The sequence below is a fragment of the Inquilinus limosus genome (assembly GCF_051487185.1).
Classification (GTDB): domain Bacteria; phylum Pseudomonadota; class Alphaproteobacteria; order DSM-16000; family Inquilinaceae; genus Inquilinus; species Inquilinus limosus_F.
On sequence record NZ_JAHVDK010000044.1, the window covers coordinates 1 to 41,537 of the forward strand.

Consider the following 41,537-nt stretch of genomic DNA (forward strand, 5'->3'; position numbering starts at 1 on the left):
CGCTGCTGCCGGAGCGGTTCCGCCACGGCGTCTTCGTCGGCCAGCACGGCTCGTGGAACCGCAAGCCGCTGAGCGGCTACAAGGTGATCTTCGTGCCGTTCTCCGGCGGCCGCCCGTCGGGCCCGCCGGTCGACGTGCTGACCGGCTTCGTCAGCGCCGACGGCGAGGCGCAGGGCCGGCCGGTCGGCGTCGCCATCGACCGCCGTGGTGCGCTGCTGGTGGCGGACGATGTCGGCAACGCCGTCTGGCGCGTCGCGCCGGCACAGCCGCAGACCGCGCAGCGGCCGTGAGATCATGGTCGAGCGCCTGCCGAGCGGCGGATCGCCGTCGATGCCGGGGGCGGGCAGCGGCTTCGTCGTCCAGGATCTGTGCCGGGCGGTTCGGTTTGGGAGCATCGGAAAGTCGGATAATATATATTATGGAAAATAAGATACGATCCTCAGAACACCTCCAATCCCGCCGCCCGTGCGGATCAGGAAGAGCTCGTCCTCGCCGCGATGGTTGTGGAACGGACAGCCGCTCTTGCCCGGCGGGACCTCGTTGTAGCTGACGCCGAGCCGGGTCAGCCCGAGGCGGTCGCCGAACGAAACATTGACCGACCGGTAGCGCTCTCCGCGCTCTCAACTCTTCAGTTCGAGATCGGCGAGATGGACGACCGGCGTCATAGAATTCCTCGTTGCGCTGCTGTCCGGCTCAGGCCACGCGGACATCCGCTCATGGTGTCGTGCCCGGGCTTGACCCGGACACCCAGAGATTGTCGGCATCTTCTGGATTGCCGGGCGAAGCCTGGCAATGACAACAAAGAGTTAAGGCAAAAACCTAAGGTAGAAGATTGCCTTAAGATACATCCCTAGCAGGTAGATTTTGTTTTTAATTTCCTTGCATCACGCCTGCGGTTCCAGCTTCACCTTGAGCCAGCCGGGTTCGCGCCGGTCGAAGGCCTCGAAGGCTTCGATCGCGGTCCCGATCGGTTCGATCTGGGTCAGCAGTGTCGCGGGGTCGATCACCCCGGCGCGGGTCAGCTCGACCAGATGCGGGATGTATTTGCGGTGGTTGCAGTTGCCCATCTTGAGGGTGAGGTTCTTGTTCATCGCCTCGCCGATCGGGAAACGCTCCGCCGCCGGCGGATAGACGCCGACGATGCCGAGCGAACCGGCCTTGGCCAGCGCCGTCACCCCCCAGGCCAGCGCCTGGCTCGGCGCGTCGCCCGGCCGCCACTGGCCGCCCCTAGGATAGGTGACGGGCGCCACCGCGGCGGCCTCTTCCTCGAATCTCCGCCTCTGCTCTTCGCTCTGCGGCGCCGCCGGGCCATGATGGGCGTGGACGGCGTCGACGCCGACGGCATCGATGACGCGGTCGACCCCGATGCCCCGGGTCAGGTCGAGGATGGTCTGAACCGGGTCCTCGCGCTCGAAATCGATCGTCTCGGCACCCTGCCGCCGGGCCATGGCCAGGCGGTCCTCGTGCCGGTCGACGGCGAAGATGCGGCCGGCCCCGATCAGCTTGGCGCTGGCGATCGCGAACTGGCCGACCGGGCCGCAGCCGAACACCGCGACCGTGTCGCCGTCGGTCACCTCCGCCAGCTCGGCCCCGAACCAGCCGGTCGGGAAGATGTCAGACATCAGGATCGCCTGGTCGTCGCTGACGTCGTCCGGGATCTTCACGAGGCCGACATGGGCGAAGGGCACCCTCGCCTTCTCGGCCTGCAGGCCGGGGATAGCGCCGTTCGCCTCCGGCCCGCCGAAGAACGCGGTGCCGGCGCGGTTGCCGCCGGGATTGGCGACGTCGCACTGGGCGTAATAGCCGGCCCGGCAGTAAACGCAGCTGCCGCAGGCGACGGTGGAGGGGATGATCACCCGATCGCCCGGCTCGATGTTGCGCACCAGCGTGCCCACCGCCTCGACCACGCCGACGCCTTCGTGGCCCAGGATCGTGCCCGGTTTCATGCCGGACACGGTGCCGCGGACGAAATGGAGGTCGGTGCCGCAGATTGCCGAGGCGGTCAGCCGCACGATTGCATCCGTCGGCTCCAGGATCTTCGGCTCGGGCACGTCGTCCAGGCGGATGTCGCCGATGCCGTGAAACACCACTGCCTTCATGGCCGTTCTCCGTCAAGGATCTGCCTGGCCAATCGGGCCGGCGGCCGATCGGTTCCGGAGCCGTCGTCCGATGGCCGGGACGACGTGCTGGGCAGGCCTAGACCCCGGCTTCGACGCGGCGCAGGACGGCGGCCTCCAGCCCGATCACCAGCTGGCCGCGCCAGCTGCGGGGATCGTCGCCGAAGCCGGCGAACTGCTCCCAGCCCCGGTCATGGCCGGACGAGACGAAGGCCGTGCCGCCGGCGGCCGCGACCAGGCTCAGCCCGCCGGCCACGTCCCAGACATTCGGGCGCTCGAAGCGCGCCACCTCCAGCAGCCCCGCCGCCACGAAGGCGCATTCGATCGCGGCCGAGCCGGTCTTGCGCGTCTCCCAGGGCAGCACCGCCCCGGGATCGAGACGCGGCTCGCCGGCCAGGCGCCGGCGCACCGCCGGGTTCGGGCCGACCTCCAGCGCCGCCCCGTCGAAGCTCAGCGGGCCGCTGCCGCAGGCATGATAGACGCCCGAGCGCAGGGCGTGGCTGGTCGAGCACCAGACGGCGCCGATCACCGGCCGGCCGCGATGCAGCACGCCGATCGAGGCGGCAAACAGCGGCAGCCCGTTGATGAAGTTGGCTGTGCCGTCGACCGGATCGATCGCCCAGACCGGACTGTCCGCGGCCGCCGGCCTGTCCTCCATCTCCTCGCCGATGATGCCGTGATCGGGGTAGAGCTCGGCGAGGCGCAGCCGGATCAGGGATTCCACCCGCTGGTCGACCTCCGAGACCGGGTCCCGGAACACGAGGTCGTCCCCCTGCCCCGCCCCCGTCTTGTACCGGATGCTGAGCGTCCGGCCGAAGGATGCGACGATCTCGGCCCCGGCCAGGCGGGCGAACTCGATCGCGGTCTCCTCCCATTGCCGCAGCAGGGCCGCGGGCAGTTCGGACCGTTCGGCTGTCGCGCTGGTCATTCGCGGTCTCCCGGGGTCAGGACGGTCACTTGCTTGGGCTCGAGGCCGATCGTCAGCGTGGCCTCGCCGCCCTCGACCACGGTGTCGTCGACATGGATGATCCCGCCGTGCGGATTCAGCTCGACATGCTTCGCCTCGGCCCGCCACAACGGTGCCTCTGTCGCCTCGGGATCCTCCAGCCAGTCGAGCATGGCCTCGCGCTTCGCCTCCGGCAGCCAGGCCACCACGAGCTTCGCCCTTCGCGCATCAGCCTCCGGCGCCAGCAGCAGGTTGGGACCGATCATCGGGATGTTCATGATCTCGACCATCAGCATCGATCCGATCAGCGGCTTTCCGTCCACAACGATATCGGCGTCGACCGGCTTGCATTTGGCGACGATGCGCCGCAGGTCTCGGCGCCTGAGCTCGGCCAGATCGGAGCCGTGCTCCTTGGCGCCTGCGTCCCGCTTGATCGCGGTCGCAAATGGGCCGATGCCAACCGCCTCGACGAAATTGCGCTCCCATCCCGGTCCCCGCACGACCCCGATCCGCAACGGCGTGCGCTTGGCATTGGGCAGGCCGGCGACAACGAAGCGCGGCTCTTCGACGATGCCAAGCGCCCGCGCGATGTTGTTGGAGCTTCCGGTCGGGATGATCGCGATGGTGTGCGGCCGCCCATGCAGCGCCCGGACGATCGTGGCGACGGTTCCGTCCCCGCCGGCGACCGCCACCAGGCTGTGCGGATTCTCCAGCGCGCGCCTGAGTTCCTTGCCTCGGACGGAGCAATGCACCGGGGCGAAGCCGGACATCTCGAGCAGGCGGACCAGCCGGTCCGGCGACCAGTCGCCGCTACCTGCCTTCGGGTTATGGAACAGCGAGACCTCCATGGCCGGTCAATCCATCCATGGCCGTTTCGGTTCCGTCCGCTTCGGCCCGGCGCGCCGCAGGGAACCATCGCCGCGGCGGCGACATTGTCGCAAGCAGAACCCGGGCCGACCGGCCGCAGGCCGCCCGGACCATCGGCCGGACAGGCCGCAAGGGCTCAAAAGCACGATGGCACCAGACGATGCAACCCGTCAGGGCGCCGGCACCGTGGCCGGCCCGCCGCGGCGGCGCATTGACCCGATCTGCCGCACCGCCGCGGCCTTGACGCCGGCGGCGGCCGAGCAAGCTCAATTCCTACAACCGCTTCGGACGCCCGCTGATCAGGACTATAGTCCGCAGAAGCCGATCGGGGCATTCTGAGACCAAAGAGGATGGAGGCATCGATGCCGGAACGAAGCGGCTTGCGACCGATGCTCTGGGTCTCCGGGCTCGTCATCATCCTGCTCGGCTTCGCCCTCGGCGCTGGCGGCGCCTGGCTGCTGCAGCTCGGCGGGTCCTGGTACTACATCGCCGCCGGCTTCGGCTTCGTCCTCACCGGTCTGCTGCTGCTGGTCCGCAGCCGCGCCGCGCTCTGGGTCTACGCCCTGGTCGTGCTCGGCACCATTGCCTGGGCGGTGGACGAGATCGGCCTCGACTGGTGGCCGCTGGCCGCGCGCGGCGACGTCGTGTTCCTGATCGGGCTGTGGCTCCTGATGCCCTGGATCACGCGCGGCTTCCGCCGCGATCCGGCGGATCCGCCGCCGGCGGCCTGGCGCGGGGCCGGGCTGCCGCTGAGCGCCGCGCTGCTGATCGGGGCAGCGATCGGCATCGCCGCCATGCTCACCGACCGGCACAGCATGCCGGGCGAGCTGCCGGCGGCCCAGGGGCCGGTGCCCCAGGATTACGGCGGCGTGCCGGACGGCGACTGGCGGGCCTATGGCCGCTCCTCCTATGGCGAGCGCTGGTCGCCCCTGACCCAGATCACGCCGGACAACATCGCCGGCCTGCAGGTCGCCTGGCATTACCGGACCGGCGACATCCGCGGCCCGAACGATCCGCAGGAGACCACCTTCGAGCTGACGCCGATCAAGGTCCGCGACACCCTCTATGTCTGCACACCGCACAATTTCGTGATCGCGCTGGATGCCGAGACCGGCCGCGAGAAATGGCGCTACGACCCCAAGATCTCGCAGTCGAAGAACCTGCAGCACCTGACCTGCCGCGGCGTCTCCTACCACGAGGCGGCGGGCGCCCAGGCCACACCATCCGGCGACTGCAGCCGCCGCATCTTCATGCCGACCGCCGATGCGCGGCTGATCGCGCTCGACGCCGACACCGGCCAGCCCTGCCCCGGCTTCGGCCAGAACGGGCAGATCGACCTGTGGGACGGCATGCCGGAGCGGCAGGAGGGCATGTACTATTCGACCTCGCCGCCGGTGGTGACCCGCGACCTCGTCATCGTCGCCGGCAATGTCAGCGACAATGTCTCGGTCAAGATGCCGTCCGGCGTGATCCGCGCCTATGACGCGACCACCGGCCGGCTGGTCTGGGCCTGGGACCCCGGCCGTCCGGACCGGACCGAACCGCTTGACCCCGGCGAGACCTATGTCGCCAGCTCGCCCAACAGCTGGAGCATCTCCAGCGCCGACGAGGCGCTGGGGCTGATCTACATCCCGATGGGCAACCAGCCACCCGACCAGTGGGGCGGCATGCGCACGCCGGAGGCCGAGCGCACTTCCAGCGCGATCGTGGCGCTGGAGATCGCCACCGGCCGGCCGCGCTGGGTGTTCCAGACCGTGCATCACGACCTGTGGGACATGGATATCGGCTCGCAGCCCAGCGTGGTCGATCTCGACATGCCGACGGGCAAGGTCCCGGCCCTGGTGGCGCCGACCAAGCGCGGCGACATCTACGTCCTCGACCGCCGCACCGGCGAGCCGATCATCCCGGTGGAGGAGCGGCCGGTGCCGCAGGGCGCGGCCGAGGGCGACCGCACGGCGCCGACCCAGCCCTTCTCCGCCCTCACCTTCACGCCCGACCGTCCGCTCGAGGAGCGCGACGCGTGGGGCATGACGATGTTCGACCAGCTGCTGTGCCGGATCCAGTTCCGGTCGCTGCGCTACGAGGGCATCTTCACGCCGCCGTCGGAGCAGGGATCGCTGGTCTATCCCGGCAATTTCGGCGTCTTCGACTGGGGCGGCATCGCCGTCGACCCGGTGCGCCAGGTGGCCTTCGCCAATCCCGACTACATGGCCTTCGTCGACCGGCTGATCCGGCGGCAGCAGGGGGAAGGCCAGCAGGAGAGCGCGCAGGAACCGGCCAGCGGGTCGGACATCCAGGGCACGCAGGAGACCGGCGGCGTCAATCCGAACCACGGCGCGCCCTTCATGGTGGCGCTGAACGCCTTCCTGTCGCCGCTCGGCCTGCCCTGCCAGGCGCCGCCCTGGGGCTATGTCGCCGGGGTCGACCTGCGCAGCGGCAAGATCGTCTATAGGCACAAGAACGGAACGATCCGCGACAGCTCGCCGGTGCCCCTGCCCTTCAAGATGGGGGTGCCCAGCCTCGGCGGGCCGATCATGACCGCGGGCGGCGTCGCCTTCCTGACCTCGACCCTCGACCAGTACATCCGCGCCTACGACGTGACCACCGGCCGCCAGCTCTGGGAGGACCGGTTGCCCGCAGGGGCGCAGGCCACGCCGATGACCTACCGTTCGGAGCAGAGCGGGCGGCAATTCGTGGTGGTGGCCGCGGGCGGGCACGGCTCGCTCGGCACCCGCGCCGGGGATTCGATCATCGCCTACGCGTTGCCGCGGTGAACGGGCAGGGCCGGCCCCGCGATGCCGCGGGCCGGCCCTGATAGCTGCGCAATCCGGCGGGTCAGCCGCCGCAGCGGGTGGCGTATTCCTGGTCCGCCGCCTGGATCCGCTGCTCGAATTGCTGCAGATCCTGCGCGGTCAGCTGCAGCTGCGTCTGGCAGGTCCGATAGATCGCGTTCAGGCGTTTGGACTCGGCGATCAGCCCCATGCCGGTCCGGCACTGGTCCGCCATCGGCGCATTGGCCTGGTTGCGCAGGGCCTGGGTCGCGGTGCGGACCTTCTCCGACTGGACCTGGGCGTCCGTCTGGCAGTCGGCGAAGGCTGGAGAGGCGGCGAGGACCGCCGCGGCAGCGAGAAGCACGAGTTTCACGGGATCTCTCCCCATAAGGCTGGCAGGGTTCGCCTCCGCTCCGCTGTGGCGGAGGACAAATAGGCAATGATCGAGCCGCCGCGATTGTTCCGTCCTGCACCGCGACAAAGTCTGGACGCCCGCCGATTGGCAGTCAGCGCCGTCTCCGGCTCAGAGCCTGTCGAAATCGATGAATGTTAGTCCTGGTTCTTCAGCCGCTATATCGGACGAATCATAATCTCGACGGTTGCTTATCATTTGATAGCCAAGGACATCGATAGCGAGCCGTTTCGCTGAAATCTGGGAAAGTTATGCAACTATATTGCTGCCCGGGCGGAGAGGAAAAGCACTTTTAACGGAACAGTCGGGCGGGCTGTTGGTTTCGTCTGTAATCAGTCGCACGCAACAGGGACGCTCTCCGATGCCGGCCATCTCAGCCGCGACCGAGCGACAGTTTCTGGCGACCGTCGCTCCTTGCATCCCGGATCTCCGGCGCTATGCGGTCAGCCTGACCCGCAACCGCGCAGATGCCGACGACCTGATCCAGGAGACATTGCTGCGGGCTGCACTCAAGCTCCATCTGTGGCGACCTGGCAGCAACATCGTCGCCTGGCTCATCGTCATGATGCGCCGTCTCCACCTCTCGAAATTCGTCTCGGGCAAGCGCAACCAGACCGAGATGGTCCCGATCGAAGGCTGGGACCTCCCGGCTCCGGCCAGCCAGCCCGATGCGATCGAGGTGCGGGAGCTGGAGGCGCGCTGGCCCAACCTGTCGCGCAGCCACCGCGAGGTGCTGCGCCTAGTCGCCATCGGCGGCGCCTCCTACGAGGAGGCCGCCGAGCGCCTGCATGTGCCGATCGGCACCATCCGCTCGCGCCTGGCGCGGGCGCGCAACGCCCTGCGCGGGGACGACCGCCCGGTCCACTAGGCCACCCTGGTGATCGCCCCAACTCCGGCGTCGACAGGTGCAGCACCTGATAGAGGACCTCGTCCGTCGTCGAGGCCGCACTACGCCAGCGACTGCAGGTCGCCGCAGATGCTGATCGCCTGGCCGGAGATGGTGCGGCCGCGCGGCGAGGCCAGCAGCAGGATCTGGTCGGCTAGCTGGCGCGGCTGGATCAGCTCGTGGATCGAGGCCTGCGCCAGGGCTTGCGCCTGCATCTCCTCCGGCGTGATGCCGCGCTGCGCCGCCTTGGCCGCGAAGACCCGGCGGATGCGGTCGCCCTCGACGATGCCGGGCTGGATCGCGTTGACCCGGATGCCGAGGCCCCCGAGCTCCATCGACAGCGACTTGGTGAATCCCACCACCGCCCATTTCGACGCCGCATAGGGCGAGCGCAGCGGGAAGCCCAGCCGCCCGGCCGAGGAGGACAGGTTGATGATGCTGGCATTGCCGCTCTTCGCCAGATGCGGCACGGCCAGGCGGGTGCAGTTGAACTGGCCGGTGATGTTGACCGTGAGCGTCCGGTCCCATTCCTCCGGATCGATCTGGTCGACCCGGCCGGTGGGGCCGGCGATGCCGACATTGTTGACCAGGCAGTCCAGCCCGCCCAGCGCCGCCAGCGCCTCGTCGAACAGCTTGGCCACGGCCGCGCGGTCGGAGACGTCGGCCGACGTCGTGCTGATCGCCGGGCTTTCCGCCGCCAGCGCCGCGAGCGCCGCCGAGTCGACGTCGCAGACATGCACCCGCGCCCCCTCCTCCACGAAGGCGCGGGTGATCTCCCGCCCGATGCCGGACGCGCCGGCGGTGACCAGGACGCGCAGGCCCTTGATGCCGAGATCCATGGCGTTTCCTCCTTGCTCGTTTTTCAGTCCGGCAGCCGGCCGGTCGCCGCGATGAAGCGGGCGGCGTTCTCGATATCCGCGGTCAGCGCCGCCCGGGCCGCCGGCCCGTCCCGCGCCGCGATCGCCGCGACGCAATCGGCGTGGAACCCCTCCGCCCCGCCGTCGACCAGGCGCTCGGTCGAGGATTTGAGGTCCAGGTTGATCACCGGCCCAACCTTGAGCCAGAGCCCTTCGATGATGGCGACCAGCGACGGCAGGCCGGTCGCAGCGTAGATGGCGAAGTGCAGCTCCTTGTTCAGCCGCAGCGCCGCGATTGCATCCGCCTCGGGCGCCTTGACCTCGCGCCGGAACGCCTCGTCCAGCCGGCGGATCTCGGCCAGCTCGGTCTCCGAGCGGTTCGCCGCCGCCTGCTCCGCGGCGAAGCCTTCGATGGCGAGGCGGACGGTGGTCAGCTCGCGGAACTTGGCGCGGGTCATCACCGGCACGGTGACCGCCCGGTTCGGCAGCACCGCCAGGGCATCGTCGGCGACCAGCCGGGTCACCGCCTCGCGCACCGGCATGATCGAGACGCCGAGCGTCGCCGCCACGCTGCGCAGCGACAGCTTCTCGCCCGGGGCCACGGCGCCGGAGAGCAGCAGCTCGCGCAGCGCCTCATAGGCGCGCTCGCCGAGCGTCACCCGCTCGATCCGCGCCATGCCGGCCAGCCCCGTGCTCATCCTTCAGACCATCCTTCCGGGACTCGACAAGCCTCCCGATTTCGTCCAGCCTAACTGTGATCACAGATCACGGCAAGCGCAGCACAGACCGCGCGGCCGTGGCTCGAACGGACGAAGACCGCGCCAAGCCGGCGTCTGACGAGGGAGGATCCTAATGCCTGGAAACCATCGTTTCACCCGCCGTGCCCTGCTGCGGGGCGCCGCTTCCACCGCCGCCGTCGCCGCCATCGGAATGCCCGCCATCGTCCGCGCCCAGGCGGATGCGCTGCGCATCGGCCATCTGACGCCGCGTACCGGCTTCCTCGGCCCGCTCGGCGAATACGCCGTGATGGCGGTGCAGCTCGCGGCCGAGGAGATCAACGCCGCCGGCGGCGTGCTGGGCCGGCCGATCGAGCTGATCATCGAGGATTCGGTCAACCCCCAGACCGCCTCGGCCAAGGCCGAACGGCTGGTCGAGCGCGACAAGGTGGCGGCGATCGTCGGCGAGATCTCCTCCGCCTCCGGCCTCGCCATCTCCCAGGTGGCGCAGCGCAGCAGGACCCTGTTCTTCAACACCGGCTGCAACTCCGACGCGCTGCGCGGTTCCGACTGCAAGCGCTTCATGTTCCATGTCGAGGGCGCCAACTCGATGTATGTGAAGTCGGTCGGGCGGGCGCTGCTGCAGAACGGGCTGGTGAAGGGCAAGCGCTGGTATTCGCTGACCGCCGACTACGCCTTCGGCCACGACCTCTTGAAGGTGGCCAAGCGCTTCATGGAGCAGAATGGCGGCGAATTCGCCGCCGACGAGCTGGTGCCGACCGACGCCACCGACTTCTCCGCCTATCTCCTGAAGATGCGGCAGGCGGCGCCGGACCTGGTGATCTCCAACCTGGCCGGCAACCAGATCACCAACTTCATCAAGCAATATGCCGAATACGGCCTGTCCTTCCCGGTCGCCGGCTTCGGCTTCGACACTGCGGTCGCCTGGGGCGCCGGCGAGGGCAACTTCCTCGGCACCTGGCCGTCGCTCTGGCACCACAAGGTCGACACCCCGGCCTCGAAGGCCTTCGTCGAGGCCTTCACCCAGAAATACGGCAAGCCTCCGGAGAACCAGGCCTGGGGCGACTACAACGCGCTGAAGATCCTCGCCCGCGCCATCACCGAGACCAAGTCGGCCGACAGCCCGAAGATCGTCGAATACCTGGAGAAGGGCGCCAAGTTCGACGTGATGAAGACGCGCGAGAGCTATTTCCGCGCCCGCGACCACCAGCTGATGACCGAGCTCTACGCCATCACGGCCCTGCCGCCGGACGAGGTGGAGAACCAGTGGGACATCTTCACCTCCTCGCCGCCGGTCCCGGGCCCGGAGGAGCCGCTGGAGGCGATCGCGCCGACCGAGGAAGAGGCCGCCTGCATGATGCCGGCCTGACGGAACCGCCGGTGTTCGTCGCCCTCCTCACCGAGCAGATCGTCAACGGCCTCTTCACTGGCGCGATCACGTTGCTGATTGCGCTGGGCCTGTCGCTGATCTTCAGCCTCGGCGGCATCGTCAACTTGGCCCATGGCGCCTTCTACGCCATCGGCGCCTACGTCGCGGTGTCGCTGACGCCGAGCATCGGCTATGGCGGGTCGTTGATCGCGGCCCCAGTGGCGGTCGGGCTGCTGGGGCTGCTGCTGGAACGCTTCCTGTTCCGCCGCTTCTATCGGGCGGACCCGATCCTGTCGCTGCTGCTGACCTTCGGCCTGGCCATGGTGATCGAGCAGCTGCTGCGCATGGGCTTCGGCGCGTCGCCCCTGCCCTACAGCATCCCGCGGGCGCTGCGCGGCCAGTTCTTCCTCGGCGATTTCGTGCTGTCGCGCTACCGGCTGACCATCCTGGCCGGCGTCGTCGTCATCGTCGCGGCGCTGTGGTGGCTGCTGCAGCGCACCGCCTTCGGCCGGGTGGTGCGCGCCGGGGTGCAGAACCCCGACATGGTCGGCGCGCTCGGCATCTCGCTGGCCCCCTATATGGGCGCCGTGGTCTTCCTCGGCGTCGGCCTCGCGGCTTTGGCCGGGGTGATGCTGGCGCCGATCGCCGGCGTCCACCCCGCCATGGGCACGGAGATCCTGACCGGGGCCTTCGTCGTCGTGGTCATCGGCGGACTTGGCTCTTTCTGGGGCGTCGTCCTGGCCGCCCTGATCGTCGGCGCGCTGCGCGGGGTGATGGTGACGGTCTACCCCTCCGCCGCCGAGGCCGCGGTCTATGCGCTGATGGCGCTCGTCCTGCTGCTGCGCCCGCGCGGCCTGTTCGGCGAGCGCATCCTGCGCTTCGAATGAGGGTGCCGGGATGAGAAAGCGCAGGGACAGCCTCGCCCTCGTCACCGCTGCGCTCGGGCTGGCGCTGCTGCCCTGGCTGCTTCTGGCGGTCGGGCTCACCCTGACCTCGGCGATCGATGTGGTGGTCTTCGCCACCGCCTGCCTCGGGCTGAACATCCTGGTCGGGCGCACCGGCCTCGTCTCCTTCGGCCATGGTGCCTGGTTCGGCCTCGCCGCCTATGCCGCGGCCCTGGCGCAGCTGCACTGGTTTCCGGGCGGGATCGTGCTGCCCGGACTGTTCGCCGTCGCCTTCGTCCTGGTCGCCGCCGCCGTCGCCGGCGTTCTCGTCCTGCGGCGGCGCGGCGTCTATTTCTCGCTGCTGACACTGGCGCTGACCGCCCTGCTCTACGCCGTCGCCTTCCGCTGGACCGCCCTGACCGGCGGCGAGAACGGCCTCGGCGGGCTGCAGCGCGGCACGCTGCTGGGCCTCGATCTCGGCGACGCCTGGGCCTACTACGCCGTCGTCGCCGCGGTCGGCTTCGCCGTCGTCGTCGCGCTGCGCCGCTTCCACGCCTCGCCGGCCGGCACGGTCCTGGTGGCGATCCGCGAGAACGAGCAGCGGGCGCGCTTCATCGGCTATCCGACCACCCGCTACAAGCTGCTGGGCTTCGTCCTGTCGGCCGGCATCACCGGCCTTGCCGGGGTGATGTCGGTGTTCAACCACCGCTTCGCCTCGGCCGACCCGCTGTCGATCGCCTTCTCCGGCGAGCTGCTGGCCATGGTGGTGATCGGCGGCATGCGCAGCTTCCTGGGGCCGGCGCTGGGGGCGCTGTTCTTCATCCTGTTCCGGGAGTTCCTGTCGATCTGGACGCCGGACTGGCTGCTGTGGTTCGGGCTGCTCTTCGTCGGCTTCATCCTGTTCTCGCCGACCGGCCTGGTCGGCATCGCCGGGCGCGTCCTCGCCGCGCTCCGCCCGCCGCCGTCGGAAGCCGCAGCGATGGCCGGTCGGCAGGCGGGGGCCGCCGGCGCTCTGCCGGACTTCCTGCGCCCGGCCGACCACGGCGACGGGCCGGTCCTCGTCGCCTCCGGGCTGGCCAAGCACTTCGGCGGCATTCGGGCGGTGGAAAGGGTCGACATCGCCGTCCGCGACCGGTCGCTGCACGCCCTGATCGGGCCGAACGGCGCCGGCAAGACCACGGCGTTCAACCTGCTCTCCGGCATGTTCACGCCCGATGCCGGCGGCGTCGCGCTGAAGGGCCGCGACATCGCCGGCCTGGCGCCGGAACGGATCTGCGCCGCCGGCATCGGCCGGTCGTTCCAGATCACCAACCTGTTCCCGGCGCTGAGCGTCGAGGAGAATCTGCGGCTCGCCGTGCAGGCGCGGCATCCGCAGCGTTTCGATCCCTGGCGTGGAGCGCATGCGATCCCTGAGATCGAGGCCGAGACCGCGGAGCTGCTGCGCTATCTCGGCCTGGCAGGGATCGAGCGGGCCGAGGCCGGCACCCTGTCCTATGGCGGGCAGCGCCTGCTCGACATGGGGCTGGCGCTCGCCACCCGGCCCCGTCTGCTGCTGCTCGACGAGCCGCTGGCCGGCCTGGCGGCGGCGGAGCGGCAGCGCGTCGGCGACATCGTCAAGCACATCTCCGCCGACATCCCGGTGCTGCTGGTCGAGCACGACCTCGACCGCGTCTTCCAGATCGCCGATGCCGTGACGGTGATGAACGAGGGCCGGGTGCTGGTCGACGGCACGGTCGAAGACGCCCGTGGCGACCCCCGGGTGCAGGAGGTCTATATCGGCTCCGGCGCCGCCGCGGTGGCGGCGAAGCCGAGGCCCAGCGCCGCCGAGCCCGAAACCTTGCTGGGCCTGGACGGGGTCAACACCTTCTACGGCAAGAGCCACATCCTGGCCGATGTCGCCTTCGCCGTGCACCGGCACGAGATCGTGGCGCTGCTGGGCCGCAACGGCGCCGGCAAGTCGACCCTGCTGAAGTCCCTGATTGGCATCGCCCCGCCCGCCGCCGGCAGCATCCGGCTCGACGGCGCCGAGATCGCCGGTCTGCCGCCGGCCGCGATCGCGCGGCTGGGCATCGGCTATGTGCCGCAGGGCCGCGGCCTGTTCGCCGGCATGACGGTCGCCGAGAATCTCGGCCTGGGCCGGTCGCAGCGGCGAAGCGGCCATGGCACGCATTGGGATCTCGACCGGATCTTCGAGTATTTCCCGCGGATCCGGGAACGGCTGCACACCCCGGCCGACTATCTCTCCGGCGGCGAGCAGCAGATGGTGGCGGTGGCCCGCGCGTTGTCCGGCGACGTCCGGGTGCTGCTGCTGGACGAGCCCTTCGAGGGGCTGGCCCCGGCGGTGGTCGAGCAGCTGTTCGAGAGCTTCGACCGGCTGCGCCGCGAGCTGTCGATCGTCATCGTCGACCACAATCTGGACCTGGCGCTCGCCCTGTCCGATCGTACCGTGGCGCTGGAGCGGGGCCGGGTGATCCATGCCGGCCCGTCGCAGGCGCTGCGGGACGACCTCGACCTGCGCCGCAAGGTGCTCTGGCTGTGAACGGGAGAAACGCATGCCGACCGTCGCGATCATCGGCACCGGGCTGATCGGCCGGTCCTGGGCGATCGTCTTCGCCGCCGCCGGCTGGCAGGTGCGGCTGACCGACGCCAGCGCCGCCGCCCTGGAGGTGGCGCCGGGGCTAATCGCCGAGGGGCTGTCGGATCTCGCGGGCCATGGCCTGGTCGGCGATCCGGCCGGCGCCGCGGCGCGGGTCCGCACTGCCGGGTCCCTCGCCGAGGCGGTCATCGACGTCGATCTGGTGCAGGAGAACCTGCCCGAGGAGGTCGAGATCAAGCGCGCGGTCTTTGCCGAGCTGGACCGGCTGGCGCCGCGCGACGCGATCCTCGCCTCCTCCACCTCGGCCATCGTCGCCTCGCGCGTCACCGAGGGGCTGGCCGGCCGTGACCGCTGCCTCGTCGCCCACCCGGTCAACCCGCCGCATCTGGTGCCGGTGGTCGAGCTGTGCGGCGCCCCCTGGACCGCGCCGGAGACGGTCGAACGGGCGCGGCAGATCTACCGTGCCATCGGGCAGGAGCCGGTGACGGTGAATCGGGAGATCGACGGCTTCGTGCTGAACCGCCTGCAGGGCGCCCTCCTGGCCGAGGCCTTCCGGCTGGTCGGCGACGGCGTCATCAGCCCGCAGGACCTGGACAAGACGATCGCGGCTGGGCTCGGCCTGCGCTGGTCCTTCCTCGGCCCCTTCGCCACGATCGAGCTGAACGCGCCGGGCGGCATCCCCGACTACTGCGCCCGCTACACCGGCTTCTACCGCCGCCTCGCCGCCGACCCGGCCAAGCCGGAGGTGTGGGACGGCCCGACCGTCGCCCGGCTGCTGGCCGCCTGGGGCGAGACGCCGGATCCGGAGCGGCTGGCCGCCCGCAGCACCTGGCGCGACCGCCGGCTGGCGTCGCTGAAGGCGCACAAGGCGGCGCAGCCCGACGCCCCGACCGAATCCTGAACCAGAGGACTGCCCGATGGCCAAGAACCGCAAGATCGTCATCACCTGCGCCGTCACCGGGGCGATCCACACCCCGTCGATGTCGCCGCATCTGCCGGTGACCCCGGAGGAGATCGCCGAGGCGGCGATCGGCGCGGCCGAGGCCGGCGCCGCCATCGTCCATCTGCACGCCCGCGACCCGGAGACCGGCCGGCCCGACCAGACGCCGCAGGCCTTCGAACCCTTCCTCAAGGTGATCAAGCAGCGCTCGGACTGCGTGGTCAACCTGACCACCGGCGGCGCCCCCTGGATGCGGGTCGAGGAGCGGATCCTGCCGGCCCAGACCTTCAAGCCGGAGGTGGCGTCGCTGAACATGGGATCGATGAATTTCGGCCTGTTCCCGATGCTCAACCGGTTCAAGACCTTCAAGCATGCCTGGGAGCCGGAGGCGCTGGAGGCCTCGCGCGATCTGGTGTTCCGCAACAGCTTCAAGGATATCGAGTTCATCCTGCGGACGCTGGGCGACGATGGCATCCGCTTCGAGTTCGAGTGCTACGACACCGCGCACCTCTACAACCTGCACCATTTCCTGGAACGCGGCCTGGTGAAGCCGCCGCTGTTCGTCCAGACGGTGTTCGGCATCCTCGGCGGTATCGGCCCGCATCCGGAGGACGTGATGCACATGAAGCGCACCGCCGACCGGCTGTTCGGCGACCAGTACCGCTGGTCGGTGCTCGGTGCCGGGCGCAACCAACTGCCGATCGCGGCGATGGCGGCGGCGATGGGTGGCAATGTGCGCGTTGGGCTCGAGGACTCGCTCTGGGCCGGCCCCGGCAAGCTGGCGGAATCGAACGCCCAGCAGGTCCGCCTCGCCCGCCAGATCATCGAGGGGCTGGGCCTTGAGATCGCCTCGCCGGATGAGGCGCGCGAGATGCTGGAGCTGAAGGGCGGCGACCGCGTCGGCTTCTGACCTCGGCGAAGGCTGAGTTGCCAGCCTTCCCCCTTGTGGGAGGGGGTAGTGGGAGGGGTCTGCGCACGCCGCGTCCGTCCGCAGAGATAACACAAGAGGAAGGCGGCTGAACTCGCCTCCCCCCGCGAAGGCGGGTGGATGCCGAAGCGCGGCGAAGCGGCCTGTTACAGCCGTCACAGCGCAGACTGGAGGCCCATGCTTCCATGGAGACATGGATGCCGTGCTTCACCTGCCTATGCCATCGCCCGACCGGATCGCGCTGCGGTTTGTGCCGGGGCACCCATGGCCATGGTCGAGAGCCGGCAATACTCGACAATATGGCGATCTCGCCTTCGTTTCGCCGGCTTCATCCGATATTGTTGGAGGTTCATCTGGAAGCCTGTGTTATCGTTTTGTTGAAGGCTCAGCCTTTCGGCGGATTTCACAGTCATTTGTTTAATGCAATGGTCACTTTGTTTCGAGGAAACGAAATATCGAACGCGGGATGATTGTCGATGCGAGTGATTTGATGATAATTTGTTCTACCGTTTCGGTGCGGTGGGGTGCCGGCCGGCTATTTGGTGGGATCGGGGGCCTCCCTCGCCGAGTCTGCCGCGGCGGAACCGCCGCCCATGCGGGATCGGTGTCGTGATGGGCGCGCAAACCCGCACAAATGCTGACCTCTCGATTCGATGCACGACCGACATCACCTATAGGGGTATGATTAACGCAAGCATCCCGAAGGGGAGCGCAAGAAGCGGTAGGGAACGGACAGGTTCAATGGCACAGGCGCCCGAGGCGTCGCACACGACTGCTGGTCACGGGCAGTCGATCGTCAATCAGAGTCTCCCTTCTCAGCTCCTGACCCTGTTCCGGACGCTGCGGGCGTCGCCCGACTGGAAGCGGATCCTGGTTCTCATCGCCGGCGTCGTCGTCGTTGTCGCCCTGACCGCCGCGTCGCAGATCCGGCTGAACGCCTGGAACCAACCCTTCTATGACGCGCTGGCGCAGAAGAGCCTGATGGGCTTCATCCACCAGCTCATGGTCTTCGTCGTCATCGCCGGCGTTCTGCTGGCCCTCAACGTCGCCCAGGCCTGGCTCAACCAGACGCTCAAGGTGCGGCTGCGGGCCGGGTTGACGCGCGACCTGTTCAGCGAATGGCTGAAGCCCAAGCGCGCCTTCCGCCTGGCCGGTGCCGGCGAGATCGGCGAGAACCCGGACCAGCGGATTCACGAGGACACGCGCCACCTGACCGAGCTGTCGACCGATCTCGGCATCGGCCTGCTGCAATCGACCCTGCTGCTGATCAGCTTCGTCGGCGTGCTGTGGATCCTGTCGGAGGGCATCGTCCTCAGGCTTGACGGCATGGCGCTGTCGATTCCCGGCTACATGGTGTGGTGCGCCCTGCTCTACGCCGCCGCCGCCTCCTGGCTGAGCTGGCGCGTCGGCCGGCCGCTGATCGACATCAATGCCGAGCGCTATGCCCGCGAGGCCGATCTGCGCTCGGCTCTGGTCCGGGTCAACGAGCATGTCGACGGCATCACCCTCGACGGCGGCGAGGCCGACGAGCGGCGGCGGCTCGACCTCGACCTCGACCGCATCATCGCGGTGATGGGGCGCTATGTCCGCGCCGTCACCAACCTGACCTGGGTCACGGCCGGCTATGGCTGGTTCACCATCGTCGCCCCGATCCTGGTCGCCTCGCCCGGCTATTTCGGCGGCGACCTGACCTTCGGCGAGCTGATGATGGCGGTCGGCGCCTTCATCCAGGTGCAGCAGGCGCTGCGCTGGTTCGTCGACAATTTCAGCAGCATCGCCGACTGGCGGGCGACGCTGCTGCGGGTGATGACCTTCCGCGAGACCCTGGTCCGGCTCGAGACGCTGAACGGCGAGCCGCGCCACATCGAGTTCGTCGAGGGATCGGCCGACACGCTGGGCTTCGAGAAGCTGGGCGTGCTCTCCGCCGGCGGCATGGCGGTGCTGGACGACGAGAAGGTCGAGATCCGGCCCGGCGAGCGCGTCCTGATCGTCGGCCGCACCGGCGGCGGCAAGAGCACGCTGTTCCGCGCCTTCGCCGGGCTGTGGCCCTGGGGCACCGGGCGGATCCTGGTGCCGCCCGAGGCAAAGACGATGTTCCTGCCGCAGCGGCCCTACCTGCCGCCAGGCCGCCTGCGCGACGCCCTGACCTATCCCGAGGACTCGGCCAGCTTCACCGACGAGCAGGTCTGCGCCGCGCTGAGACGCACCGAGATGGGGCACCACGAGATCTCGCTCGACCAGGTCAGGAACTGGGACAAGGAGCTGACCAGCGACGAGCTGCAGACCCTGACCTTCGCCCGGCTGCTGCTGCACAAGCCGCAATGGGTGTTCATCGATGAAATGGTCGACGCGCTGGATGAGGAGCGGCGGAAGACCGCGATGTCGATCTTCGAGCAGGAGCTGCCGGAGACGGCGGTGATCACCATCGCCCGGCGCGAGGTCAAGAACGGCTTCTACACCCGCGTCCTACGGCTGCACATGACCGACGAGGTCACGGGCCAGCGCCGGATCCTCATCGGCCGGCCGCCGAAGCGGGCGATCCCGTCCTCGGCCGGCTTCGCCCCCCTGCTCCACCACCGAGACCCGATGGAATGACCAAACGACCGGCACCGGCCCGCCGCGCCTCTACCCGAAAAACAGGCGCGGCGCTGACGGATGACGCCCTGCTCGACCTGGTGCAGCGCCAGACCTTCCGCTTCTTCTGGGAGGCGGCGCACCCGGTCAGCGGCCTGATCCCGGACCGCACCGACCGCGCCGGCCGCGCGCCCAACGACACGGTGACGACCGGCGGCTCCGGCTTCGGCATCATGGCCATCATCGTCGCGGCCGAGCGCGGCTGGATCGAGCGCGGCGCGGCGGTCGAGCGGCTGATGACCATCGTCCGCCATCTCGAGCGCACCACCTCGCATCACGGCGTGTTCCCGCATTTCCTCGACGGCCGCACCGGCGCCACCGTGCCGTTCAGCCGCAAGGACGACGGCGGCGACCTGGTCGAGACCGCCTTCCTGTTCCAGGGGCTGCTCTGCGCCCGCCGGTATTTCGATCGCGACACCGCCGCCGAGACCGAGCTGCGCAACCATATCGGCTGGCTGTGGAACGAGACCGAGTGGAACTGGTACACGCGCGGCGGGCTGAACGTCCTGTACTGGCACTGGGGCGCCAACAACGGCTGGGGCATGGGCCACGAGATCCGCGGCTGGAACGAGTGCCTGATCGCCTATGTGCTGGCCGCGGCCTCGCCCCGCCACGCCATCGACGCCGAGGTCTATCACCGCGGCTGGGCCGTCGGCCGCTGGTTCCTGAGCCAGCGCAGCTACTATGGCATCGAGCTGCCTCTCGGCATGCCCTATGGCGGGCCACTGTTCTTCACCCACTACTCCTTCCTCGGCCTCGACCCGCGCGGCCTGAAGGACCAGTACGCCGATTACTGGGAGCAGAACCGCCGGCACACGCTGATCAACTACGAGCACTGCGTGCGCAACCCGAACGGCTTCAAGGGCTACGGTCCGGAGTGCTGGGGCCTGACCGCGAGCGACACCCCGGGCGGCTATTCGGCGCATGCGCCGGACAATGACCTCGGCGTCATCACCCCCACCGCGGCCCTGTCCAGCATGCCCTACACGCCGGAGTACTCGATGCGGGCGCTGCGGCATTTCTATGAGAAGCTGGGCGATCGCATCTGGGACCGATACGGCTTCGTCGACGCCTTTTCCGAACAGGCCGGCTGGGTGGCCGACACCTATCTCGCCATCGACCAGGGGCCGATCGTGGCGATGATCGAGAACCACCGCAGCGGTCTGCTGTGGCGCCTGTTCATGAGCGACCCGGACGTGCAGCGCGGCCTGCGCATCCTCGGCTTCGAAAGCCCGCATCTGGGCGGGCGGTGATGGTTCGAGGGGCGGCCTCTCCCGCCGTCATCGCCCTTCCTCCCGAAACTCTGCTACACTGTTCGCGCCATGAACGAGAAGACCGAAAACCTCGTCCTAGAACATCTCCGGCATCTCCGCACCGGGATGGACCGTCTTCATGACCGCCTGGACGACCTGACCGCGCGCGTCGGTCGGCTCGAGATCAATACCGCACGCATCGAGGTCGTTCTGGCTGAGCACTCCGTGCGCTTCGACAAGATCGAGAAGCGGCTCGACCGGATCGAGACTCGTCTCGGCCTGATCGAGGCTTGATCGCTTCGTCACGCCTGGATCGAACTGCTGAATTTTGAACTGTCATGCCCGAGCGTGACCTGGGCATCCAGAGAATGTCGATGTCATTTGGATTTCGGGATCAAATTCGGCAATGACATTAATGGTTATCACGAAATCTTCATCTTTGATCTCAATTGGAGCCGCCGCTGGTGCCGATGACATCCGGTCCGACGGACCGCGCCTTCTCCGAATGGCTCGAGCGGCAATACGCCGTCGCCGCCCGGAACCTGACCCTGGGCGTCTCCGCCACGCACCTGGTGAAGGAGCGCCCGCCCTTCCGCCAGCGCATCCAACCAAAACCGGGATCGATCGTGGCCTCGCCGGTGATGGGCGCCTATGACCCGGACCCGGATTATTTCTTCCACTGGTTCCGGGATTCGGCGCTGGTGATGGATGCGCTCAGGATCCTGGTGGCCGACGGCGCCCGGCCGGCCTCCGACGCCGGCCTCATCCGCGATTTCATCCGCTTCAGCCTCGACCTGCGCGGTCTGACCGGCGCCGAGGTGCTGGCCAAAGGCGACCCACGGCAAGGTGTCGACCCGGATTTCGTGCAGCATGTCCGGCCCGAGGCCGATCTGCGCGGCGTTGCCGGCGACCGGATCTGGGGCGAGGTCCGAGTCAATCCGGACGGCACGCTCGACATCCTGAACTGGTCGCGGCCGCAGCATGACGGCCCGGCGCTGCGCGCCCTGACCCTGCTGCGCTGCCTGGACCTCGACGGCCTGGACCCGGTCGCCCGGAGCAAGGCGGCCGAGCTGCTGCGCATCGACCTCGCCTTCACCCTGGCGCATCACCCGGAGCCGAGCTTCGAGATCTGGGAAGACAGCCTGGGCCACGACTACTACACGCGGGTCGTGCAATGCGTGGCGCTGCGCCGGGGCGCGGGATGGCTGGAGGCGCAGGGCGACACCGCCGACACCGCCGCGCGGTGCCGAGAGGCCTCCGCGGCCCTGTCCTCGGCGCTGGACGCCCATTGGCGGCCCGAGGCCGGCGCCTATGCCAGCCTGCTGCCGGCGGTGTCCGGCGCGCCGGGCCGCGATCTCGACATCGCCGTCATCCTCGGCGTGCTCCATGCCGGCCTTCCGTCCGGGCCGCACAGCGTTCTCGACCCGAAGGCTCAGGCCACTCTCGCGGCGCTGGAGGCGCTGTTCGCCGGCCTGTTCCCGATCAATGCCGGGCGCCCTTCCCCGGCCCTCGGCCGCCACCGCGAGGACCACTATTACGGCGGCGGCGCCTGGTACATCGCGACCCTGGCGGCGGCGGAGTTCCACTACCGTCTGGCCGCGGCGCTGGCAGCCGGCGCAGACTTTACGCTGACCGAAGAGAATCGCGGCTTCATTGCCCGGGCGCTGGGCGCCGAGCCGCGGACGGAAGAGCTCGACAGCCGGCGCCTGGCTGCCGCCTTCCTCGCCCGCGGCGACGGTTTCCTGGAAACCGTGCGGGCCTTCACCCCGGCCGACGGCGCCCTGTCCGAGCAGTTCGACCGCGCGACCGGCGCCCAGAGCTCGGCCAGGCATCTCGGCTGGAGCTACGCCGGCTTCATCACCGCGGTCCAGGCGCGGCGACAGGCGATGCGGGCCTGACGATCTGGCCGGGCCGCGGACAGGCCCTATGTTCCTGTCATCAGGCCGGAGAATCGTCCTATGGCTCTTTCCCGCGCCCGCGCCGTCCTGCTTCTGCTCGGCCTCTGGCTGGTCGCCCTGCCCGGCCTGGCCCAGCAGCCGCCGTCGCAGATCTATGGCGAGCTGTTCCGGGACGTGCAGCTGCAGCGGGTCTTTTCCGACGGCAAGACCTTCGTCGATGCCGAGCCGAAGGCAGAGCCGCGCGAGATCCTGCGCCGCTATGCCGAGGAGAAGGGCAAGGCCGGCTTCGACCTGGCGGCCTTCGTGCGCCGGTACTTCACGCCGCCGGCGGCGCATGACAGCGGCTACCGCACGGTTCCCGGCCAGGATGTCTGCCGCCATATCGATGCGCTGTGGGACGTGCTGAAGCGGCCGCCGGCCAGCCCCGACCCGTATTCATCGCTGCTGCCGCTGCCGAACCCCTATGTCGTCCCGGGCGGGCGCTTCGGCGAGGTCTATTACTGGGATTCCTACTTCACCATGCTCGGCCTGATCCAAAGCGGCCGGTCGGGTCTGGCGCGGGACGTGCTGGCGAATTTCGCCAGCCTGATCGACCGCTACGGCCATATCCCGAACGGCAACCGCAGCTATTACCTCAGCCGGTCGCAGCCGCCCTTCTTCGCCGCGATGGTCGAGCTGGTGGCCGAGAGCAGCGACGATCCGGCCGCGACCTACGAGGATTTCCTGCCGAGCCTGGCCCGTGAATACGCCTTCTGGATGGAGGGCGCCGATTCCCTGGCGCCGGGCAGCGCCCATCGCCGCGTGGTGCGGCTGCCGGACGGCACCCTGCTGAACCGCTACTGGGACGACAGCGACCAGCCGCGCGACGAATCCTACCGCGAGGATGTCGAGACCGCGCGGGCCACCAACCGCGCCCCGGCCGAGGTCTATCGCGACCTGCGCGCCGCGGCCGAGAGCGGCTGGGACTTCTCCTCGCGCTGGTTCGCCGACGGCAAGAGCCTCGCCAGCATCCGCACCACGGCGCTGCTGCTGCCGGACCTCAACAGCCTGATGGCCGAGCTGGAGATCGTGCTCGCCCGGGCCTATGCGGCGGCGCAGCGGCCGGAGCGCGCGGCGGAGATGGAGGCCCGCGCCAGGCTGCGCGCCGAGGCGGTCCGGCGCCTGCTGTGGGATCCGGAGGCCGGCGTCTTCACCGACTATCTCTGGCGCGAGGGGCGGCGCACCGGCACGGTCACCCTGGCGACGGCCTACCCCCTGGTCTTCGGCCTGGCCGATCGGAGCCAGGCCCGCCGCGTCGCGCAGACGCTGGAGCATCGGCTGCTCGCGCCCGGCGGCCTGCTGACCACCGAGACGGAATCGGGGCAGCAATGGGACGCGCCGAACGGCTGGGCGCCGCTGCAATGGCTGGCGATCCGCGGCCTGGCGCGCTACGGCCATGACGCCCTGGCCGAGACCGTCGCCCGGCGCTGGGCCGAGAGGGTCGTCGGCGTCTATGCCGAGACCGGCAAGCTGACCGAGAAATACGACGTCGCCGACACCGGCCGCGGCGCCGGCGGCGGGGAGTATCCCAACCAGGACGGCTTCGGCTGGACCAACGGGGTGCTGCGCCGGCTGCTGGCGCTGTATCCGCAGCTCTCCACCGCGGACGGCGGCGACATCGCCTGCCTGACCGCGGCGAACGACAACCCGCCGCCCGCCGCTCCGGAGGCCCTGCCCTCGCGCCGGGCTCCTTAGCTTGCTTTGGCGGTCGAGGAAGCCCGCCACAGGTCGATGCCGCCATCGAGGGCGTGCTGGTCGATCTCGGCCAGCTCCTCGGCGGTCAGCGGCGCCCCCTTCAGCGCGTCGAGGCTGTCGTCGAGCTGGGCCACCGACCGCGCGCCGATCAGGGCCGAGGTGACGCGCGGGTCGCGCAGCACCCAGGTCAGCGCCATCTGCGCCAGGGTCTGGCCGCGCCGCTCGGCGATCGCGTTCAGGGCCCGGATGCGGGCGATGTTGCCCTCCGACAGCAGCGCCGGCCGCAGCGACCGGCCGCGCTTGGCCCGCGAATCCTCGGGCATGCCCTCCAGATACTTAGAGGTCAGCATGCCCTGCGCCAGCGGCGAGAAGGCGATGCAGCCGATGCCGAGCTCCTGCAGCGTGTCGAGCAGCCCGTCCTCGATCCAGCGGTTGAGCATGGAATAGGAGGGCTGGTGAATCAGGCAGGGCGTGCCGAGATCCTTCAGGATCGCCGCCGCCTGACGCGTCGCGTCCGGTGAGTAGGAGGAGATGCCGACATAGAGCGCCCTGCCCTGGCGCACGACGTGGTCGAGCGCGCCCATCGTCTCCTCAAGCGGCGTCTCGGGGTCGAGCCGGTGCGAGTAGAAGATGTCGACATAGTCGAGCCCCATGCGCCTGAGGCTCTGGTCCAGGCTGGCGATCAGGTATTTGCGCGAGCCGAAATTGCCGTAGGGCCCCGGCCACATGTCGTAGCCGGCCTTGGTCGAGATCAGCAGCTCGTCGCGATAGGGCCGGAAGTCGGCAGCGAAGATGCGGCCGAAATTCTCCTCGGCCGAGCCGTAGGGCGGGCCGTAGTTGTTGGCCAGGTCGAAATGGGTGACGCCGCGGTCGAAGGCCCGGCGCAGCACGGCGCGGCCGGTCTCGTAATGGTCGACCCCGCCGAAATTCTGCCAGAGGCCGAGCGAGATCTCGGGCAGCTGCAGCCCGCTGCGGCCGCAGCGGCGGAAGCGGGCGGTGTCGTAGCGCGCCGCATCGGCGATCCAGGGCGTCTGCATGGGTTCTGTCCTCTGTCTTGGCGTCAGGCGACCGGCTGGGCGCATTGCCCGGTGCCGAGGATCGTGGTCTTCGCGGCGTCGGGGTCCTGCGGCGCCCCGTCCTGCAGGAAGAAGATCTCGTTGTTCTGGTTGAAGGCGCGCAGCTCGCGCCCGTTCGCATTCTCGATCGTGCCGGTGTGGTTGATCGGGCGCTGCTGGCGGCGGCCCTCCGGAGTCTCGACGATAAGAAAGCCGCACAGTTCGTAGTGCAGCGTCCGCCGGGCCGGCACCTTGACCTGCAGCTCGGCGATCGGATCGTCCTTGGTGACGTGGAGGACGCCGATGGTCCGGCCGTCGATGCCGACCGCGATCAGCTCCTCGACTTGGTCGGGCCCCAGCTCGTCGACGATGCGGAAGCGGTGCTCCTTCGGTTCGGCGGCGGCCGGCGTCGCACCAAGGAGCCCGATCGCCAGCGCGGCGGCCGCGATGCGCCGGATTCGCGAGCTGCGTGTCGATGGCTGCACGGCTGCCTTCTCCGTCCCGGTCCGACGATGATAAGGGAGCGACCGTAGCGCGGGGGCGGGCGACATACCAGCTTGCACGATCACCCCAGGATCGGTTAGGCCAGCGCTTCCGCTGATGCGGCATGGCCCCGGGGCCGTGCCCAGGCATCCCTTCGAAACCCAGCGTAGGGTCAGTTATGCGTTCTTTCGACGGACAGCGGTCCGACGGCGCCCCGATTCGCCGGAACCGCGAGGAAAAGCAGAAGCAGCTGCAGGAGCTGGAGCACCAGCGCGCCCGCATGGGCTCCCATGTCTCGCCGACGCTGCGGGCCGCCATGGACCGCAAGATCGCCGAGCTGAAGACCGAGCTGGCGCTGGCCGAGCGCGCCGCCGCGGCCCAGGCCGCCAACCCAACCCAGCCGCGCCGTCCGCCGCGCCGCTGATGGGCCTGCCGGGGCGGCGCCGGACCGCCGCCCCGCCCTTTCAGATCTCGATCACCAGGCCGTCATGGGCGGGCCGGACGTGGGCCGGCAGGCGGGCGCAGAGTCGGTCGTAGTCCATCTGGTGGTTCATGTGGGTCAGATAGGCCTGCTTCGGCTTCAGCCGCTCGATCCACTCCAGCGTCAGCGCCAGATGGGCGTGCGAGACATGCGGCTCCTCCCGCGTCGCATCGACCATCCAGATCTCCACCCCCTCCAGCGCCGCCCAGGCGCGGTCGTCGAGGCGGACGACATCGGTCGAATAGGCGAAGCGGCCGAAGCGGTAGCCCATCGAGACGACGCGGCCATGATCCTGCTCGAAGGGCAGGATGTCGATGTCGCCGACCCGGAACGGCCCGTCCAGCAGATGCGGCACCAGGAACGGGTGGTAGAAGCCGCGGTCCATCTCGACCGAGGTCATGATGTAGCCGAAGCGCTCCTCCAGCTCCTGCCGCACCGCAGTGTCCATATAGGCGTTGATCGGCTGCTTGAACGCCAGCGGTCGCAGGTCGTCGATGCCATGGATGTGGTCGGCATGGGCGTGGGTGTAGAGCAGCGCATCGACCCGCTTGACCTCATGGTCGAGCAGCTGGTCGCGAAGGTCCGGCGAGGTGTCGACCAGAACGGTGGCGCTGTCGCTCTGCACCAGGATCGACGGGCGGCGGCGACGGTTGCGCGGATTGGCGGGATCGCAGCTGCCCCAGATGCCGCCGACCATGGGCACGCCCATCGAACCGCCGCAGCCGAGCACCGTCACGCGCATCCTTCAGGCCTCTTGCTTCGGGATCTTCGTGAACAGGCTAAAGAAGTTGTCGCTCGTCGTTCGAGCGAAATCGGCGCTCGAGAGCCCGTGCAGCTCGGCCACGCGCTGGGCGGTGTGGGCGACGAAGGCCGGCTCGTTGCGCTTGCCCCGCTTCGGCACCGGCGCCAGGTAGGGTGCGTCGGTCTCGACCAGGATGCGGTCGAGCGGCAAGTCCCTGGCGGTCGCGCGGATGTCCTCGGACCTGTTGAAGGTCACGATCCCGGACAGGGAGATATGAAGCCCGAGTTTTATTGATTCTTCAGCAAGTTGCCGCGTGCCGCTGAAGCAATGGATGATGCCGCGCAACGGCGGCCGGTCGCCGCCCCGCCCCTCCTCCGCCAGGATCCGCAGCGTGTCGGCCTCGGCCTCGCGGGTGTGGACGATCACCGGCAGGTCGGCGATCCGCGCCGCCCGGATATGGCGCCGGAAGCTCTCCTGCTGCGCTTCGACCGGGCTGAGGCCGTAATGGTAGTCGAGGCCGGTCTCGCCGATGCCGACCATCTTCGGATGCGCGACGAGCTCCAGGATCCGCTCGACCGACAGCTCGGTGAAATCCTTCGCCTCATGCGGATGCACCCCGGCCGCGCCGTAGAGGGCCGGAAAGCGCTCGACCAGGGCGATCGTCGCCGGCAGCCGGTCCGGCCGGGTGCAGATGGTCAGCATGCAGCCGACCCCGGCCGCCCGGGCACGGCCGACCACGTCGTCGATCTCCGCCGCGAAATCGGGGAAATCGAGGTGACAATGGCTGTCGATCAGCATCAGGACGCGGCCTCCGGCTCGACATAGCGCGGGAACACGCCTTCCGGCTTCGGCAGCGGCGTGCCGGGCACCAGGGCGTGGTCGTCGCCGAGCCGGTCGAAGCCGCGGGCCTCGGCGGCGACAGCGAGCTGGTCCAGCACCTTCGCCATGGACTGCGGCATCACCGGCTGCATCAGGATCGACAGGCGCCGCACCGTCTCGGCCAGCACCCACAGCACCGTCGCCATCCGCGCCGGGTCGGTCTTGCGCAGCGCCCAGGGCGCCTGCTCGTCGACATAGCGATTGGCCTCGCCGACCACGGCCCAGACCGCGTCGAGGCCCCGGTGGAAGGCCTGGACGTCGAAGTCGCGCCGCAGCGTCTCCAGGAGATCCGGCGTCTGGGCCAGCAGCGCGCGGTCGACGTCGATCAGGCTGCCGGGCTGCGGCACCTTGCCGTCGCAGTTCTTGGCGATCATCGACAGCACGCGCTGCGCCAGGTTGCCGAAGCCGTTGGCCAGCTCGCCATTCGTGCGCTGGATCATGCCGCGGCGGGAGAAGTCGCCATCCTGGCCGAAGGAGACCTCGCGCAGCAGGAAATACCGCACCGGGTCGAGCCCGTAGGTCTCGACCAGCTCCAGCGGGTCGATCACGTTGCCCAGCGACTTCGAGATCTTCTGGCCTTCATTGGTCCACCAGCCATGGGCGAAGACGCGCTTCGGCGGCTCCAGCCCGGCCGACATCAGGAAGGCCGGCCAGTACACGGCGTGGAAGCGCAGGATGTCCTTGCCGACCATGTGCAGGTCGGCCGGCCAGCGGCGCTTGAAGGTTTCGGAGGCCGCGTCCGGATAGCCGACGGCCGTGAGGTAGTTGGTCAGCGCGTCGACCCACACATACATGATGTGTGCCTCGTCGCCCGGCACCTTGACGCCCCAGTTGAAGGTGGTGCGGCTGATCGAGAGGTCGCGCAGCCCCGACTTGACGAAGGCGATCACCTCGTTGCGGCGGGAGTCCGGCGCGATGAAGTCGGGATTGGCCTCGTAGAAGGCCAAGAGGCGGTCGCCCCAGGCCGACAGTCGGAAGAAGTAGCTCGGCTCCTCCACCCATTCGCATTCGGCGCCGGTCGGGGCGATGCGCTTGCCGTCGACGACGGTCAGCTCGTCCTCGCCGTAGAACGCCTCGTCGCGCACCGAGTACCAGCCGGCATAGCCGCCGAGATAGATGTCGCCATTGGCCTTCATCGCCTCCCAAATCGCCTGCGACGCCTTGATGTGGCGCGGCTCGGTGGTGCGGATGAAGTCGTCGTTGCTGAAGTTCATCGCCGCGGCCAGGTCGCGGAAGTTCTGGCTGACCCGATCGGTGAAGCTCTGCGGGTCCACCCCGGCCAGCTCCGCCGCCTTCTGTACCTTCTGGCCGTGTTCGTCGGTGCCGGTCAGGAAATGCACGTCATAGCCGTCCAGCCGCTTGAACCGGGCCAGCACGTCGCAGGCCAGCGTCGTGTAGGCGTGGCCGATATGCGGCTTGTCGTTGACGTAGTAGATCGGCGTGGTGATGTAGAATGACTTCGGCGCCGACATCGCGGCCTCTTTCCCGTGCTGTGGCCCGAACCGCGGCGTCGGTCAGGTGTTGCAGGCGCGCTCGATGCCGATGAACGCCTGCAGGAGAACCTGCTTCCGATCGAGGTTGGACCCGTCCGCCTGAGCGAACAAACGGCGGGTGTTGTCCCACAGCTCCACCCAGCGATCAAGGCCGCCCGCCCGGCCTCCGGCGCGATCGAGCGCGCCGACCACGCGCTGCATCACCACCCCCTCCCCGGCCACGATCTCGGCCGGGGCGGTGCCGCGGGCGGCGGCGCGGGCCAGCCGCTCCATCCACCAGACCAGGAGCTCGGTGAACAGCCGCCAGCTGGAATCGGCCTGCACCGGACCGATCCGGTCGCCCATCTTGTGCACGGCGCGGAAATCGACCCGCGGGAAATCGTCCAGCAGCGCCAGCATGTCGCGGTAGAGGCCGAGGCCGCCCTCCTCGAGCAGCGACGTGGCCCGGCCGATGCTGCCCTCGGCCAGCCGCACCAGCGACGCCCGTTCCGCCGGATCGAGATCGGGGGCATGCTCCGCCAGTAGGTGGTCCACGGTCGCGTCCGGCAGCGGCTCCAGCGCCAGATGGCGGCAGCGCGACCGGATGGTCGGCAGCAGCGCGCCGGGATTGCCGCAGGTCAGCAGCAGGATGGCGTGGGCCGGCGGCTCCTCCAGAATCTTCAAGAGGGCATTGGCGCCGTTGCGGTTCATCGCCTCCGCCTGGTCGACGATGACGACGCGCCAGGCCCCCTCGGCAGCGGTCAGGCGCAGGAACGGCTCGATGCGCCGGATCTCCTCGACCGGGATCTCGCGGCTGCGGCGGCGGCGCTCCTCCTCGCCGCCGCCATTGCGCTCGATGGTCAGCAGGTCGGCATGGCCGGCCGCGGCGGCGCGGCGGAAGGTCGGGTGGTCGGCCGGCAGATCCAGCCCCTGCGCGCCAGGCCCGCCGCCGGACAGCAGGAAACGGGCGACGCGATGGGCGAAGGTCGCCTTGCCGATGCCGGGCGGGCCGGTGATCAGCCAGGCATGCGGCAGCCGGCCGGCGCGCAGCGCGTCGAGGAAGGCGGCCTCCGCCGCCTCGTGGCCGAGCAGCCGCGGATTGGCGCGCGGCAGGGGGAAATCGACACTCACAGCCCGAACTTCGCCTCGACCGCGGCGAGGATCGCGGCCGCGACCTCGTCGACGGTGCCGCTGGCGTCGATCACGATGCAGCGCTCCGGCTCGGCCGCGGCGATGGCCAGAAACCCCTCGCGCAGGCGCTGATGCAGTGCCTCCCCCATCCGCTCATAGCGGTCCTCGCCGCTGCGGCGGGCCCCGGCGCGGGCGAGGCCGATCTCGACCGGCACGTCGAGCACGAGCGTCAGGTCGGGCTTCAGCCCGTCGGTGGCGATCTGGACCAGGGCGTCGAGGCTGGCGCGGTCCACGCCCATGCCCCACCCCTGATAGACCAGCGAGCTGTCGGCGTAGCGGTCGGAGACCACCCAGGCGCCGCGGTCCAGCGCCGGACGCACGGTGACGCGCAGATGGTCGCGCCGGGCCGCGAAATGCAGCAGCGCCTCGGTGACCGGATCCCAGCGGTCGGTGTCGCCCTTGACTAGGAGATTGCGGATCGCCTCCGCCCCCGGCGAGCCGCCGGGCTCGCGCGTGGCCACGACCTCGATGCCGCGCTTGGCGAGATCCGCCGCCAGCCGGCGGACATGCGTGCTCTTGCCCGAGCCTTCGCCGCCTTCCAGGGTGATGAAGTATCCGCGCGTGCCCAAGCGATCCGTCCTCGGTTGCGGCTTCGTCGCGCCGCGAACCGGCGGGGTCACTGGGCGACGATGCGTGCTCCGGAATAGCCCGCGGCGGCGATCTGCTTCAAGGCGGTCGATGCCGCCTTGGGGTCGATGAAGGGGCCGACGCGAAGCTCGATCGCGCCGAGAGCGGCTGCGGTCGAGACCGGACCGAAGCGGCGCAGGCCTTCGGACACCGCGGCCACCTGCTGCGCTCGGGTGGCTTTGGCTGCGGCGACGAACAGGCCGGACGGCTTCGGCTTCGCCTCGTCCTCGACATTGCCGACGATCTCGGGCAGGCGGTCGGGCACCGGCGGCGCCGGCGGCACGGCGATATAGGGCGTGTCGCGGAGGTCGTCGAGGCTGCCGGCCGAGGCGACCTGGCTCTTCCGCGTCTGCTCGCGCTGCTGCTGCAGCGCCTGGAGGCGCGACTGCTCCTCCAGCACCTGGATCTTGACCCGGGCCGAGCCGTTGCCGCGGAAGCCCAGCAGCTCCGCGCCGCGGGCGGACACATCGATGATCTTCGACCGCACGAACGGCCCGCGGTCGTTGATCCTGACGATCAGCGTCCGACCGTTGTCGAGATTGGTGACCTTGACCAGGCTGGGCATCGGCAGGGTGCGATGCGCGGCGGTGACCAGACCGCTGTCGAAGCGTTCGCCGTTGGCGGTCTTCCGGCCGTGGAAGCCGGGCCCGTACCAGGTGGCGGTGCCGACCTGCACCGCCTCGCGATCGGTGCGCGCCACGTAGCGGACGCCGTCTATGGTGACGACACCCGGATCGGCGGGTCGCGGGAGAACGGGCCGTTCGGCGATGCTGCCCTTGCCCGGCTGGGAAGGAGCGCATCCGGTGGCGGCCAGCGCCACGCCGATGGCTGCAACGACGGCGAGCCCCGGCCGACGATCCGACTTCCTGCGGCTGAATTTCACGCAAAAAGAACGGCGTCCGGACCGGGTCGGGATCGGTTCGGCAGTCATGTCAAACCGTATGTCACAACATCCGGTCAATGGTCCAGCATATTCGTCTGGGTTGGGCCCGTCATATCTGAGCATGTGCTGGGCGCCTGTGCGGCGACGGGTCCGCGGCGCTGGTTTGTCGTGAGTATTTCTGGGTATTTCTGTCTGCCCTCATAAGTTGTATTGGCGTGCAGATCGGTTCGACAGCACGGGCCGTAACCGCCTCGGTTCGCTGCGAAATCCGACAACCCACGATTTCAATTGTCGGACGTTGCCGGCGTTCTCGGATCGCGCGATCGATGCGAAAGCGGACGGTCGCAGCGAATAACCATGGCGCTGATTCCTTCGGGCGAGGGGGATGAGAAACCTAGTCACAAAAGTTTCGTGAAATACGCCGGGGACCCGCCCGTTCTTCTTCCGATTTCAACGGGACGAGAGGGCCACGATGCGCAGTCTTGACAATCCGGCGATGCTGGCCTGCGGAGAGAGGAAGCCCACGACGACACGCCTTTGGGTAGAATTGCCTGAGGGACGCCTGCGCGCCGACGTTTTCGTGCCGTCCAGGCCCCAGCCTTCGGTGCCCCCGCTTTTAGCGTTGCACGGGATCTCGCGCGCCGCGGACGCACTCTCCACAGCGTTTGCTCCGCTGACGGCCGCCGCCGGGCGAGTGCTGATCGTTCCCTGGTTTCCGCCGGGTGACTGGCCGGTGTTTCAGCGGATCGGCGGTGCGAGGCCCGACAAGCCTTTGCTGGCGCTTCTCGCCCGGTTGCGGACGATGGGGCTGGCAGATACCAGCAAAGTCGACCTCTTCGGCTTTTCAGGTGGCGCGCAGCTCGCGCACCGATTTGCGATGCTCTATCCGCAGTGCGTAGCGGCGCTCCATGCAGCTGCTGCCGGCTGGTACTGCTTGCCGGACGATACCGTGCCCTTTCCCATGGGACTGCGAACTGAAGCCAAGATTGCTCCCTTGGGCGAACCGGATATAGCGGGTTTGATGCGGGCGCAGCTTCCAACCTTCCTGAAGCTCCCGCTTCGACTCTATGTAGGCGAAGACGACCGCCTGCGAGACCCCGCCCTCCGGCGGGACCGACGTGTAGATGTATCGCAAGGCCGGGATCGCATAGCCCGTGCCCATGCATTTGCCGCCGCTTTCAAGAGCGCTGCGCACGCGCGCGGGATCGTTCCAACCCTGAGCCTTACCGTCCTGCCCGGCTGCGGGCACGATTTCCCCCAATGCGCCCGGGTCGCCGGCCTCGCTGCCCAAGTCTGCGGATAAGCACTAACCCAAAGGAGACGACTATGAGTAAGCATCTCTTCAACCGTGCTAAATGGGCTTTCTCCACCCGGCGTGCGCCCCCTGCCCTTGCGACTGACATTGACCAGCGGTGGGATGAGGTGGTCCCTGGGCAGCTCATCCTTGGGCAGGTGATTTCCATCGGACAGCACGGCCGGATGCAGCTCGTGTCCGGGCGGCCCTCGACCCTCTACCCCGGCGATCTAATCGTCATGCCCTGCGGTGCGCGTTATGCCCCGGACCAGTTCGAAGGGGTTGCCGAGATCGATCCCAAAGGCTGTGACATGCTGGCGGGCGGTGGATGCTTGGGGCGAATGATGCACCGCAATGATCGCATCAAGCCGCCGACCCGGGTGCAGCCCCTTGGACGGGTAACCGCCGCCGATGGGCGGGTGCTGGACACGATGAATTTTGCCTTGCCTCGTGCGGCGGCCATGCCCTTGCTGCCGGCAATCGTCGTCTTGGGTACCGCGATGAATTCCGGCAAGACTACGGCGACAGTCGCCCTTTCACACGGTCTGACGCTAGCGGGATGGCGCGTGGCGACTTTGAAGGGCACGGGAACAGGATCATTCGGCGACTTTAACGACTATCTAGATGCCGGCTCAACTTTCGTGGCCGATTTTACCGATGCAGGCATGGTGACGACCTACCGCGAGCCGTTGGCGCGCGTAGCTCAAGGCATCAGGGATCTATTGGCCGCCGCCGAAGGCGCGGGCTGCGATTTGGCAGTGATGGAGATTGCCGATGGCGTATTCCAGCGGGAGACGGCGGCGCTGATCGCTGACCCGGGGTTCCAGACATATGCCTCGGGTGTCATCTTTGCCTGTGGGGATGCCGTGGCGGCGGCCGGTGGTGTGTCGGAGTTGGCCCGTCACGGGGTGCGCCCATTGGCGCTAACCGGCCTTCTGTCTTGCTCACCGATGGCTTCCGCCGAGGCGTTGGCCGCCACGGGCGTTCCTGTGATCAATCGGTCACAGCTTCTGGATCCAGCGGAAGCGAACCGCTTCGCCGTGCAGATCGGCGCGCAGAGGGTTGCGAGTGCGGCATGAAGGCGCCGCTACTCTTCTCAGGGCGGCGGCGGATGCTGTTCGCAGGTCTGATTGGAGCGGCGCTCGCTCAGGCGGTCGCATTGGCCTCCACGGCCTTCGCGACAAGGGCGGCCTTCTCCTGGCTCGACGCGACGGGGAAGATTCCACCCTCCGTGCTCTGTGGGCTGGTGGGCGCAGGGGTGGCGATGGCTGTATTACGCCCCTTGTTCAGCACGCTGGCTGAAGATCTCGGTCAGGACTATGCCCATGACGTACGGCTGGCTCTGTTCGACCATGCCAGTCGAACCGCCGCCTCGGAGCTGACGAAGCGAAGGACTGGCCATATGGCGATGCGGTTTGTCGGTGATCTGGCTGCGTTGAAGAATTGGCCAGGCCTTGGTTTGCCGCGACTTGTGCAAGCGGCCGCATTGTTGCCTGCCGCCGTGGGCGTGTTGTTCTGGCTAGCAGCGCCTTTTGGGTGGACCGGCTTGGCAATGACGGCCGCGGCTTTTGTGGCGCTTTTGGTTGGAGGCAACAGTCTAACGGCATCGCATAGGCTGTTGCGGGCGCGTAGGGCGCAGTTGGCGGCGGACCTGACGGAAAGGCTGCCGCTCGCCCCACAACTGGCTGCACTCGGGCGCCGCACACGCGAGTTACGACTCATCAGGAAGCGTAGTGCTGCCTTGCGGCACGTGGCTCTTGAGCGAGTCGCTTTAGCCGAATCGCTGCACGGCCTGCCTGAGGCACTCGCGGGAATGGCCGCCGCCGTGATCCTTATCCATGGATCGCACACCGGGATGGCCTCGGGAACGATTGCAGCAGCATTAGCGGCTCTTGGCCTGTCGCTGTATCCCTTGCGTGAGGCGATGGGAGTCGTAAACCACCTCGCCGCCTTCCGCACGGCGCATGCCAAGCTGGCAGCGGCTCTCGCCCGCCCTCTCCGTGCCGATTCGTTCCGCAACCTTCGACTAGGGAGCGGTCCTCTGTCGCTTGCTCTCGCGCTTCCTGACATACCCCCATTGACATTACGGCCGGGCGAAGACGGCTATCTCTCTGAACCAGCGTCGTGGTCGATCGTGCCGATTTTAACCGGCCACGAAGAGGCGCCTGTAAATGGAGTTGCGCTCGGAGGGCAGCCGATTGAACGGCTGACATTGGGAAGTCTCCGTCGCGGCGTCGCCGTCATCGGTCCAGCGCCACCGGTTTTGCGCGGAAGCATACGGCGTGCATTGACGCTTGGCGTATTAGACCGTCCTTCCGATGAGACTATTCGCAACAGGCTGGCCGTACAGAGCCTTGGCCCTATCCTTGAGGGTCTTGGCGGTTTGGACCGTCGAATTGCCGAGGGGGCCGCGGATCTATCGGAGGCCGATCGTACCCGCCTTGCCGTTCTGCGCGCAGCGCTGGGGCGCCCGGGCTTGCTGGTAATTGTCGTGAACCTGCCTGATTCATGCATCGCCGCTTGGGCCCGCACTCACCCCGCAACGAGGCTCTGGTTGATGCCTGGCGGGTATACGGGTGCGGCGCTTGGCCCAACGAAATGAGACTCACCTGGCTCCCGCTTGCCAAACCCGGGTGGTGGGTTGCTCCAGCGCGATTGCGGGCGGGCGACAGGGCACTTTCGGCTCTAGACAGTATCAAGGCGAAGCGATTTGAAACCGGCGAGGCAAATTCGTATGGTGCGGCCGGTCCGGAAGGGTGGCCGAGCGGTTTAAGGCACCGGTCTTGAAAACCGGCGTGGCGGCGACGTCACCGTGGGTTCGAATCCCACCCCTTCCGCCACCTTGCGCCTTCGGCTCTTCGGGGGCAGGCCACGAAGTGGGCGGGTGCCCACGCCCCATTCCTGCCGCTGCGTCACGACGGAGCAATGGCCATGAAGCTGGGATGGCAGCCGCGGAGATGGCTCGAGAAGAAGGCGAAGCGGGGCCTGCGCGGCTACTGGTCGGAACGCCTTCGAGAAAGACCCTCCGGCCCATTCCCGTCATCGCGAGGCGCGCAGCGCCGTGGCGATCCAGGGGCCGGTGCCGCTGGATTGCCACGCCCCTTCGGGGCTCGCAATGACGGGTCAAGACTTCGACGCCTGAAAGGGAGGCCCAAATGGGCAATTGGCGGAGGCCGCAAAGCCAGGCGAGACCGACATTGAAGGAATTGCTGCTGTCCGATCATGCACGAGGAGGCGCAAGGCGCCGGCGTGAGCCTCAGCAACAACCCGGGACCGACCGATGACAGAACTGCTGCACAGCGGCGACGAGACGATCCTGTCCTGCGACGCGGGTGGGCCGGCGATCGACAGCTCGCAGCGCGCCGCCGACCTGATCGGCGAGGCGCTGTCCGCGGGTGCCTCGGTGATCGCCGTACCGGTTTCCCGCCTCGGGCCGGCCTTCTTCCAGCTCCGCACCGGCGTCGCCGGCGAGTTCGCCCAGAAGGCTGTCAACCACCGGCTGAAGCTGGCCGTCATCGGCGACATCTCGCAGCATCTCGCCGCCAGCGCCACCCTGCGCGACTGGGTGCGGGAAGCCAATCGCGGCAACGAGATCTGGTTCGAGCCCAGCCTGGCCAGCGTGGTGGCCCGGCTCGGCGGCGGCAGCGCCGGGGTCTGAGCGCAAGGGCCTTCGAGCAGCGGCCTTTATCGCGAGTGTGATCCGGCGGCTATGGAGGTGGAGTTGCCAGCGGATCCACGCCTGGAAGGATGGGCCTCAAGCGGCCACCCTTGTCCACGGAGCGGAGCTTTCCGTGCCATTCGGTATCGAGTGCGATGACAAGGTCCTGGGCCAACGGCCGCCAATCCCCATCGCCCCACAGATCGAAGACACTGATCCTGACCCCTCGACCGGGCGGGACCGGAACATAGTCGTTCGGAGCCCAGCGCTGCTCATTGATGATGATATTGAGCCCGTCGTCGGTGCAGGCGCTGAGGCTCAAAACCTCGACGGTCCCTGGCCGGCTGCTACTCGCATTCCGGAACGACATGCCGCGCGATGCCCCGAACGTCTCGATCACCTGGGTCAGTCTCGGCCAGTCGGCCATCGAGATGTCGAGGTCGAGATTGATCATCGGTGTCACGGAGCCGCGACCATCTCTCGTCAGGTTATGGCACGACCGATCTCTGGTGAGGCTGGGGAGCATGGCAACCAGAACCGATGCAGCGACCGCCACACCGGTGAGCCAGAATGCCAAGCGGTTGTTCCGTTCAGGCCCGGCTAAGGCCCGCGTTGCCTCATCCAGCGCGCCGGACCAGCGGAGAACGAGCCAAAAGGCCAGCGCGCCGAGCGCACCAAAGCTTCCCGCCACACCGAGAAATCTGAGGTATTCGATCCAGCCGGCCAGCGTCGGCACACCGTCGACCATGGTGACAACACCATTGACGGTCATCGTCGAGCGGGACGAAGGGCGGATCGGCCACGTAAGGATGCCGGCGGGAATCGCCCCGATCAGAAAGCCTGTCGCGATCGCGAGGCTGCCTCGCTGCCAGCGCTTTGCGCGATAGAGAAGCGCAATCGGCAGCCCCAACAGGACCGCATGGCCGAGTGTGACGGCAAACGTGACCGGCAGCAACGCGATGGTTTGGAAGAATCCCGCGGAGACCGCGGCGGGCACCAGCGCGCCGAGGAGGACAGCCGCAATCCAGGGAAACACGACCGCGCCCCTCACTCCCCTTCCTCGACCGTCGCACGGCCTCCGCCGGCACTACCGTCCGTTCAGGCGGTGTTCACGATAATGCCAAGCGGCCGCCTCGACGGCATAGCCCTTTCGCAGGCGTGCTGTTCTCACCGCCCCGCCATCAGCGCATTGATCTCCGGATAGGGCATTGCCTCCGCGACGACCGGATCGGAAACACCGTCCTGCAGGAACGGCTTCGCCAGCGCCGCGGTGCGGGCGAGCACGGCCTGGGCGATGGCGGCGCCGGCGCTGAGGCGGCGGACGCCGAGGGCGGCGAGATCGGCCGCGCCGGGCAGGCCGGGGCGGGCCATCACGTTCAGCGGCAGCGGCGTCCCGGCCGCGATCGCCCGGATCTCCTCGGGCTTCGTCACACCCGGCACGAACAGCCCGTCCGCGCCGGCGGCGCGGTAGCGCTCGGCCCGGGCCAGGACCTCCGCGACCTTGCCGCCCTCCGGCGCCAGGCCGCGCAGATAGACATCGGTGCGGGCGTTGACGAAGACGTCCTGGCCGCTGCGGGCGGCGGCGCGCTTGATCGCCTCGATCTTGGCGCAGAGCAGGTCCGGCGTGCCGGCCCCATCCTCGATGTTGATGCCGGCAGCGCCGGCGCCGATCAGACGGGCCACCGCCTCGCCGACCGCGGCCGGATCGGCACCGTAGCCGCCCTCGGCATCGACGGTCAGCGGCACCCGGACGATGCGGGCGATGTCGGCCGTGGTGGCGACCAGCAGGTCGAGCGGCAGCGCGTCGCCGTCGGGATAGCCATGCGCCCAGGCGACGCCGGCGCTGGTAGTGGCGATGGCCCTGGCGCCGAGGCTCTCGATCAGCCGGGCGCTGCCGGCGTCCCAGGCATTGGCGAGCAGGAGGATGCCGTCCTGGTGCAGGCGGCGGAGTTGCTGCAGGGCCTCGGCCTGACGGGTGGCGGTCATGGGTGTTCCTCTTCCAGGTTGGAGCTAGATGGCGAGGGACAGTTGCGGGCTTCCCGCGCCTTCGTGTTGAAGCAGCCAGCGCTTGCGGTCGAGACCGCCGCCGTAGCCGGTGAGCGAGCCGTCGGCGCCGATCACACGATGGCAGGGCACCACGATCGGGATCGGGTTGGCGTTGTTGGCCAGGCCGACCGCACGCACGGCCTTGGGCTGGCCGATCCGCCGCGCGATCTCGCCATAGGACACGGCGGTGCCGCAGGCGATGCCGCGCAGCGCCGTCCAGACCGCGCGCTGGAACGGCGTGCCGCCGGTCTCGACCGGCAGCGCGTCGATGGCGGCGAGGTCGCCGGCGAAATAGGCCTGCAGCGCCGCGGTCAGCCCGAAGGGATTGCGCTGCGGCGCCAAGGTGAAGTCGTCGCGGCCGAGGCTGCGGGCCAGCCGCTCGCGCAGCCTCTCCTCCCCGGCCCAGTCGATGGCGCGCAGCCGGCCGGCGTCGTCGGCGACGATCAGCAGCTCGCCGAGCGGACTCGGCATGCGGTCGAAGACCAGCGCCTCAGCCATGCTTCGCTCCCGACATCCGTTGCGCCGGCACCACATCCGCGGCCCAGAGATGCTGGGCGGCATAGGCGCGCCATGGCCGCCACGGCTCCGCCCGCTGCAGCAGGTCGGCCGGCGTCGGCCGGACGCCAGCCCCGTTCGCGGCGCCGCGCAGCAGGCCGATGTCGCTGGCCGGGAAGGCGTCGGGCTCGCGCAGGGCGCGCAGCGCGATGTATTGCGCCGTCCAGTCGCCTATGCCGCGGATGCGGCGCAGCCGGGCGATCGCCTCCTCCACCGTACCGAAGGGGCGGAACAGATGCGGGTCGGCGATCGCCGCCTCGGCCAGGGCGGTCAGTGTCGCCCGGCGCGATCCCGGCATGCCGAGCGCGCCGAGATCGGCCGCGGCCACCCGCTGCGGCGACGGGAAGGCGCGCGACAGGGCGGGGTTCAGCCGCGCCGCCTCCGGCACCTCGGCGCCGCAGATCGACACCAGCCGGCCGGCGAGCTGCCGGGCCGCGACGACGCTGACCTGCTGGCCGAGCACGGCGCGCACCGCCAGCTCGAACCCATCCCAGCCGCCGGGGGCGCGCAGGCCGGGCCGCTGCGCCACCAGCGGCGCCAGGAACGGGTCCTGCGACAGGTGGGCGCCGATGGCCTCGATGTCGGCGCCGACGTCGAACACGCGCCGCACCCGGGCCAGGATGCTCGGCAGGGCGCGCACCGAGGGGAAGCGCACCAGCACCGCCAGATTGTCGCGCGCCGGCTCGTGCCGGACCTCGACGGTGCCGAGATCGTCGCCCTCGGCGACGCTGCGGCGGTAGACGCCGCCCTCCACCTGCTCCACCCCCGCGATGGCGCGGGCCTGCAGATAGGCCAGCATCGCCGGCCAGTCATAGGGCGGCCGGTAGCGCAGCCGCAGCGTGACGCCGCCGGCGGCGACCGAATCGACCGGCAGCCCGGCCCAGGCCCGGCGGCGCAGCGCGCTGGGTGGGCGGCGGAACAGGTCGTGGAAGGTCTCGTTGAACCGCCGCACGCTGCCGAAGCCGGCGGCCAACGCCACCTCGGCCATCGGCATCCGCGTCTCCTGGATCAGCTGCTTGGCGAACAACACGCGCCGGGTCTGGGCCACTGCGACCGGCGTGGCGCCGAGATGCTGCCGGAACAGCCGGCGCAGCTGGCGACCGCCGAGGCCAAGCCGCTCGGCCAGTGCCTCCACCCCCGCCTCGCCGTCCAAGGCGCCGTCGGCGATCAGCGCCAGGGCCCGCGACACGGTGTTGGAGGTGCCGCGCCAGGAGGCGAGATCGGGCGCCGTCTCCGGCCGGCAGCGCAGACATGGCCGGAACCCGGCCTCCTGCGCCGCGGCGGCGGAGGCGAAGAAGCGGCAATGCTCGAACTTCGCCGGCCGGGCCGGGCAGACCGGGCGGCAATAGATGCCGGTCGAGGTGACGCCGACGAACAAGCGCCCGTCGAACCGCGGATCGCGGGTCAGAAGGGCGCGATAGCAGGCTTCGGGGTCGAGCGCGAGCGGGTCCATGCCCCGACCATGTCACGTTCGTTCCGATCGCGCTCGCGATTTTCGGACATGATTGGCGGAACCGGATTCATTTCGAAGCCTCCGCCCTTTATGGCACTGAATTCGGCATCAGATGATGCTATTATCGTGCCCTTCCATGGGAGACGATGTGATGCGGACAACGATTGCCCTTGATGACGAGCTTGTGGCGAGAGCCCAGGCCTTCACTGGCCTCAAGGAAAAATCCGCGTTGGTCCGTGAAGCGCTGAAGGCCCTGATCGAGCGGGAGAGCGCGCGCCGCCTCGCACGCCTCGGCGGAAGCGAGCCCGAGCTCGAAACCGCGCCGCGCCGGCGAACCAAGCCTGCATGATCCTCATCGATACGTCGGTTTGGGTCGATCATCTGCGGGCCGGGGATGAGAAGGTCGCGGCCCTGCTCGATGCCAGCCGCGTACTGGCGCATCCCTTCGTCATCGGCGAACTCGCGCTCGGACATTTGCGGCAGCGCCAAACCATCCTCTCGGCACTTCAGGATCTGCCACAAGCCGCCGTTGCCACCGACGCCGAGGTGCTGACGTTCATAGAGCGGTACGCATTGGCAGGGTCGGGGATCGGCTACGTCGATGTTCATCTTCTGGCCGCGACTCGGCTGACCTCAGGGTCGGCTTTGTGGACCCGTGACAAGCGCCTGTCCGGCGTCGCCGAACGATTGAGCCTCGCGTGGGACGAAGGGTGACGCCGAAGGAAAGGGGGGGCGCCCCTTACTCCACGGTGACGCTCTTGGCGAGGTTGCGGGGCTGGTCGACATCGGTGCCCTTGGCCACGGCGGTGTGATAGGCCAGGAGCTGCACCGGCACGGCGTAGAGGATCGGCGCGACGAAGGGGTCGACGCCGGGCAGGCCGATCGCCGC

At 68.9% G+C, this 41,537-nt stretch carries 37 protein-coding genes, 1 tRNA gene and 1 pseudogene; 20 read left to right on the forward strand and 19 right to left on the reverse strand.

All coding sequences use genetic code 11. The features are described from left to right. Positions 1-290, forward strand: a pseudogene (locus KXR53_RS33250) (sorbosone dehydrogenase family protein); the annotation flags it as partial. Between the two features lie 594 nt (positions 291-884). Here KXR53_RS33250 and KXR53_RS33255 read toward each other — a convergent pair. The 3 genes from KXR53_RS33255 to KXR53_RS33265 all read right to left on the reverse strand — a co-directional run bounded on the left by KXR53_RS33255 (position 885) and on the right by KXR53_RS33265 (position 3,911). Next, positions 885-2,099: a zinc-dependent alcohol dehydrogenase gene (locus tag KXR53_RS33255; protein WP_437379920.1), complete on the reverse strand. Its 1,215-nt coding sequence runs from the start codon at positions 2,097-2,099 to the stop codon at positions 885-887. Between the two features lie 97 nt (positions 2,100-2,196). Next, positions 2,197-3,045 (reverse strand): inositol monophosphatase family protein, encoded by an 849-nt coding sequence (locus KXR53_RS33260; protein WP_437379921.1) that lies wholly within the window; start codon positions 3,043-3,045, stop codon positions 2,197-2,199. Further along, a complete protein-coding gene (locus KXR53_RS33265) occupies positions 3,042-3,911 on the reverse strand; it encodes a diacylglycerol/lipid kinase family protein (protein WP_437379922.1) in 870 nt (289 codons plus the stop codon). The genes KXR53_RS33260 and KXR53_RS33265 overlap by 4 nt, the downstream gene beginning before the upstream one ends. A gap of 381 nt (positions 3,912-4,292) precedes the next feature. Between KXR53_RS33265 and KXR53_RS33270 the strand changes: the two genes are divergently transcribed. After that, complete coding sequence (locus tag KXR53_RS33270; protein ID WP_437379923.1) at positions 4,293-6,704, forward strand: glucose/quinate/shikimate family membrane-bound PQQ-dependent dehydrogenase; 2,412 nt, start codon at positions 4,293-4,295, stop codon at positions 6,702-6,704. A 61-nt stretch (positions 6,705-6,765) separates the two neighbouring features. Here KXR53_RS33270 and KXR53_RS33275 read toward each other — a convergent pair whose 3' ends face one another. Continuing rightward, positions 6,766-7,074 (reverse strand): hypothetical protein, encoded by a 309-nt coding sequence (locus tag KXR53_RS33275; protein WP_437379924.1) that lies wholly within the window; start codon positions 7,072-7,074, stop codon positions 6,766-6,768. 400 nt (positions 7,075-7,474) lie between these two features. On the opposite strand from KXR53_RS33275, the gene KXR53_RS33280 reads away from it, so the two are divergent. Then, the gene (locus KXR53_RS33280; RefSeq protein WP_437379925.1) at positions 7,475-7,981 is read left to right on the forward strand and encodes an RNA polymerase sigma factor; all 507 of its coding nucleotides are present in this window, start codon (positions 7,475-7,477) and stop codon (positions 7,979-7,981) included. An 80-nt stretch (positions 7,982-8,061) separates the two neighbouring features. Here the strand turns inward: KXR53_RS33280 and KXR53_RS33285 are convergent, their stop codons facing one another. Together KXR53_RS33285 and KXR53_RS33290 are read right to left on the reverse strand one after the other, a co-directional pair. Then, positions 8,062-8,838 (reverse strand): SDR family oxidoreductase, encoded by a 777-nt coding sequence (locus KXR53_RS33285; RefSeq protein WP_437379926.1) that lies wholly within the window; start codon positions 8,836-8,838, stop codon positions 8,062-8,064. A gap of 23 nt (positions 8,839-8,861) precedes the next feature. After that, complete coding sequence (locus KXR53_RS33290; RefSeq protein WP_437379927.1) at positions 8,862-9,554, reverse strand: GntR family transcriptional regulator; 693 nt, start codon at positions 9,552-9,554, stop codon at positions 8,862-8,864. A gap of 154 nt (positions 9,555-9,708) precedes the next feature. Here KXR53_RS33290 and KXR53_RS33295 point away from each other — a divergent pair, with 154 nt between their 5' ends. From KXR53_RS33295 to treF, 10 genes are all read left to right on the forward strand, one after another. Further along, positions 9,709-10,962, forward strand: a complete 1,254-nt coding sequence (locus KXR53_RS33295; protein ID WP_437379928.1) for an ABC transporter substrate-binding protein — start codon at positions 9,709-9,711, stop codon at positions 10,960-10,962. 11 nt (positions 10,963-10,973) lie between these two features. Then, the gene (locus KXR53_RS33300; protein WP_437379929.1) at positions 10,974-11,849 is read left to right on the forward strand and encodes a branched-chain amino acid ABC transporter permease; all 876 of its coding nucleotides are present in this window, start codon (positions 10,974-10,976) and stop codon (positions 11,847-11,849) included. Positions 11,850-11,859: 10 nt separating this feature from the next. After that, positions 11,860-14,385 (forward strand): branched-chain amino acid ABC transporter ATP-binding protein/permease, encoded by a 2,526-nt coding sequence (locus KXR53_RS33305; protein WP_437379930.1) that lies wholly within the window; start codon positions 11,860-11,862, stop codon positions 14,383-14,385. Between the two features lie 13 nt (positions 14,386-14,398). Then, the gene (locus tag KXR53_RS33310; protein ID WP_437379931.1) at positions 14,399-15,343 is read left to right on the forward strand and encodes a 3-hydroxyacyl-CoA dehydrogenase; all 945 of its coding nucleotides are present in this window, start codon (positions 14,399-14,401) and stop codon (positions 15,341-15,343) included. Between the two features lie 16 nt (positions 15,344-15,359). Continuing rightward, positions 15,360-16,292 (forward strand): 3-keto-5-aminohexanoate cleavage protein, encoded by a 933-nt coding sequence (locus KXR53_RS33315; protein WP_437379932.1) that lies wholly within the window; start codon positions 15,360-15,362, stop codon positions 16,290-16,292. A 759-nt stretch (positions 16,293-17,051) separates the two neighbouring features. Further along, positions 17,052-18,905, forward strand: a complete 1,854-nt coding sequence (locus tag KXR53_RS33320; protein ID WP_437379933.1) for an ABC transporter ATP-binding protein/permease — start codon at positions 17,052-17,054, stop codon at positions 18,903-18,905. Further along, positions 18,902-20,197 carry a glucoamylase family protein gene (locus KXR53_RS33325; RefSeq protein WP_437379934.1) on the forward strand — a complete coding sequence of 432 codons (1,296 nt, stop codon included), beginning with the start codon at positions 18,902-18,904 and terminating at the stop codon, positions 20,195-20,197. The genes KXR53_RS33320 and KXR53_RS33325 overlap by 4 nt, the downstream gene beginning before the upstream one ends. 69 nt (positions 20,198-20,266) lie before the next feature. After that, positions 20,267-20,491 (forward strand): hypothetical protein, encoded by a 225-nt coding sequence (locus KXR53_RS33330; protein WP_437379935.1) that lies wholly within the window; start codon positions 20,267-20,269, stop codon positions 20,489-20,491. Positions 20,492-20,667: 176 nt separating this feature from the next. Beyond that, complete coding sequence (locus KXR53_RS33335) at positions 20,668-22,095, forward strand: glycoside hydrolase family 15 protein (RefSeq protein WP_437379956.1); 1,428 nt, start codon at positions 20,668-20,670, stop codon at positions 22,093-22,095. A 60-nt stretch (positions 22,096-22,155) separates the two neighbouring features. Continuing rightward, positions 22,156-23,829 (forward strand): alpha,alpha-trehalase TreF, encoded by a 1,674-nt coding sequence (gene treF, locus KXR53_RS33340; protein WP_437379936.1) that lies wholly within the window; start codon positions 22,156-22,158, stop codon positions 23,827-23,829. Here treF and mgrA read toward each other — a convergent pair. Together mgrA and KXR53_RS33350 are read right to left on the reverse strand one after the other, a co-directional pair. Then, the gene (gene mgrA, locus KXR53_RS33345; protein ID WP_437379937.1) at positions 23,826-24,866 is read right to left on the reverse strand and encodes an L-glyceraldehyde 3-phosphate reductase; all 1,041 of its coding nucleotides are present in this window, start codon (positions 24,864-24,866) and stop codon (positions 23,826-23,828) included. The genes treF and mgrA overlap by 4 nt on opposite strands. A gap of 23 nt (positions 24,867-24,889) precedes the next feature. Continuing rightward, complete coding sequence (locus KXR53_RS33350; RefSeq protein ID WP_437379938.1) at positions 24,890-25,369, reverse strand: hypothetical protein; 480 nt, start codon at positions 25,367-25,369, stop codon at positions 24,890-24,892. Between the two features lie 176 nt (positions 25,370-25,545). Between KXR53_RS33350 and KXR53_RS33355 the strand changes: the two genes are divergently transcribed. Further along, positions 25,546-25,791: a hypothetical protein gene (locus KXR53_RS33355; protein ID WP_437379939.1), complete on the forward strand. Its 246-nt coding sequence runs from the start codon at positions 25,546-25,548 to the stop codon at positions 25,789-25,791. A 40-nt stretch (positions 25,792-25,831) separates the two neighbouring features. On the opposite strand, the gene KXR53_RS33360 is transcribed toward KXR53_RS33355, so the two are convergent. The 7 genes from KXR53_RS33360 to KXR53_RS33390 form a co-directional block, all read right to left on the reverse strand. Then, positions 25,832-26,590, reverse strand: a complete 759-nt coding sequence (locus KXR53_RS33360) for an MBL fold metallo-hydrolase (protein WP_437379940.1) — start codon at positions 26,588-26,590, stop codon at positions 25,832-25,834. 3 nt (positions 26,591-26,593) lie between these two features. Continuing rightward, complete coding sequence (locus KXR53_RS33365; RefSeq protein ID WP_437379941.1) at positions 26,594-27,388, reverse strand: TatD family hydrolase; 795 nt, start codon at positions 27,386-27,388, stop codon at positions 26,594-26,596. Next, the gene (metG, locus tag KXR53_RS33370; protein WP_437379942.1) at positions 27,388-28,941 is read right to left on the reverse strand and encodes a methionine--tRNA ligase; all 1,554 of its coding nucleotides are present in this window, start codon (positions 28,939-28,941) and stop codon (positions 27,388-27,390) included. Before metG ends, KXR53_RS33365 begins: the two co-directional genes overlap by 1 nt. 42 nt (positions 28,942-28,983) lie before the next feature. Next, positions 28,984-30,072, reverse strand: coding sequence for a DNA polymerase III subunit delta' (locus KXR53_RS33375; RefSeq protein WP_437379943.1), 1,089 nt, complete (start codon positions 30,070-30,072; stop codon positions 28,984-28,986). After that, complete coding sequence (tmk, locus tag KXR53_RS33380) at positions 30,069-30,701, reverse strand: dTMP kinase (protein WP_437379944.1); 633 nt, start codon at positions 30,699-30,701, stop codon at positions 30,069-30,071. The genes KXR53_RS33375 and tmk overlap by 4 nt, the downstream gene beginning before the upstream one ends. A gap of 47 nt (positions 30,702-30,748) precedes the next feature. Then, positions 30,749-31,459, reverse strand: coding sequence for a septal ring lytic transglycosylase RlpA family protein (locus KXR53_RS33385; RefSeq protein WP_437379945.1), 711 nt, complete (start codon positions 31,457-31,459; stop codon positions 30,749-30,751). A 1,027-nt stretch (positions 31,460-32,486) separates the two neighbouring features. Continuing rightward, positions 32,487-32,891, reverse strand: a complete 405-nt coding sequence (locus KXR53_RS33390; protein WP_437379946.1) for a hypothetical protein — start codon at positions 32,889-32,891, stop codon at positions 32,487-32,489. A gap of 77 nt (positions 32,892-32,968) precedes the next feature. Between KXR53_RS33390 and KXR53_RS33395 the strand changes: the two genes are divergently transcribed. From KXR53_RS33395 to KXR53_RS33410, 4 genes are all read left to right on the forward strand, one after another. Continuing rightward, positions 32,969-34,015, forward strand: a complete 1,047-nt coding sequence (locus KXR53_RS33395; protein WP_437379947.1) for a hypothetical protein — start codon at positions 32,969-32,971, stop codon at positions 34,013-34,015. Continuing rightward, a complete protein-coding gene (locus KXR53_RS33400) occupies positions 34,012-35,538 on the forward strand; it encodes an ABC transporter transmembrane domain-containing protein (RefSeq protein WP_437379948.1) in 1,527 nt (508 codons plus the stop codon). The genes KXR53_RS33395 and KXR53_RS33400 overlap by 4 nt, the downstream gene beginning before the upstream one ends. Before the next feature lie 148 nt (positions 35,539-35,686). Further along, positions 35,687-35,776: transfer RNA gene (locus tag KXR53_RS33405), tRNA-Ser, on the forward strand. A 440-nt stretch (positions 35,777-36,216) separates the two neighbouring features. Continuing rightward, complete coding sequence (locus tag KXR53_RS33410; protein WP_437379949.1) at positions 36,217-36,594, forward strand: DUF4180 domain-containing protein; 378 nt, start codon at positions 36,217-36,219, stop codon at positions 36,592-36,594. Positions 36,595-36,643: 49 nt separating this feature from the next. Here KXR53_RS33410 and KXR53_RS33415 read toward each other — a convergent pair whose 3' ends face one another. From KXR53_RS33415 to KXR53_RS33430, 4 genes are all read right to left on the reverse strand, one after another. Continuing rightward, positions 36,644-37,630, reverse strand: coding sequence for a hypothetical protein (locus KXR53_RS33415; protein WP_437379950.1), 987 nt, complete (start codon positions 37,628-37,630; stop codon positions 36,644-36,646). Between the two features lie 131 nt (positions 37,631-37,761). Beyond that, on the reverse strand, positions 37,762-38,580 hold the full coding sequence (locus tag KXR53_RS33420) for an isocitrate lyase/PEP mutase family protein (protein ID WP_437379951.1): 819 nt from the start codon (positions 38,578-38,580) through the stop codon (positions 37,762-37,764). A 24-nt stretch (positions 38,581-38,604) separates the two neighbouring features. Further along, the gene (locus KXR53_RS33425) at positions 38,605-39,138 is read right to left on the reverse strand and encodes a methylated-DNA--[protein]-cysteine S-methyltransferase (protein WP_437379952.1); all 534 of its coding nucleotides are present in this window, start codon (positions 39,136-39,138) and stop codon (positions 38,605-38,607) included. Next, entirely contained in the window at positions 39,131-40,648 is a 1,518-nt protein-coding gene (locus KXR53_RS33430; protein ID WP_437379953.1) for an AlkA N-terminal domain-containing protein, read from the reverse strand. The genes KXR53_RS33425 and KXR53_RS33430 overlap by 8 nt, the downstream gene beginning before the upstream one ends. A 151-nt stretch (positions 40,649-40,799) precedes the next feature. Between KXR53_RS33430 and KXR53_RS33435 the strand changes: the two genes are divergently transcribed. Both KXR53_RS33435 and KXR53_RS33440 read left to right on the forward strand, forming a co-directional pair. After that, on the forward strand, positions 40,800-40,997 hold the full coding sequence (locus KXR53_RS33435) for a type II toxin-antitoxin system VapB family antitoxin (RefSeq protein WP_437379954.1): 198 nt from the start codon (positions 40,800-40,802) through the stop codon (positions 40,995-40,997). Then, positions 40,994-41,362: a type II toxin-antitoxin system VapC family toxin gene (locus KXR53_RS33440; RefSeq protein ID WP_437379955.1), complete on the forward strand. Its 369-nt coding sequence runs from the start codon at positions 40,994-40,996 to the stop codon at positions 41,360-41,362. Before KXR53_RS33435 ends, KXR53_RS33440 begins: the two co-directional genes overlap by 4 nt. Positions 41,363-41,537: the final 175 nt, after the last annotated feature.

Bases quoted from the DNA above. Each gene is read 5' to 3' on its own strand.
- KXR53_RS33255 (WP_437379920.1), bottom strand. From the start codon at position 2,099: ATGAAGGCAGTGGTGTTTCACGGCATCGGCGACATCCGCCTGGACGAC.
- KXR53_RS33260 (WP_437379921.1), bottom strand. From the start codon at position 3,045: ATGACCAGCGCGACAGCCGAACGGTCCGAACTGCCCGCGGCCCTGCTG.
- KXR53_RS33265 (WP_437379922.1), bottom strand. From the start codon at position 3,911: ATGGAGGTCTCGCTGTTCCATAACCCGAAGGCAGGTAGCGGCGACTGG.
- KXR53_RS33270 (WP_437379923.1), top strand. From the start codon at position 4,293: ATGCCGGAACGAAGCGGCTTGCGACCGATGCTCTGGGTCTCCGGGCTC.
- KXR53_RS33280 (WP_437379925.1), top strand. From the start codon at position 7,475: ATGCCGGCCATCTCAGCCGCGACCGAGCGACAGTTTCTGGCGACCGTC.
- KXR53_RS33285 (WP_437379926.1), bottom strand. From the start codon at position 8,838: ATGGATCTCGGCATCAAGGGCCTGCGCGTCCTGGTCACCGCCGGCGCG.
- KXR53_RS33290 (WP_437379927.1), bottom strand. From the start codon at position 9,554: ATGAGCACGGGGCTGGCCGGCATGGCGCGGATCGAGCGGGTGACGCTC.
- KXR53_RS33295 (WP_437379928.1), top strand. From the start codon at position 9,709: ATGCCTGGAAACCATCGTTTCACCCGCCGTGCCCTGCTGCGGGGCGCC.
- KXR53_RS33305 (WP_437379930.1), top strand. From the start codon at position 11,860: ATGAGAAAGCGCAGGGACAGCCTCGCCCTCGTCACCGCTGCGCTCGGG.
- KXR53_RS33310 (WP_437379931.1), top strand. From the start codon at position 14,399: ATGCCGACCGTCGCGATCATCGGCACCGGGCTGATCGGCCGGTCCTGG.
- KXR53_RS33315 (WP_437379932.1), top strand. From the start codon at position 15,360: ATGGCCAAGAACCGCAAGATCGTCATCACCTGCGCCGTCACCGGGGCG.
- KXR53_RS33320 (WP_437379933.1), top strand. From the start codon at position 17,052: ATGGCACAGGCGCCCGAGGCGTCGCACACGACTGCTGGTCACGGGCAG.
- KXR53_RS33325 (WP_437379934.1), top strand. From the start codon at position 18,902: ATGACCAAACGACCGGCACCGGCCCGCCGCGCCTCTACCCGAAAAACA.
- KXR53_RS33330 (WP_437379935.1), top strand. From the start codon at position 20,267: ATGAACGAGAAGACCGAAAACCTCGTCCTAGAACATCTCCGGCATCTC.
- KXR53_RS33335 (WP_437379956.1), top strand. From the start codon at position 20,668: ATGACATCCGGTCCGACGGACCGCGCCTTCTCCGAATGGCTCGAGCGG.
- treF (WP_437379936.1), top strand. From the start codon at position 22,156: ATGGCTCTTTCCCGCGCCCGCGCCGTCCTGCTTCTGCTCGGCCTCTGG.
- mgrA (WP_437379937.1), bottom strand. From the start codon at position 24,866: ATGCAGACGCCCTGGATCGCCGATGCGGCGCGCTACGACACCGCCCGC.
- KXR53_RS33355 (WP_437379939.1), top strand. From the start codon at position 25,546: ATGCGTTCTTTCGACGGACAGCGGTCCGACGGCGCCCCGATTCGCCGG.
- KXR53_RS33360 (WP_437379940.1), bottom strand. From the start codon at position 26,590: ATGCGCGTGACGGTGCTCGGCTGCGGCGGTTCGATGGGCGTGCCCATG.
- KXR53_RS33365 (WP_437379941.1), bottom strand. From the start codon at position 27,388: ATGCTGATCGACAGCCATTGTCACCTCGATTTCCCCGATTTCGCGGCG.
- metG (WP_437379942.1), bottom strand. From the start codon at position 28,941: ATGTCGGCGCCGAAGTCATTCTACATCACCACGCCGATCTACTACGTC.
- KXR53_RS33395 (WP_437379947.1), top strand. From the start codon at position 32,969: ATGAGTAAGCATCTCTTCAACCGTGCTAAATGGGCTTTCTCCACCCGG.
- KXR53_RS33400 (WP_437379948.1), top strand. From the start codon at position 34,012: ATGAAGGCGCCGCTACTCTTCTCAGGGCGGCGGCGGATGCTGTTCGCA.
- KXR53_RS33410 (WP_437379949.1), top strand. From the start codon at position 36,217: ATGACAGAACTGCTGCACAGCGGCGACGAGACGATCCTGTCCTGCGAC.
- KXR53_RS33420 (WP_437379951.1), bottom strand. From the start codon at position 38,580: ATGACCGCCACCCGTCAGGCCGAGGCCCTGCAGCAACTCCGCCGCCTG.
- KXR53_RS33425 (WP_437379952.1), bottom strand. From the start codon at position 39,138: ATGGCTGAGGCGCTGGTCTTCGACCGCATGCCGAGTCCGCTCGGCGAG.
- KXR53_RS33430 (WP_437379953.1), bottom strand. From the start codon at position 40,648: ATGGACCCGCTCGCGCTCGACCCCGAAGCCTGCTATCGCGCCCTTCTG.
- KXR53_RS33435 (WP_437379954.1), top strand. From the start codon at position 40,800: ATGCGGACAACGATTGCCCTTGATGACGAGCTTGTGGCGAGAGCCCAG.
- KXR53_RS33440 (WP_437379955.1), top strand. From the start codon at position 40,994: ATGATCCTCATCGATACGTCGGTTTGGGTCGATCATCTGCGGGCCGGG.